The following is a 54,749-nucleotide window of genomic DNA, read 5'->3' on the forward strand; positions in this document are numbered from 1 at the left end:
AATATCAGCTCATCGAGAAACAAAACACCGTGGTGGGCGAGGGTAATTTCACCGGGCTGCGGTTTCGAGCCGCCACCGACCAGCGCCGGGCCTGAAGCCGAGTGGTGCGGTTGTCGGAAGGGGCGCTGCGGCCAATGACTCAACGGGACGCAACTGGTGACTGACTGAATCGCCGCCACTTCCAGTGCTTCGCACTCGGCCAGGGGCGGCAACAGCCCTGGCAGGCGACTCGCCAGAAGCGTCTTGCCCGTTCCCGGAGGTCCGCTGAACAGCAGGTTATGTATTAATACAAAACATCCTGAGGCTGCTCGAAAACCGCCCTAAAACCCATGCAAAACATATGGGATTATGTCTGCCGTCTGGCGCTTCATTGGCATGGGAGGCCATGTTTCTGGGGCTATTGTTTAGCAAAGGCTTGATTGCGATCCAGTTTGAGGTTTACCGCACTACTAATGCATAATCGTGTCCAAAATTGGCCCCCGATCCGCCATCCTTCGCTTCAACGCACGCCAGTGTTGACGCTGGCTCCAGCATTTGTTGGTCAGTCACGTAGAAGAACGATTGAATTCGCAAGTATAGGAGGGGGACTCCGAGTCAGTGTGTTCATCTGTAGAGAGGTCAGTGTGTGAGTGAGACAAGTGAAGAGAAGACAAAGAGAAAGTATCTGACAGTCCTTCGTGGCTACCAGTGGTCATACCAACATTCGGTCTTCTACGATGATCCTGAACAAAGCCACGCATTGCTTGAACACATGGTGAAATTCAAACAGGCACTTCGTAGACGTTGCCCAGACCAGCCATTCCTTGTTCGTATCCAGACACTCAAGAAAGGCTCGGCACCACACCAAGCCTACCTGACGATCTTCACGACCAAGAAAGTCGAAGACCTGAGGGAGGTGGCGAACAAAGTCTTTCCTACGATCATGAATGTCATGGGCAAGAAGTTGTCCGTCGAGAAGCTGGATCAGATCGTAAGGGCAATCGAGAAACAGAAACCACACGACCTTTCCAAGCTGTTCGACAAGGTTGGGATCAATCGGTGGTCTGTGTTGAACAAGCATGTGCTGGTGGCGAATGAGGTTATGGCCCCAGCAGATGATTCAGAGTGATCTGTGTTCAAGTGGGTACACCCTGATGACCACTTGTCGGATGAATACACTTCCGTGGCTTCCAGCGTTGTTTTCAGCAGGTCTGAAGGGCACAATGACAGCCTCTAGACCCAGATGAACACAGGAGTTGGAAATGGACATTGGTTACGTACGGATCAGCTCGGTAGACCAGAACACTGCCCGTCAGCTTGATGGCGTTCAACTTGGAAAGGTTTACACCGACAAGTGCTCTGGTAAGGACACCAACCGTCCACAACTTTTGGTGATGCTGGATGCGGTTCGTGAAGGCGATACGGTTCATGTTCACTCGATTGACCGCCTCGCTCGTAGCCTGTCCGACCTGTTGAATCTGGTTCAGTCCTTGAACGAGAAGGGCGTGTCTATCCGCTTCCACAAAGAAAGCCTTCTGTTTACTGGGGCCGACGACAAGTACCAGAACCTGATGCTCCAGATGATGGGGGCTGTTGCCGAGTTCGAACGTTCGATGATTCGTGAGCGCCAGCGAGAGGGCATCAAGAAGGCGAAAGACGCAGGTGTGTACAAGGGTGGCGTGAAGAAAACCAATGCTGATGCCATCCGTACCCACGTCGCTAACGGATCATCTTATCGGGATACGGCAACGGCTCTTGGTGTGAGCTTGAGCACGGTACAACGAGCCATGAAGAACCAGTCTGATTGATGGCCTACTACAGCGCCTACAGGCTCACTTTGATGGGCTTCGTCACATCATCGACCTAGGAGCTGCTTGATCATGTTTATGCAGCGTTGTAGAGCGTCTGCTGGGGCCGCGAAGGGTTATTTATGGTGCCCTTTGGACCTTTTCTAGTGACCCCGGTCTTCGCCTGCTTAGCACCTGAGGTGTCGAGCAATGATTTCATGGGGGGCGTTCAGATTACTTGTTTGGCTGGCGTTTGAATCGACCCCCACCCCGAAGCAAGTCCCCGGGAAACGGGGGCATGCTCAGTGGAGTGGTTAGCAAGGCACCTATTGAGCGGGTTTAGCCGACGGCCACATCATATGTTGGTGCTGCATCATCTGGTCCATCATCATTTGCTGCATTCCCATGTACCGATCCATCATGTACTGGTGCTGTTTCATCTGTTCGGGAGTCATGTTCGAGTAGTTACTGCCCATGTCTTGCCAGCCCATCATATGGCCGTTACCCATCATTCCACCGTTCATCATGTTGTGGCCCATCATCCCGCCACCTGCACAACAGCCCATCATTCCATTGCCCCACATGCCGTTCATCATCCCCATCCCGCTTTGCATCATGGTCTGATGCTCTTGCAAGAGTTTCTGGCGTTCTTTGGGGTCTTTGGTCTGCTGGATTTTGCTCATTTGTTCCTGCATTTTCTGCAAGTTCTCTTGAGCTTGGGACATCTGTTTATCAAACTGTTCAACGTTGACCGTTGGTTGATCTGTTTTGTCTGCTGCTGCGACCCAAGTGGGGGCGAGAGCGACAGCAAATAGCAGGGCAGCAAGCTTTGGGGCTTTCATCGTTAGCTTCCTTTCCGTGTGGAGTTAAGAAGGCGCTGATTTGGGATGTGCATAGCATCAGGGTTGATGACGCAGATTGAGTGTAGCCCTGTGTAGTTGAGGTGATCTGATCTGCGTCAACGGATTACTGCTCCCGTTCCTCGCAGCAATGCTCGTGATATCGTCAGTGAGGGTATGGCGGCACAGTTAGTTAGAAATGCACTCAGGCCATATTGGCAAATGGCTTCTAAAGCCTCTGTAAGGCCGTATGGGAAGAGTTATCGTGATGTTGCTGGTAATGGGTGCATTGACTATGTCGGCTCTCCAGCGGCCTTGCATGGCGTCACATGGCATCCTGCTCGACGGCTATCAATTTTCTGTACGAGTTAGAGACTTTGGCAAAGTGCCTTTGAACCTGATTTTGACCTTGCTGAGGTCCATCTCTTTGAGCCGATTTACAACGTCTTTGGAGCCAATAAGGGATGGATCATTCAGGCGTTCTATCAGTTGTATAGCGGCTTGCCCTTGCTCCGCTGAAATTTCTCCCTGTAGTACCCTCAGGTCGACGATATTCTTCTGGGCGGCGAACATCATCATCGAGTTTTCGAAATGAATGATCTGGAATTGGGTGATGCCTTCTGCTGACACGGTGTGCATCTGCATCGGCATCTTGTAGCCACTGGTGACAGACGTAAATATCAATATGCCGAGGCGCTTCAAGAGTCTGTTAGCAGCATGTCTGCCTTCGAATGACACTATGTCCAGTTGGGCGAAGAAGTCCTTCTTAGAAACCACCTGATTGACCGCTAGCAATTCCCTCAACCGTTGTTGATCTTGACTCAACGTCGCCTGCTCGCTTTCGAGGTTTTGTACCAGTACCGCCAACGAAGACGATGGGGCCTCGTTCATAAGCTCCACAAACTTGGCTAGTCGTTCGTTTACGGTCTGCATCTTGCCGTCTACGGTAGCCAGTTCTTTCATCGTTTGGCCTTCACTGGCTTGCACGAGGCTCAGGCTATCCACCTTCGCCAGCACCTCACGCAATACACGCTCTGCACGTTCCACTCGGAGATAACCGTTCTTGCATACGCCTTTGCGGGCTGAGTGACATTGCAGGTAGGTTGCCCCTTTCGGTGGGCGTCCCTTGTTAACGAGATGCATCGCATCGCCGCAGGTCCGGCACTTCATGATCCCTTGGAACACATTGAATCGTTCGGATTGCTTGCCAGTCTTGTGAACTCGACGTTCAGCACGAACAGCCTGTGCCTGATAAAACACATTTTCATCGATCACGAGCGGGAAGAACCCAGCTACAGGTTCACCATCATTGACCCGTTTTCCGCCGACTACATGAGTGGGCTGGTACTCGCCAAGCAGAGCACGGTTTCCCAGAAGTTTGGATACGCTGCTTGTGCCCCATGCACCAGAGTGGTTCCGATTGCGACTGCCAAAGACTGGGATGCCACGTTCGTTTAGCAATCGGGGAATCACACCCTGGCCATAGCCCTGTATCGCCAAGTCGAAGATGAGCTTCACGGTTTCCACACGTTCTGGAATCGGCATGTACTTGTCATTGATAAGCGTCAGCCAGTAGGGGCATGCCTTTCCCAGTGGCTTCTTCTCTGAACGAGCAAGTGCTTTCTTGTTGGTCCATGCTGCCGATACACGATCGCCTTTAATGGCGCTTTCGTTGTGGGCACGGGACATGTGAACGATGGAGATGATCAGATCAAGTTCGTTGAACTCGTCAGTGTATAGGCGTTCATCTGCCAGCGTGACTACTCGGATTCCTCGGTTGAGGAGGTCCATGAATCGGGGTAAGGCAGTGTTCACCTTTTCCCGCGATAGCCTGTCGAGGCTTTCCACCAAAAGGTAAGAGCCACGCTCGATGGTGCCGTTCTCGACCAGATCAAGGAAGCGTCTGAGCTGACCCTCATCATCGAGGTGGCGCCCGCTGTAGGCACTCTTGCCTTTGTCGAGGAATGTGTACTCTTTTGCCGTAGCAAGCTCAAGTCCGTGATCAACGCAGTATTGAACTGCTGCATCACGTTGCCGTCGGTAGCTGTCACCCTTTGCCTGTTCGGGGCTGCTGAATCGGACGTAGCTGTACGCTTTGTTGGTCATGGCAATGGATGCTTGGGTTCAAATGTTTTGTAACCTAACACAATGTTAGCAAGTTATGCGCGCCGGCTGCAGCAATCAGCAACGCCCGTTTGGCGGCTTGCTGACCCTGCACTTCGTTCAGGTCGGGGTAGGGTTTGCTGGCGTGGATCAATCCATCGGAGACATAGGGTTCTACCGGCGTGTGTCCATTGAAATGCGCCACGGCCTGCAGCAGATGATCCACCGCAATCACTTTCAACCCCGACGCCAGGCACGCCTCCTCGGCATTCGCGCTCGGCACCATCAACGAACGCCCGGCCTTGCGCGCGGCCAGTGCCGCCGGCAACACGCCTCGCACCGCACGCACTGCGCCTGACAGGGCCAGCTCACCCAGACATTCCACGTCATCGAGCGTCAACGTCGGCACCTGCACGCTGGCCGAAAGAATCCCCAGGGCAATCGCCAGATCGAACCGTCCGCCATCCTTGGGCAAATCCGCCGGTGCCAGATTCAAGGTGATGCGCCGCGCCGGAAACTGCAGCCCCGAATTGATGATCGCACTGCGCACCCGATCCTTGCTCTCTTTCACCGCTGCCTCAGGCAGGCCGACCATGGTCAGCGACGGCAAGCCATTGGCCAGATGAACTTCGACGGTGACGGCGGGGGCATCCACGCCAATCTGGGCGCGGCTGTGGACGATGGAGAGGGACATGGTCGTTCCTTGAGTTGTACGGGGGCCGCTTCCTGCGGGTTTTTGAAGGGTAGACGGCAGCGCTGTTTCCGCAGTGCATGGAAGAGAAGGAATTTTCGCAAGATGTTGCGCCGTTCCACGGGCAGCGTATTGATTCTGTGGCGAGGGGAGCGCTCCCTCGCCATAAGCATTCCATCGTTTAATTTCTTTGAAGAGACATTGATGTGCGATGCGCTAGTGTTGGTCGAAAGTGGTCAGTTATTGCATTAGAAAGGGTGGATTAGCGGCGCAATCAGACGGCGGATGAGAGGTTCGTAGGATGTTGCCGGGACTCTTGCGGGCTTGAAGACCGCAGTCTCGGCAATTCCTACAGATAAATCTGACGGTCGTTACGACCTTGTGGCGAGCAGGCTCGCCTACACGGTGGAATGGGGTTAACCATTGGGGAGCGGGGCGTTATTCGGAGGGTGGATTCAGTTTCGCTTCCAGTTCCGCGACCTTCGTCTCAAGTGCCTCCAACCGTGCCCGCGTCCGCGCCAGCACGACCATCTGGCTATCAAACTCTTCCCGGCTCACCAGATCCAGTTTGCTGAAGCCGCTTTGCAGCAGGGCCTTGAACTGGCTTTCGATTTCGCTTTTCGGCAATGGGGTGTCGCCGCTGAAGAGACGGGAGGCGGTGCCCGTCAGGGCGTCGAGGAAGTCTTTGGGCGCGAGCATGGGAAAGGTCCTGATAACAATGGCCGGCAGTGTATCACGCAGTGTCTATAGTCATTTCGCGGGCAAAGGATGCACGCTTTTCGCGCATGGGGACGGACGGCATCGCACCGTTGTTGTGCGTAACGCGTGCGGTGTTGTTGCGAAGTCGCTGCCATCTGCTGGTAAAGGCTTGAAAACAGTACGTTTTGTGGAGATGGCAAGCTTTCTGCTTAGACCGTAGTGACCCATGCACTGATGCAGTCGCTGTGACGAATGCAGTGCGCCAAGCGGAGCACGGGAAGTGTTTCGTGAGGAGCGGGTAGCTGGCGTCGGACGGGCAAGTAAGGTCGACGATGCGTTACAAAGCCAGGCACTGCGCTTAGACTTGAGACGGGTTTGTTTTCCTGGGGCAAGTCCACCAATTCGGGAGAGAGTTTTCATGAAGCTAGTCACTGCCATCATCAAGCCGTTCAAGTTGGACGATGTGCGCGAGTCGTTGTCCGAGATCGGCGTGCAGGGCATTACCGTCACTGAAGTCAAAGGCTTCGGTCGGCAGAAGGGTCACACCGAGCTGTATCGTGGCGCGGAGTATGTGGTCGATTTCCTGCCAAAGGTGAAGATTGATGTCGCCATTGACGACAAGGATCTCGACCGGGTTATCGAGGCGATAACCAAGGCCGCCAACACCGGCAAGATCGGTGACGGCAAGATCTTCGTGGTCAATCTGGAACAGGCGATTCGCATCCGTACCGGCGAAACCGATACCGACGCAATCTAAGCCGCCACAAACCCAACGCCCCAGGAGAAAACAATATGACTCTGCGTAAATTCGCAGGGCTAGGAGCCCTGTTGTCCATCGTAATGCCCGGCCTGGCCATGGCGGCAGATCCGGTGGCGACTCCAGTCCTCAACTCCGGCGATACCGCCTGGATGTTGACCTCGACAGCCCTCGTGCTGTTCATGACCATTCCCGGCCTCGCGCTGTTCTACGGCGGCATGGTTCGGTCGAAAAACATTCTTTCCGTGATGATGCAGTGCTTCGCCATTACCGGTCTGATCAGCGTCCTGTGGGTCATTTATGGCTACAGCATCGCGTTCGACACCACCGGCATGGAACAAGGCGTCATCAACTTCAACTCGTTCTTTGGCGGCATGGGCAAGGCGTTTCTCGCCGGCATCACCCCTGCCAGCCTGACCGGCCCTGCGGCCCTGTTCCCTGAGGCAGTGTTCGTCACCTTCCAGATGACCTTCGCCATCATCACCCCGGCGCTGATCGTCGGTGCCTTCGCCGAGCGGATGAAGTTCTCCGCGATGCTGGTTTTCATGGGCGTCTGGTTCACGCTGGTCTACGCGCCGATCGCGCACATGGTCTGGTCCGGCAACGGCGGCCTGCTGTGGGACTGGGGCGTGCTGGATTTCGCCGGTGGCACCGTGGTGCACATCAACGCCGGTGTGGCCGGCCTGATTGCCTGCCTGGTGCTGGGCAAGCGTAAAGGCTTCCCGACCACCCCAATGGCGCCGCACAACCTCGGCTACACCCTGATGGGTGCGGCGATGCTGTGGGTCGGCTGGTTCGGTTTCAACGCCGGTTCCGCCGCGGCGGCCAACGGCACGGCCGGCATGGCGATGCTGGTGACCCAGATCGCAACCGCCGCTGCTGCATTGGGCTGGATGTTCGCCGAGTGGATGACCCACGGTAAACCAAGCGCACTGGGCATCGCTTCGGGTGTGGTTGCAGGCCTGGTGGCCATTACTCCGGCGGCCGGCACCGTAGGTCCTATGGGCGCTCTGGTGATCGGCCTGGCAGCAGGCGTGGTGTGCTTCTTCTGCGCCACTACCCTGAAACGCAAACTCGGCTATGACGATTCCCTGGACGCCTTCGGCGTGCACGGTATCGGCGGTATCCTCGGTGCAATCCTGACCGGTGTTTTCGCTGCACCGTCCCTGGGTGGCTTCGGTACCGTCACCGACATCGCCGCACAAGTCTGGATTCAATGCAAAGGCGTGGGCTTCACGGTGATCTACACCGCGATCGTCACCTTCATCATTCTCAAGGTACTGGATGCCGTCATGGGTCTGCGTGTCACCGAGGAAGAAGAAGCCGTCGGTATCGATCTGGCGCTTCACAACGAACGCGGCTACAACTTGTAAGCACGCGCATGAGAAAACTTGCCCGGCTTGCCGGGCATTTTTTTGTCCGGATTTTGTCGTTAAGGGAAGCGCTGAAAGGTTTTTTCTGACAGCTTTTGCACTGTTTGCGACGCGGGTTTTTGTGCCGCCGATGGCTTACAGGATTGAAGGAATATTAGGGCCTTTGTTTTTTCCCAGAGCGCGCTAGAATGCGCCCCGAACGTGCGGAGAACTGTATGTGGCAACAGACTCTGATTACTCTGCGGGCGAGGCCCCGGGGCTTTCATCTGGTAACGGACGAGTTACTCGCCGGCTTGCCTGAACTCAGGGCGTGCCGGGTTGGTCTGCTGCACTTGTGGCTACAGCATACCTCGGCGTCGTTGACCATCAACGAGAACGCCGATCCGGCGGTACGTCGCGACTTCGAACGGTTTTTCAATCGTCTGATCCCACAAGGAGCAGACGGCTATGAGCATAACGACGAAGGCCTGGACGACCTCCCGGCGCATTTCAAGGCCAGTGTGCTTGGCTGTCAGCTCAGTCTGCCGATATCGGCAGGCCGATTGGCGTTAGGGACCTGGCAAGGCGTTTATCTGGGCGAGCACCGTGATCATGGCGGTGCTCGTAAAGTCCTCGCCACCGTGCACGGTGAAGGGGCATAACCGCTGGTCAGCAGCGGCTGTTGATTTTTTTCCGGCAGCCTTCGACAGAGGGCAAAGCTGGGCTATAACTAATCTGCTTTTCGCAAGTCATGAGGTAGAACATGAGCGACGATGATCTGGAAAACGACGACCTCGAAGTAGGCGACGACGACGAAACCGAAGAAGGTCTGGAAGCGGCGGCGGAAGATGTCGCTGAAGATGACGGCGGTGATGCGCCGGTTCCGACCGCCAAAGGCAAAGCCAAGGCAGCGGTATCGGTCGATGAGTTGCCAAGTGTCGAAGCCAAGAACAAGGAACGCGACGCCCTGGCCAAGGCCATGGAAGAGTTCCTGGCTCGTGGCGGCAAGGTGCAGGAAGTGGAGGCCAATGTGGTCGCCGATCCTCCCAAGAAGCCTGATAACAAGTACGGCAGCCGGCCTATCTAAGCCTGATTCCTTGCTTGCTGAAAAAGCCCGCCGTCGCTGCGGGCTTTTTCATGCCTGAAACAAAAAAGATGAAAACGGTGGTGATCCCTGTGGGCACGAGCTTGCTCGCGATGGCGGAGTGTCAGGCAACCTTTATTTTGAATGTTGCGCTCTCATCGCAAGCTCGCACAGGTTTTCTTGTCAGTTCGAGGTCTTGTTCCAACTCGCCAGCAACGCCGGCAACTCGGTCAGGCTGCGAATCTCGGCATCCGGCAACCGGTCGGCTTCCCAGTCCTTGCCGGCCGGGTTGAACCAGATCGCCCGCAGCCCCGCTTGCTGGGCACCGGCAATGTCATCGCCTGGGTGGTCACCGATATGCACCGCGGTCTCGGCAGTGGCGCCACCGCGCTGCAGTGCCTCATGGAACAATCGAGAGTCAGGTTTGGCGATGCCGATGTCTTCGGCGCATAACGCGAACTTGAAATAATCCGCCAGCCCCAGGCGCCGCACATCGGCATTGCCGTTGGTCACCACGCCGAGGGTGTAATGGTTGGCCAGCACTTCCAGGGTCGGTTGCACTTCGGGGAAGATTTCCAGCTGATGCCTGGCGTGCAGAAACACCTCGAAACTCTGATCGGCCAGGTCGGACGCTTCCGTATGGGCGTAACCGGCTTCTTCCAGCGCCTGGAACAGCACCCGGCGGCGCAGGGCGCTGATGCGGTGCTTGAGGTTAGGTTCGATGCTCAGGATGCGTTCGCGAATGGCCCACAAGTGTTCCACCGGTACCGCGCCCAGATTCGGTGCGTGTTCAGCCAGCCATTCACGCAGTATGGCTTCGGCGCTGACGATCACCGGAGCGGTGTCCCAGAGGGTGTCGTCGAGGTCGAAGGTGATCAGTTGGAGAGTCATGAATCATCGCCTTTAATGCGTTTGGCCCGTGGATGAGCACTGTCGTAGACCGTGGCCAGGTGCTGGAAGTCCAGGTGGGTATAAATCTGCGTGGTCTTGATGTCCGAATGGCCGAGCAGTTCCTGCACCGCCCGCAGGTCCTGGGAGGACTCCAGCAAGTGGCTGGCGAAGGAGTGGCGCAACATGTGCGGGTGCAGGTTTTGCCCGAGCTCCCGTTCGCCAGCGGCTTTTACCCGTAGCTGAATCGCCCGTGGGCCCAGTCGACGGCCTTGCTGGCTGACAAACACCGCGTCGTCCGCCGGATTGGCCAATGCCCGTAACGGCAACCAGAGTTCCAATGCCTCGCGCGCCATTTTGCCCACCGGCAGCAGACGGGTTTTGCTGCCCTTGCCGAGCACCTGGATCATGCCATCCGCCAAATCAAGCTGATCGAGATTCAGTCCGGTCAGCTCCGACAGGCGCAGCCCGGAAGAGTAGAACAGCTCAAGTATCGCCTGATCGCGGCGTGCCAGAAAATCATCCTCCACACCGCCCTCAAGCAGTTGCAGCGCGCGGTCAGTGTCGAGGGTTTTCGGCAGGCGGCGTTCGCCCTTGGGCGGCGCCAGGCCGTTGGCCGGGTCGTGGTCGCACAGGCCTTCGCGGTTCAGGTAGTGATAGAGCCCGCGCACCGCCGACAAGAGTCGCGCCAGGCTGCGGGAGGACTGGCCCTGGGCATGCAGGCGAGCAATCAGGCTACGCAGACGCTGGATGTCCAGCGCCGCCCAGCTGCCGATGTTCTGTTTGACGCACCAGCCCAGCACCTTGTCGAGGTCGCGACGATAGGCCGAAAGCGTGTGCGGCGACACCTGTCGCTCACTGCGCAGGTGTTCGCAGTAAGCGTCCAGTTGCCGTTCCATGTTCAGCGTACCGAGCGCAGGGAGTTGTTGACCCGTGGCAGCACGCGGCCCATGACTTCGGCGATGTAGCTCAGGAACAGGGTGCCCACCGAGCTTTTGTAATGCTGCGGATCACGGCTGGCGATGGCCAGGATGCCGTGGATACCCTGATGGCTGATGGCGACGACGGCGGTGGAACCGATCTGCTTGCGCTGCTCTTCGCCGAACAGGAAGTCCAGCTCGTGCTCGCGCAGGCTGCCGCTGACGCTTTTGTCTTCCTGCAACAAGCCGCCAATGGCCACTTGTGCCTCAGCGTGGGTCACCCAGCGGCCGACCGGCATGGCGTTGTCGCCGAGCAGGATGAGGCTGACAAAAGGTACCTGGAAGTCCTGGCGCAGGCTGTCTTCGACAGACATCACCACGTCTTCCAGGCTGGCGGCATCCATCAGCGCGAGGATCAGGCGGCGGGTCTTGTCGAACAACCGGTCGTTGTCGCGGGCCACGTCCATCAAGTGCGAGAGACGGTGCCGCAACTCGATGTTGCGGTCACGCAGGAGGGTCATCTGGCGCTCGACCAGCGACACGGTATCGCCGCGCCGGTGGGGAATGCGCAAGGCCGGCAGCAGTTCTTCATGCTGGACGAAGAAGTCCGGATGAGCCTCCAGGTACGCGGCAATTGCCGCCGCCTCCAGGCTCTCGGACGGGGATTCGTCGGACTGTCGGGCGGGTACCTGAGGCTTATCGGTCATGGCTTTGGCTCACTCAAAGACGCACTTGTCCTTCATATACACGGACTGCCGGGCCGGTCATCAAGACCGGGTGGCCAGGGCCTGCCCATTCAATGGACAGGCGCCCGCCAGGCAGGTCGATCAATAGCGGCGAATCCATCCACCCCTGGCTGATCGCGGCCACTGCGGCGGCGCAGGCGCCGGTACCGCAGGCCTGGGTTTCCCCGGCGCCACGCTCCCAGACACGCAGCTGCGCGCGGCCCCGGTCGATGACCTGGAGAAAACCGACATTGACCCGTGCCGGGAAGCGCGGGTGATGTTCGATTTTCGGCCCCAGTTCATGCACCGGCGCATTGTTGATGTCGCTGACCCGCAGAACCGCATGGGGGTTGCCCATGGACACGGCGGCCAGTTCTACCGGGGTGCCATCGACGTCGACCTGATAGCTCAGGGCCTGCTCGGGTGCCTGGAACGGGATGTCGGCGGGCACCAGGCGCGGGGCGCCCATGTTCACGCCAATCTGCCCGTCGCTGCGCACGTCCAGCTCGATGATGCCACTTTTGGTTTCGACACGGATCTGCCGTTTTGCGGTCAGGCGCTTGTCGAGCACGAAGCGGGCGAAACAGCGCGCACCATTGCCGCACTGTTCCACTTCAGAGCCGTCGGAGTTGAAGATCCGATAACGGAAGTCCACGTCCGGGTTGCTGGGCGCTTCGACGATCAGCAGTTGGTCGAAACCGATGCCAGTGTGTCGGTCACCCCAAAGCTTGGCGTGCTTGGGCAGAATATGCGCGTGCTGGCTGACCAGGTCGAGGACCATGAAGTCGTTGCCCAGGCCGTGCATTTTGGTAAAACGCAGCAGCATGGTTTTACTCCGGCAGCAGGCTTTCGCCAGCAAACAACTCGGCTACCGTTTCACGGCGACGCACTTCAAACGCCTGATCACCGTCCACCAACACTTCAGCGGCACGGCCACGGGTGTTGTAGTTGGAGCTCATGACAAACCCGTAGGCGCCAGCCGAATGCACAGCCAGCAGATCGCCTTCTTCCAGGGCCAATTGACGATCCTTGGCCAGGAAGTCGCCGGTCTCGCAGATCGGGCCGACGATGTCGTAGGCGCGACCGGCCGTGTTGCGCGGGCGCACGGCCGTCACGTCCATCCAGGCCTGATACAGCGCCGGGCGGATCAGGTCGTTCATGGCCGCATCGACGATGGCGAAATCCTTGTGTTCGGTGTGCTTGAGGTACTCGACCTGCGTCAGCAGCACGCCGGCATTGGCCACGATGAAACGGCCCGGTTCGAACACCAGCGCCAGGTCGCGACCGTCGAGGCGTTCACGCACGGCCTTGATGTAGTCGGCAGCCAATGGCGGCTCTTCATCGCGATAACGCACGCCCAGGCCGCCACCGAGATCGATGTGGCGCAGGTAAATGCCGCAATCGCCGAGGCGGTCGACCAGGCCCAGCAGGCGGTCGAGGGCGTCGATGAAGGGCGGCAGAGTGGTCAGTTGCGAGCCGATATGGCAGTCGACGCCGACCACTTCCAGGTTTGGCAGCTGCGCGGCGCGCACATACACGTCTTCGGCGTCGGCAATGGCGATGCCGAACTTGTTCTCTTTGAGGCCGGTGGAAATGTACGGGTGAGTACCGGCATCGACATCCGGATTCACGCGCAGCGAGATCGGCGCACGAACACCCAGTTCGGCGGCCACCACTTGCAGGCGTTCCAGCTCGTCGGTGGACTCGACGTTGAAGCAGTGCACGCCGACTTCCAGGGCGCGACGCATGTCGTCACGGGTCTTGCCGACACCGGAAAACACGATCTTGTCGGCGCTGCCGCCAGCGGCCAGTACGCGTTCCAGCTCGCCACGGGAAACGATGTCGAAACCGGCGCCCAGACGCGCCAGGACATTCAGTACACCCAGGTTGGAGTTGGCCTTGACCGCGAAGCAGACCAGGTGTGGCATGCCCGCCAGTGCATCGGCGAAGGCCAGGTATTGGGCTTCGATGTGGGCACGGGAGTAAACGTAAGTCGGTGTACCAAAGCGTTCGGCGATAGCAGACAGGGCAACACCTTCCGCGAACAGTTCACCGTCACGGTAGTTAAAAGCGTCCATGAGGTTCCCTTATTGGTAGACGTCGTGCTTGTGCGCCTTGGAGGCAGGCTTTTGCGAGGACTGGGCCTGTGCTGCAGGGTCCTGGTCTTCGTCGGGCAGGTACAGCGGGCCTTTTTGACCGCAGGCCGACACAAGGCAGGCAACCGCGAGGAGCGCAGCAAGGGAAGAGATCAGGCGCTTCATGGCGAAATCCTTGAAAATGCATTAATTGCGCCGGAGTATACCGGCCGCCCGGCGGCTTGCCTATGCGACGGGGCTCCCGTCCGGCGGGCCTCGGCTCGCTCCCATAGATTGGGGTTGCCGGGTGTTATTCTTTGCAATCGGGAGGCCTCGGTCGTATCTTGCGGCGCTTGAGCCTGATCAGACACTTTTTGAGGTTGCCGTAATGAGTTTGTCCGAAGCGCGTTTCCATGACCTGGTCGATGCCACCCAACAGACGTTGGAGGACATCTTTGACGACAGCGACCTGGATATCGATCTGGAAAGCTCGGCCGGTGTGCTCACCGTCAAGTTCGAGAACGGAACTCAGTTGATCTTCAGTCGACAAGAGCCGTTGCGGCAGTTGTGGCTCGCAGCGGTGTCCGGTGGCTTCCACTTCGATTACGACGAAGAGAGCGATCGCTGGATGTGCGACAAGAGCGAAGAGCAACTGGGCGAGATGCTCGAGCGCATCGTCAAGGCCCAGGCTGACGTCGAACTCGATTTCGAAGGTCTGTAATACCGTGACACAGTCTGCGCCGGTACGTCCGCCCAAGCCGCTCTACAGCAATATCAGCCCGGCGGTGCCATCGCCGTGCAGTGGCGTGTGCCGGCTGGATGAGCAAAAAGTCTGCCTCGGCTGTTTCCGCCACGTCGAAGACATCCGCGAATGGCGCTCGGCGGATGACGAGCGGCGCCGGGTGATTTGCGAACAGGCTCTGAAACGCCGGTCTCTGTAGGCGCTGGCCTGACAGCGATGGCGGTCGTGCCCCTTCAGATCTATCGCCGGCAAGCCGGCGCTTGCAGGGTTGCGCGCTGTCCGGTTCTGGCTTGTATATTTTTTGAGCTGTGTTAGTGTCCGGGTACGCCTCAACTCATCGAGGCTTGTGAAAACCCCGCCTTTTTGTGGCGGGGTTTTGCTTTTTTCGTGCAGAAGAAAGGAGTCTGCCCTGATCATGACCGCACCTTCCATCACCCTTACCCGTCTGGACGTACAGCGTCTGGAGCGTCTGATCGACAGCCTGGATGACACGCTGCCGGGCGTTATCGCGCTGCAAACCGAGCTGGATCGCGCCGATACATTGGTCAGCCACGAAGAAGTGCCGGCCGATGTCGTGACCATGAATTCCCGCGTGCACTGCCGTGAAGAGAGCAGTGGCAAGGATTATCACCTGACCCTGGTTTATCCGAAGGATGCCAACGCCGACGAAGGCCGGATTTCCATCCTGGCGCCCGTGGGCAGTGCGCTGCTCGGCCTCAAGGTTGGCCAGCACATCGATTGGCCAGCGCCGGGTGGCAAGACCCTGAAACTGACCCTGCTGGAAGTCGAATCGCAGCCAGCCAATGGCGGCGCCTTCCCTGAGTGACAACCTGTCAGGCCTGTTCGAGCGCCTCGTTCAGTGCGTGCTCCAGGTCGGCCTTGTAACGTAGATACATATTGCTTGAACTCTGCCCATCACCGAGCAGGCCTGTCAGGTCAAGGTCGGTGATGTAGCAGCGATAGCGCTCGGTTTCGCTGCGCTGTTCGATGATTTCCCGGGCGACCACGCTGAACAGCTGGTCGCCATGCTCCAGCTCTGAAAACTCCCGCTGATTGCAATACAACGTGACCTGTACCTTGCCCGGTACCGCTTTGCCGACGATCGCCTGTACGTCATAGAACGGTTTGTTGGCGGCGGTTTGCGGTGCCGGTCGGGGTTCGACCCTGCGCGCCCGCCCCGCACCGGAAGGCAGCAGCCGGTAATACAGGGTGTCCAGGCTCGGGAGGTGGGCCGCGTCCATCGGCAGCAAGGTGTCGCGCCGGTACAGGATCGACTGGAGGAACCGTTGCAGCGGCATCAGGAGGCTTTGCTCGTCGTGCCACGGCAAGCGCTGGTGCCACAAGGCATTGAATTCATCGAGTACGTACAGATCGGCCTGGTCTTCGTTGACCCGGTAGAACACCTGGATGCAGTCGGGCTGCCCCATGGGCAAGAGCAGCGCCAGGTTGTGGTCTTCCAGGGCCTTGTGATCGAGGTGCAGCGGGCTGTAGCTGGCCAGGTCTTCGCTCAGGTAATCGAACAGCGCAGGCAATGAGGCCAGGGCGACGTGATTGACTTGGCCGGGTATCAGTTCAAGTACGTGGTAATGCTGCTGGACCTGAATCATGTAGCGGTAATTGAGGTTGCTCAGCAGCAGGTTCTGCGCCGTGTCGAGGATTTCTTCGACGCGCTGGGCGATGAATTGCGCGCGGTTGTGGCAGAAGCACTGTACTCGCAACCGGGGCTGCTGCGGTCCGTTGGGCAGATTGTTGAGGTAGTCGCGCAGGCAGTCGAGCAGGGCGTGAGGTCCGTCGAAGCGATTGACCAGGACTTCGTTCCAGCTATTGAGCAAGACTTGATCCAGGGTCAGCACCAGGTTTTCCCTGACGCCGGCATAGCTCAGGGAGTCGGTGCGCTCGGTGGTCATCAGGATGTTTAGGTCGCGATGGTGCTTGAGCGGGTCGACGCCGACGTTCACCAGGATCAGCACCTCGCTGGGCACGCTGGCGCGCAGCAACGGTTCTTCGGCGACGGTCTGTAGCGGCAGGCGAATGCTCTGTTGCAGACTGCCCAGCAGGTTGAACAGTTCGAACTCGCTCAGGTCGCTGCTTCCGGGATGCAGGGCCAGACGGGTGCTGCTGTCGATCACGCCGTTGCGGTGGCACCAGGTCAGCAGTTCAAGCAATTGACGGCTGCGCTTGATCGGGGCGAAGTGTTCCCACTCAAGGACGGCCAGGCTGCCGTTATACAAACCCCACTGGCTTGTCTCCGACCCCTTTTGGCTCGATGCGTATACCAGCGTCAGGGTGTCTTCAGCCAGGTCAGGCGCGATGCCCGGGTTGATGAATTCGACCTTGTCTGCCTTGCGCTCGAAGGCGGCATACAGACGTCGGCCCAGCACGCTGAGATCGCGCTTGTTGATCAGGCTGGCGGTTTGGTCGTTACGGGCAAATTGGGTCAGGAAGCGGTAGCTGTAGTTCAGCTCGTTGACCAGTGCCCGGCGCTCCGAGTTGACCTGGCGGACTTTCCACTGACTGCGGCTGTCGAGCAGCGCCAATTGCCGTGGGTCCCATTGCCATTCGTGGGCCAGCCGTTCCAACAGCGAACGTTGCCAGCCCTGGGTTCGACCGCTGCTGCCGGTGAGTTTGCGATTGACCTTCAGGTACAGCGCGCGACGCACCACTTCCAGGCGCTCGGGCTCGTTGCGGGCGATAAGGTATTCCTCGATGCGCCGATAAACCACGACGTACGGGTCCAGTTCATCGAGGTCGAGCCGATTGGCGAACACGGCCTGCTTGAAGCGCAGGCTCAGGCACTGGACCCTGGGGTGTTCGCTGGCGTAAACCTCGGTCAGCAGCAGCTTGAGCACCGACTTGTAGGGCGACTCGATGCCCTTGAACAGTTGCCAGAGTCCGGCACCGATAAATTCGCCGGGCGGAATATAGGCCAGGTGCCCCAGGTCGAGGGTTTCGTCTGCGCGGATGAAGCGTTTGGAAATCAGCGTGTGGGTATAGCGGTCGTAACCCGCCTCTTCATAGACCGGCACCAGCCACCAGATCGGTGTGCGTCCGGCCAGCCAGATCGCGGTGCGGTAGAACTCGTCCAGCAGCAAGTAGTGTTGGGTGGTGCCACAGTCTTCCGAACTCAATTGGGTATCGCGCTCGCCGCGTACGAAGCGAACCGGGTCGATCAGGAAAAAGTGTGCTTCGGCCCCCTGACTGTCGGCCCAGGCTTCCAGCAATTGGCATTTCTTGCGCAGCTCGGCGAGTTCCTGCTCGTTCAAATCCGGACTGTGACAGACCCACACGTCCATATCGCTCTGATCGGCCTGAGCCAGCGTGCCGAGGCTGCCCATCAGGAACAGGCCGTGAATCGGGCGCGGCGGATTGCTACCGTGGCGCGGCTTATAGGAAAACGAGCGGGTCAGGCGTTGAGCTTCGGCCAGGGCATTGGCATCCGGCTCGAAATTCGACAGCCCGGCCGGTGTGCTGCCGGAAACGTAACCCGGCAACAACGGATGATTGACGTGAAAAAACAGCGGAAGAAGGTTGAGCACCCCTTGCTGGCGGGTCGACAACCCCTCCATGGCGCGAGCCATGCGGCCCTGATTGAGCTTCAGAAACCGCGCGCGCAGTTGGCTGAGAACCTTGCGGTCGATTCCCTCGTCCAGATCGGGGCGGATTTCATGGGTACGGGTCATGTCAGCTCAAACCGGCTCACAGGGCTCGGATGTGGGGCTCTCGGGATGAGGGGCAGTTTAGCGCCTCGGCCCCAGGGCGTTTAAGCTGATTTTGTATTTCTGGCGCCAGATTTTTATCGCGTGGCGGCGGCCGGGAAGAATTTGCCCGCGGAAATCCCGTGGTGGAGGTTTCCGTGGGCGATACGGTGCAATTCAGGCTGTTTCCCGGACGCGCAGGATGGTCAGAACGGTTTGTATGTTTTGCGCGGCATCACGACCCAGGCTGGTCAGGTAACCGCCATCGGGTTGGTCGATCAGTTCTTTTTCAAACAGGCGTTGGGCAGCGGCAATGGCTTTGGGGGCAGCGGTTTGATGAATTTTCAAACCTTCCTGGGAACTGTCCAGGTTGAAGAGTGCGAGGATTTCCAGTTCGGCAACCAGCTCAGGGGTAAGCGACATAAGGACTCCAGACTTTCTAGGAATTAGACGACAGCGCCCCTAAGGTGATCCCACTCGTGCGGCATGTCCAGCCCTCGCGACAGGGTTTTTTCATCATGGTGAGCATTCCCCGTTTTCAGGGGCTTGCAGGAGCGGGCTCGCTCCTGCAGGGGGAAGGGGTTATTTCTTTTCCGGGGGCAACTCGGGCAGCGCGCGCAGTGCCGCTTCGTACCATTCGGTGTTGAACGCGCGGTCTTCTTCGAGGATTGCGTCGATTTCCACGGCCAAAACATGAGCCATCAGATTGAGAATTTCTTCCTTCTCGTAACCCACCAGCGTCAGCTTGTTGAAGGTCGCCTTGGCGGCCGGCGGATTGTCGCTTTCGATCTGGTTTTCGATGGCTTCAATCAGGGTGTTTTCGGTGAATTCTTCTTCGTCGCTATCGATGTCTGTTGGCTCGCTCATAGCAGGCTCCTCAAGTTAAGGCGGCCAGTTTACCCGCATTCAGCAGCGTGATGCTGCTGGCGAGAAAGCCACGAGCGATCTATAAACACGCACTGCCCACCCCGCACGGCCTGGAGGCTCTGTGATGATCAAGCTTTATGGATTTTCCGTCAGCAACTACTACAACATGGTCAAACTGGCGTTGCTGGAAAAAGGCCTGGCGTTTGAAGAAGTGCCGTTTTACGGCGGCACCAGCCCTGAGGCGCTGGCCATCAGTCCACGGGGCAAGGTGCCAGTGCTGCAGGTCGAGCAGGGCTTCATTAACGAAACCGCCGTGATTCTCGAATACATCGAGCAGAGCCAGCAAGGCAGGCCCCTGCTGCCGAGCGGTCCATTCGAGCGCGCACAAGTGTTGGCGCTGGCCAAGGAAATCGAGTTGTACATCGAACTGCCGGCGCGTGCCTGTTTCGCCGAAGCGTTTTTCGGCATGACCGTGCCCGACGCGATCAAGGAAAAGACCAAAGCCGAGTTGCTGCTGGGAATGGCGGCCCTGGGCCGGCACGGCAAATTCGCCCCTTATGTAGCGGGCGACAGCTTGAGCGTGGCGGATTTGTATTTCCTGTACAGCGTGCCGCTGGCGTGTGGTGTGGCGCACAAACTGTTCGGGATTGATCTGTTGGCTGAAGTGCCGCAGGCCAAGGTGCTGCTGGAGCGTCTGGAGCAGAATCCGAATGTGCAACGGATCGCGGCGGACAAGGACGCGGCGATGCCAGCGTTTATGGCGATGGTCGCGTCCAGGAAGTAGTTTGTAGCGCTCTTACGATCGCATCGCGAGCAGGCTCGCTCCCACAGGAGGTATGCGGCAGGCACAAATTTTGTGTCTGCCGCCGATCAATGTGGGAGCGAGCCTGCTCGCGAAGCTTTTTAGCGGCTGGCGAGCAACGCCTGGCCGCGAACCACGGCTGCCTTCACCTGCGCCGGTGCTGTGCCGCCGATGTGATTACGGGCGTTGACCGAGCCTTCCAGGGTCAGTACGGCGAATACGTCCTGATCGATCTGGTCGCTGAACTTGCGCAGTTCTTCCAGGCTCATTTCCGCCAGGTCCTTGCCACTTTCCACGCCGTATTTCACCGCATGGCCAACGATTTCATGGCAGTCACGGAACGGCAGGCCACGGCGTACCAGGTAGTCGGCCAGGTCGGTGGCGGTGGAGAAACCGCGCAATGCCGCTTCGCGCATCATCGCGTGCTTGGGTTTGATCGCCGGAATCATGTCGGCGAAAGCCCGCAGCGAGTCGCGCAGGGTGTCGGCGGCGTCGAACAGCGGTTCCTTGTCTTCCTGGTTGTCCTTGTTGTAGGCCAGGGGCTGGCCCTTCATCAAGGTCAGCAGGCCCATCAATGCACCGAAGACGCGGCCGCTCTTGCCACGCACCAGTTCCGGCACGTCCGGGTTTTTCTTTTGCGGCATGATCGAACTGCCGGTGCAGAAACGGTCTGGCAGATCAATGAACTGGAATTGCGCACTGGTCCACAGCACCAGTTCTTCGGAGAAGCGCGACAGGTGCATCATCGCGATGCTGGCGGCCGAGCAGAATTCGATAGCGAAGTCACGATCGGACACGTTGTCCAGCGAGTTGCCGCCCACCGCGTCGAAACCCAGCAATTGGGCAGTGTATTCACGGTCGATCGGGTACGTCGTGCCGGCCAGCGCGGCGCTGCCCAACGGCATACGGTTGGTACGCTTGCGGCAGTCGACAAGACGCTCGTAATCGCGGCTGAGCATTTCGAACCAGGCCAGCATGTGGTGCCCGAAGGTGACGGGCTGTGCGGTCTGCAGGTGGGTGAAGCCTGGCATGATGCTGCCCGCTTCGCGCTCGGCCTGTTCCAGCAAGCCTTTTTGCAGGCGGGTGATTTCGCCCAGAATCAGGTCGATTTCGTCACGCAGCCACAGGCGGATGTCGGTGGCAACCTGATCGTTACGGCTGCGTCCGGTGTGCAGCTTTTTGCCGGTCACGCCGATGCGGTCGGTCAGGCGCGCCTCGATGTTCATGTGCACGTCTTCGAGGTCGATGCGCCAGTCGAACTGGCCGGCCTCGATTTCACCCTGGATGGTCTTCAATCCATCGATGATGCTGTCGCGCTCGGCATCGGTGAGCACGCCGACCTTGGCCAGCATGGTGGCGTGGGCGATCGAGCCCATGATGTCGTGGCGATACAGGCGCTGGTCGAAGGTGACGGAGGCGGTGAAGCGGGCGACGAAGGCGTCGACGGGTTCACTGAAGCGGCCGCCCCAGGACTGATTGGTCTTGTCAGTGCTCATGAATTCGCTCGTATCGGCTGAAGAAAGATGGCGTTGAAAGCTGGCGCGGATAATAACAGGGTTGCCATTGCTGTCGCTGACGCTGGTCGCCTGGTTTTTTCATGGCCCGCCCGTGTCCGGGGCAATTCTTGTGCGATTCACTCAACGATATTTTTCATTTGAGCTCTATCGTCTCGGCAACCGTCTACAGTTGGACAGTAGGGTTGGTGCACTTCTCGGTGCGCAAGTGGACTATATGACGAGGGGGTGTTCAGATTGCGTATCAGCAAACCCTGTGGCGCTGTGTCGCCAATGCGAGCCTGGGCCGCCAATTGCCCGGCGGATGAAAATTTAGCCGTCGGTCTCGCGGCACTTTTTGACGCTCGCGCTAGTCTTAGCGTGGATCGCGGTGACGGACGTCACTTACCCTGTCTACGCTATCCTTGTGCGAGACTCACGCAGGAATCCAGCGCAATATGAATGTCCTGATCGTTGATGACGACCCCCTAGCCCGCGAGCGCCTGAGCCGAATGGTTGGCGAACTCGAGGGATACAGTGTCCTGGAGCCCAGCGCCACGAACGGCGAAGAGGCGTTGGCACTGATCGACAGCCACAAGCCGGATATCGTGCTGCTCGATATCCGCATGCCAGGCCTTGATGGCCTGCAAGTGGCCGCGCGATTGTGCGAACGCGAAACCCCGCCCGCCGTGGTGTTTTGCACAGGGCCCGATGAATTTGCCGTGGAAGCCTTACAGGCCAGCGCCGTAGGCTATCTGGTGAAACCTGTGCGAACCGAACATTTACATGACGCTTTAAAGAAAGCCGAGCGACCCAATCGTGTTCAACTCGCGGCCCTGACCCGCCCGGCCGCCGAAAGTGGCAATGGTCCGCGCAGCCACATCAGCGCCCGAACCCGAAAGGGGATCGAGCTGATCCCGCTGAATCAGGTGGTCTACTTCATTGCCGATCACAAATACGTGACCTTGCGCCACGAGAGCGGCGAAGTGCTGCTGGATGAACCGCTCAAGGCCCTCGAGGACGAGTTCGGTGACCGCTTTGTGCGGATCCACCGTAACGCACTGGTCGCTCGCGATCGCATCGAACGGCTGCAACGAACGCCACTCGGGCATTTTCAGCTGTTCCTCAAAGGCCTGAACGGTGACGCCTTGATCGTCAGTCGGCGCCACGTGGCGGGCGTGCGGAAGATGATGCAACAGCTTTAATTCGCTGGTCGCAGGTGAATTTCCACACCCGATTGCCGGACATCCGGGGCCAGGGAGGCCGAGTAGTTTCTGATACAAGTCAAAGTGGATTTGGCTGAGCTGTTATTATCCGCCGTATCTTTTCAGTACGGATTGATCCATGTCCTCTCGCCAGATCCGCATCGCCACCCGCAAAAGTGCTCTCGCCCTGTGGCAGGCCGAATATGTCAAAGCCCGTCTGGAAGAGGCCCATCCCGGTCTGCTCGTGACGTTGGTCCCCATGGTCAGTCGTGGTGACAAGCTGCTTGATTCACCACTGTCGAAAATCGGCGGCAAGGGCCTGTTCGTCAAGGAACTGGAAACCGCGTTGCTGGAAAACGAAGCCGACATCGCCGTGCACTCCATGAAAGACGTGCCGATGGACTTCCCCGAAGGTCTCGGCCTGTTCTGTATCTGCGAGCGTGAAGACCCGCGCGATGCATTCGTCTCCAATACCTATGCCAGCCTGGACGAGTTGCCTGAAGGCAGCATCGTCGGTACATCGAGCCTGCGTCGCCAGGCCCAATTGCTGACCCGTCGACCTGATCTGGAAATCCGCTTCCTGCGTGGCAACGTCAACACTCGTCTGGCCAAGCTCGATGCCGGTGAGTACGACGCCATCATTCTTGCATCCGCCGGTTTGATTCGCTTGGGCTTTGAAGATCGCATTACGTCGGCCATCAGCGTCGACGACAGCCTGCCCGCCGGTGGCCAGGGTGCCGTGGGCATCGAATGCCGCAGCGCCGACAGTGAAATTCACGCACTGCTGGCGCCGCTGCATCATCAGGACACCGCCACCCGCGTCACCGCCGAACGTTCCCTCAACAAACACCTCAATGGTGGCTGCCAGGTGCCGATTGCCTGCTACGCCGTGCTTGAAGGCGAGCAGATCTGGTTGCGTGGCCTGGTGGGCGATCCGAATGGCGGTCTGCTGCTCAGTGCTGAAGCCCGCGCGCCACGAGGCAAGGCCGAGGCCCTGGGTGTGCAAGTGGCCGAAGACCTGTTGAGTCAGGGCGCCAACGACATTCTCAAAGCGGTCTATGGCGAGGCAGGTCACGAGTGACGGGCTGGCGCCTGCTGTTGACGCGTCCGGCGGATGAGTCGGCGGCGCTGAGCAGTCTCCTGGCCGATCAGGGGATTTTCAGCAGCAGCTTGCCGCTTTTGGACATAGCGCCGATCCCGGCCTCTGACACAATGCGCCAGGTGATCCAGGAACTGGATCGCTACAGCGCTGTGATCGTGGTCAGCAAGCCCGCTGCTCGAATCGGCATCGAGTTGATCGACCGGTTTCGCTCGCCCTTGCCGCGCGTGAAATGGTTCAGCGTCGGCGCGGCGACGGCACAGATTCTTGTCGATCGTGGCCTGGATGTGAGCTGCCCGGTGCAGGGCGATGACAGTGAAGCCTTGCTTGAACTTGAGGCATTGCGCGAGGCCATCGCCGGGCCTGAACCGCGCGTGCTGATCATGCGCGGGGAGGGTGGTCGCGAGTTACTGGCAGAGCGCCTGCGCGAGCGAGGTGCTAGTGTCGAGTATCTGGAACTGTACCGTCGCGAACTGCCGTACTACCTGCCGGCCACGTTGCCAAGGCAGATCGAAGCGGAACGCCTGAACGGGCTGGTGGTCAGCAGTGGACAGGGTTTTGAGCACCTGCATCAATTGGCTGGCGATGCCTGGCCACGGTTGGCGCGGTTGCCGTTGTTTGTACCAAGCCCCAGGGTTGCCGAGCTGGCACATGCCGCCGGGGCCCTGGCAGTTGTGGATTGTCGCGGCGCCAGTGCCGCGGCTTTGCTGACGGCGTTACGGGAGCACCCCGTGCCCGTTCTCTAATGCAAAGGATGGATACGTGAGCGAAACAGCCTTGCCTAAAGATGACGTCCGGCCAGTGCTCGATGCACCGGTTGAAACACCACCACCTGCGGCAGAGCAGCGCCGAGGCAATGGGCTGGCGATTGTCGCGCTGTTGTTGGGCGCTGCCGGTATCGCAGTGGGTGGTTGGGGAGTCTGGCAGGTGCGTCACCTGCAATCGACTAACCAACAACAGCTGAGTCAGGTGCAGGCGTTGAGTGATGAGGCACAAAGCCTGAAGCTCAATGAACAGCGCCTGAGCGCGCGCCTGGAGCAAATGCCTGGCGCCGATGTGCTGGAGGAGCGCAGTCGCCTGGTGATTCAGCTGCAGGGTGATCAGCAGCGCCTGAACCAGCGTCTGGAAACCGTTCTCGGTGCCAGCCGCAAGGATTGGCGCCTGGCCGAGGCCGAACACTTGCTGCGTCTGGCCAGTTTGCGATTGTCTGCCTTGCAGGACATCAGCAGCGCCCAGGCCCTGGTGCAGGGCGCCGATGAAATTCTGCGCGAACAAAATGATCCCGGAGCCTTCGCCGCCCGCGAGCAAGTGGCCAAAACCCTGGTGGCTTTGCGCAGCACCGAGCAACCGGATCGCACGGGGTTGTTCTTGCGGCTGGGGGCTTTGCGTGAGCAGGTGATCGGCCTGACCGAACTGGCGCCCGAGTACAAGGATCGTGGCGGATCGTTGCTGGGCCTGACCGCCGATGGCGACGGCGCCAACCGTTGGGCCCAGTGGTGGGATCAGATTTCTCGCTACATCCGCATCGATTTCAACGCCGATAAAAACGTCCGCCCGTTACTGGCCGGGCAGAGCCTGAGCCAGGTGCGACTGGCCCTGAGCCTGACGCTCGAGCAAGCGCAATGGGCCGCACTCAATGGTCAGGCTGCGGTTTACAGCCAGGCACTGGACGAAGCGCGCGATGTGCTCAAGGGCAACTTCAACCCGGACAATCCGCAGAGCAAAGTGATGCTTGAACAGGTGGCCGAGTTGAGCAAGCAGCCCGTCACCGTGGTCACCCCGGACCTGACCGGCACACTGAATGCGGTTCAGGCTTATCTGGAACGGCGTAACGTGAACGCCGAAGACTCGGTCAAGCCAATGGCCAAACCTGCCGCGAACACCGCGCAGGAGGCCACACCATGAAGCGCCTGTATGTGATCGTGTTTCTGGTCATCGCTGCTACGGCGGCGCTAGGCTTGGCGATTGCCGAGCACTCGGGCTACGTGCTGATCGCTTACAAGACGTTCAGATACGAATCGAGCCTCTGGGCAACGCTGGCTTTGGTGGCTGTCCTTTGGCTGCTGTTCTGGGGCATCAAGGCGTTGATCGAGTTGGTAACGACGTCCAGTGGCGTGGTCAACCCGTGGTCACGGCGCAATCGCAGTCGTCGGGTGCAGGTCGCCATCGAGCATGGTCAACTGGATCTGGCGGAAGGTCGCTGGGCCAGCGCGCAGCGTCATCTGGCCCGGGCGGCGGAAGCCGAGCGCCAGCCGCTGCTGTACTACCTCGGCGCTGCCCGAGCCGCGAACGAACAAGGTCATTACGAGGAAAGCGACAACCTGCTGGAGCGTGCGTTGGAGCGTCAGCCACAGGCCGAGCTGGCAATCGCCTTGAGCCACGCACAATTACAGACTGATCGCGGCGACACCGAAGGCGCCCTCGCGACCCTGCAAGCGATGCACGAGCGCCACCCTCATAACGTGCAGACCCTGCGCCAGTTGCAGCGCTTGTATCAGCAGCGAGGCGATTGGTCGGCCCTGATTCGTCTGCTGCCGGAGTTGCGCAAGGACAAGGTCCTGCCAGCCGCTGAATTGGCCGAACTTGAGCGTCGCGCCTGGGGCAAGAACCTGTCTCTGGCGGCGCATCAGGAAGCAGACGGAACCGTCGGCTTGCAAACGCTCAACCGCGCCTGGCAGCAGTTGAGTTCGGCCCAGCGTCAAGAGCCGCAACTGGTGCTGGCCTATGCCGAGCAATTGCGCCAGCTGGGTGCTCAGGTCGAAGCTGAAGAGGTGCTGCGCACGGCGCTCAAGCGCAGCTTTGACAGTCACCTGGCTCGGCTCTACGGATTGGTTCGCGGTGGTGATCCGGCGCGTCAACTGCAATTCGCCGAGGGCTTGCTCAAGGATCAACCGGCCGACCCGAGCCTATTGCTGACCCTGGGTCGCCTGTGCCTGCAACGCAGCCTGTGGGGCAAGGCGCGGGATTATCTGGAAAGCAGTCTGCGCGTGCAGCGCAACCCGGAAGCCTGCGCCGAACTGGCTCGGCTGCTGGCGCAGATGGGTGATACCGAGCGCAGTAATCAGCTGTTCCAGGAAGGTCTGGGCTTGTTGGATGAGCGCTTGCTGGCAGCACCGCTGCCGTTGCCGGCTCACGCTTGACCGTGAGTGAAGGGTCGCCCGAAGGGGCGATCCGATGGCGGAAACTTTGTCGGAATTTTACTTTCGTGATGCGTCTTCAGCAGAATCCTACAAGGGGCTACACCTGATCCTCTGGCCTCTGTCGGGAATTCCCTACACTTGCGCTGAAGTGTCCCTGCCGACCTGTCTTGAAAGGCCGTTGCGCTTTCCTCTACCGTAGCTGTCGGTCCTTACTGTTACGGAAAAGCCATGCCTCTGGCCTGCTCACGCTCCCTGTTTTTCCTGGTTTTCATTGCGGGCGCCCTGGTCCTGGGCGTGTCGTACTATCTGGAGTATGCAGTCGGCCTCCAACCTTGTGGTTTGTGCCTGTTGCAACGAGGTTGCCTGGCACTGCTGACGGGTGTCTGTCTGATGGCTTCGGTGCAGGGACCCGGTCGCTTCGGAACTGTCCTGTATTGGCTGTTCGGTGTGCTTTTCAGCCTGGCCGGAACGGTCATCGCGTGGCGGCAGGTGTTGCTGCAAAGCGATCCGGCAAATCAATTGTCGACTTGCGCGCCCAATCTGAGTGATCTGTTCGCCGGTTCGCCCTGGATGTGTGTCGTGCGGCAGATGTTCAAAGGCACCATCGACTGCGCTCAGATCTCCTGGACCCTGTTTGACTTGAGCATCCCGGAGTGGAGCCTGCTGTTCTTTATCTCGATGATGACCCTGGGGATTTATCAGCTGTTGCGTCAAGCCTGGGTCGCCTTGCAGCGACCACTCAGCGGCGAGTCGTCGCACCGGGCGCTTGTAGGTGATTAAACACTTGTATGAACTTTATCGGCTGCGTACCTTGAAGCCACAGACGTGCGGGCATAATCTGGCCGGCACGTGTCATTGGAATTATGTTGCTCGATGACGCTCTGCCTGGCCGATTCTTGACCTTCAAGAGTGTGACGGGTGTAGGGCAGCATGACCCACAAGGGAAGAGAGATCGCCATGCTCGAAAGTTGTCAGAATGCTCAGGAACGTTGGGGTGGAGTACATCTGCTGATCGATCGTTGGTTGCAGGAACGTCACGAACTGGTTCATGCCTATGACACTCTCGGTGCCAAGCCAGAGGCTCTGGGTGAAAACCGCAAACCTTTGCAGGAATTCTGTGGTGTCCTGGTTGATTACGTGTCCGCCGGGCATTTCGAAATCTACGAACAGCTGACCGGTGAAGCCAAGGCTTTCAATGACAAGCGTGGTCTGGAGTTGGCAGAAACCCTCTACCCGCGCATCGACGTCATCACCGAAAAACTGCTCGCGTTCAATGACCTGTGCGATGCAGGCAAGTGTGTGGCAGAGAAATTCAAGGAACTGGGTGGTCTGTTGCACGAGCGCTTCGAGCTGGAGGATTGCCTGATCGAGGTTCTGCACACCGCTCACAAGGCAGAAGATTCGGTTCAGGCCTGAATTCACTCTTCGCAATACTGAAAACGGTGCGCCTTGCGCACCGTTTTTCGTTTCCGCCATTCAGCCAGTGGCGCCGCGCAATTCGACTTCGAACACCAGCGGTGTAAACGGCGCGATCAAGTCGCCGGCACCATCGGCGCCATAGGCTTGCGCCGATGGAATCACCAGGCGCCATTTCGCGCCGACCGGCATTTGCTGCAGTGCGCTGCGCCATCCGCTGATCACGCTATCGAGACTGAACCATTGCGGCTGACTGTTCTGGTCGAACACCGTGCCGTCGGGAAGGCGACCGACATACAGCACCTGGACCTTGCCGTTTGGCCCGGCCTTGGCACCCGTGCCAGGCGCCAGTTCCGTCAGCAGTATTCCATCCGCCAGTTCACGAACACCGGGCCTGGCTTTTTCATCGGCGAGAAAACGCTGTTCTTTTTGCAGCGCCAATTCGCTTTGCGGCTCAGGTGTTTGCATGGCGACCCGGGCTTCGTGCTCGTTGAGGATCTGTTCGATCTGCTCGTCTTTCAACGCCAGTGGCTTGCCTTGATAGGCTTGCTGCAAACCGTCGACGAGCGCCTGAAGTTGAAGATCGGGAACCTCCTGGCGCAGGCGTTCACCGAGGCTCGCACCCAGGCTGTAAGCGAGGTCGTGAGCGTCATTTTCCGGCGTTTTTTCTGCAGCGTGGGCCGCGGAAAAAATCACGCACAGCGATAAAAAAAAGTAGCGCGACATGGGCACTCTCCAGCCTGAGATGCGGGCGATTATGCCAGTGAGAATGCGTTCAACGGTGAACTGCTTTTACACAAGCGCAGAACATTTTCGATTCGTTGCAACGCAACGCTTTGGATACTGTCAAGATGCCCTAGCGGCGGTAGCAGCAGAGGTCTAGTATGAGCCGCACCCACGTCAGCCAGGAGGTAAACCATGTCGGCCACCAAGAAGCCTGTAAATACCCCGTTGCACTTACTTCAACAACTCTCGGGCAGCTTGCTCGAGCACTTAGAAACCGCTTGTTCCGAAGCGCTGGCTGATGCTGAAAAACTGCTCGCCAAGCTGGAAAAGCAGCGCGGAAAAGCGCAGGAAAAATTGCACAAATCCCGCACCAAGTTGCAGGACGCTGCATCGGCCGGCAAGGCCAAGGCGCAGGCCAAAGCCAAGGACGCAGTGAAGGAACTCGAGGAGCTGCTGGATGCCCTCAAGGATCGTCAGTCGGACACTCGCGGCTATATCCTGCAGCTCAAGCGCGACGCTCAAGAAAGCCTGAAACTGGCCCAGGGCGTTGGTCGCGTTCAAGAGGCTGTCGGCAAGGCATTGTCCCTGCGTGCGGCCAAGCCTGCTGCGGCCCCTGCGAAGAAAACCGCTGCCAAACCGGTTGCTGCAAAAGCACCGGCCAAGCCTGCCGCCAAACCGGTTGCCAAGGCACCGGTGAAAGCCGCAGCCAAGCCCGCTGCAAAACCTGCGGCGAAAAAACCTGTCGCGGCCAGCGCTGCGAAACCGGCGGCTAAAACGACGGCTGCGAAACCGGCCGCTGCCAAACCGGTTGCTGCAAAAACAGCCGCTGCCAAACCGGCCGTAGCGAAAACCGCTGCTGCGAAACCAGCGGCCAAACCGGCAGCAAAAACGACCGCTAAACCAGCGGCCAAACCAGCCGCCAAAACTGCAGCGGCCAAGCCTGCTGCCAAGCCGGCCGCCAAACCTGTCGCCGCTAAAACCGCGGCCAAGCCAGCGGCTAAACCTGCTGCAAAAACGACGGCTAAACCAGCCGCCAAACCTGCTGCGGCGAAACCTGCCGCTGCTGCCAAGCCAGTCGCAGCCAAGCCTGCTGCAAAACCTGCGGCCAAACCAGCGGCTAAACCCGCCGTGAAAAAACCGGTTGCCGCCAAGCCGGCCACCGCGCCAGTTGCCAAGCCAGCCGTCCCGGCTGCGGCGGCAGCACCTGCTCCGGTCGCCACCCCCTCGACAGCCGTGTCTGCTCCAACGCCGGCCGCTGTTCCGAGCGCAGCTACCACCCACCCAACCAGCGCTTCCTAAGTGCCGGATACCGCGACGCGCAGCTGACGCAGCGCGTCGCGGTCCAGGTGAGTGGCGCCTGCCGCTACACCTTCCATCCAGGCCGAGAGATCGGTCCCTTTCTCTTGCGGCCAACCTTGGGCCGATCGCTCCAGTCGTAGCAACAGATGTCGCTCGGCTTCCAGCTCCAGGGTCTTCACCTGTTCGCGCAGTCCATGCAGGTCGGCGTCCAGCATGGCGATGGTTTTCCATTGCGTGCGCAATGCCCGTAGCGGTTGCACCACATCGTTGTCCCACGGCTCAGCCACACTGCGAAGTTGCTGCAGGCGCTGCTCATTGCAGGCCACTCCCCGCTGTCCCAGCCATGCCGCACACAGCAGCAGGCACACGTTGACGCCCGCCGACTGCAATTGCAGGCACGCCTGTTCAACGCCCGGACGGGCATAAGTGCTCAGGGAAAAGCTCCACAGGTCAGAGGACATAGTGCTACTCGCGCCAGTTGCGAGCGAAGCTGGTAGACTCCGCCGCCATTATGATTCGACTTCAGAACCTGACTTTACAGCGTGGCCCGCAACGTCTGCTAGAAGACGCCGAGTTGACGCTGCACGCCGGCCAGAAAGCCGGCCTTATCGGTGCCAACGGCGCCGGCAAATCGAGCCTGTTCGCCTTGCTTCGGGGTGAACTGCACCCGGATTCGGGTGACTGCTTCCTGCCGGCCGACTGGCGTATCGCCCACATGCGCCAGGAGGTCGACACCCTCGAACGCCTGGCGGTCGACTACGTGCTCGATGGCGACCTGCGCCTGCGCCAGGTGCAACGCGACCTCGCCGCAGCCGAAGCGGCCCATGACGGTGCCGCTCAGGCCCGTCTGCACTCGGAACTCGACAGCGCTGACGGTTACACCGCCGATGCCCGTGCCCGCAAGCTGCTGGCGGGCCTTGGGTTCACCAATGACCAGATGGATCGTCAGGTCGGAGATTTCTCCGGTGGCTGGCGGATGCGTCTGAACCTGGCGCAGGCCTTGATGTGCCCATCGGACCTGTTGCTGCTTGATGAACCAACCAACCACTTGGACCTCGACGCCATCATTTGGCTGGAAGAGTGGCTCAAAAGTTATCCCGGCACTTTGATGCTGATCTCTCACGACCGGGATTTCCTCGATGCCGTGGTCGATCACGTGGCTCACGTCGATCAGCGCAAGATCACGCTCTATCGCGGTGGCTACAGCGCCTTCGAACGCGCCCGCGCCGAACGCCTGGCCCAGCAACAACAGGCGTACGAGAAGCAGCAGGCGCAACGTGCGCACATGGAAAGCTACATCGCCCGCTTCAAGGCCCAGGCCACCAAGGCCCGCCAGGCCCAGAGCCGGATCAAGGCATTGGAGCGGATGGAAGAGTTGACCGCGGCCCACGTCGACTCACCGTTCGACTTCGTGTTCCGCGAATCGCAGAAAATCTCCAGCCCGCTGATTGACCTGTCCGATGCCCGTCTGGGTTACGGCGAGAAAACCGTGCTGGAGAAGGTCAAGCTGCAATTGACCCCCGGCGCGCGGATCGGCCTGCTCGGTCCTAACGGCGCGGGCAAGTCGACCCTGATCAAGAACCTTGCGGGTGAACTCACGCCGCTGGCCGGTCGCTTGACCCGTGGCGAGAACACGGTTGTCGGCTACTTCGCCCAGCATCAACTTGATTCCCTGGACTCCAAGGCCAGCCCGCTGCTGCACTTGCAGCGTCTGGCGCCGACCGAGCGTGAGCAGACACTGCGAGACTTCCTCGGTGGCTTCGACTTCCGGGGCGCGCGGATCGATGAGCCGGTGCTGAATTTCTCCGGTGGCGAGAAGGCGCGCCTGGCGTTGGCGCTGATCGCCTGGGACCGGCCGAACCTGTTGCTGCTCGACGAACCGACCAACCACCTGGACCTGGAAATGCGCCTGGCGCTGACCATGGCCCTGCAGGAATTCAGTGGCGCGGTGCTGGTGGTCTCCCACGATCGTCATTTGCTCAAAAGCACCACCGACAATTTCTATCTGGTAGCCGATGGCAAGGTCGAAGAATTCGACGGCGACCTGGAGGACTACACCCGTTGGCTGGTGGAGTATCGCCAGCGTAATGCCCCGGTCAGCAACACGCCGGTCAACCCGGACAAGACCGACAAGAAAGCCCAGCGCCAGGCCGCAGCGGCGTTGCGTCAGCAACTGGCGCCGCACAAGCGTGAGGCTGACAAGCTCGAAGCCGAGTTGGGCAAGCTTCACGAGAAACTGGCGAAGATCGATGCCAGCCTCGGCGACAGCGACATCTACGAACCGGCGCGCAAGAACGAATTGCGTGATCTGCTGGCCGAACAGGCCAAGCTGAAGGTCCGTGAGGCGGAGCTGGAAGAGGCCTGGATGGAAGCGTTGGAGCTGTTGGAAAGCATGCAGGCGGAGCTGGAGGCGCTGTCCTGATGGACGCCTTCAAGTTGCCGTTGCCAGCGGTGTGGGTCGAGCCGATCTGGCTCGGCGTGCAACTCCTGCTGATCCTGCTGGCCGGCTACCTCGCCCAGCGCTTCGTTGCCAAGGGCCTGACCCGTCTCGGTGAGCGCTACCCGTTTCCGCCACAATTGCTGATGCCCCTGCGCGGAGGTCTGCGTTGGCTGATCATGGGCAGCGCCCTGATTTTCGTGCTGGAGCGCCTCGGGGTTTCGGCCACGGTGCTCTGGACGGCGCTGTCGGGTTTTGTCGCGGTCGCTGCAGTCGCGTTTTTCGCCATGTGGAGCGTGCTGTCCAACTTGCTCTGCGCGATTCTGATCTTCACCGTCGGCCCGTTTCGGCTGGGCGATGTGGTCGAGTTGGTGGATACCACCGACAAGCCCGGCGTCAAAGGTCGGGTAGTAGCGATCAATTTGCTTTACACCACGTTGGTCGAAGCCGAAGAGCTCGGAACCGGTAGCGCCATGGTGCAAGTGCCGAACAGTTTGTTCTTTCAGCGCTCGGTTCGACGCTGGCGCGGCAGTGATGTCTTTCCTTCAAGCGGTTTCGAAAAGTAGCCGACACGCCGGCCACGCGGGTCGGCGATCGTCATGTCCTACAAAAAATCGGTAGTCATCGGCCCAAAGCCGCATTAGCTTAGACCTCTGTCACGAGTCTGAGTCGAGGTGTGCGATGGAGCTTCAAACATGGCTGGCTTTTTTTGCCGCCTGCTGGGTGATCAGTCTTTCTCCGGGGGCTGGCGCTATTGCGTCGATGTCCAGCGGCCTGCAATACGGTTTCTGGCGTGGGTACTGGAATGCGCTAGGCCTGCAATTGGGGCTGGCGCTGCAGATTGCGATTGTCGGCGCCGGTGTGGGCGCGATTCTTACGGCATCGGCGACTGCGTTCTACGCCATCAAATGGTTCGGTGTGGCCTATCTGGTTTATCTCGCCATCAAGCAATGGCGCGCGTTGCCCAGCGACATGAGCGATAACGCCGCCGTGCGCCCGATCGGCAAACCGCTGGTACTGATATTCCGTGGCTTCCTGGTCAACATCAGCAACCCCAAGGCGCTAGTGTTCATGCTGGCGGTGTTGCCACAATTCATCGATCCCCACGCGCCGCTGCTGGCTCAGTACCTGATCATTGGTGTGACCATGATCTGCGTCGACCTGATCGTCATGGCCGGTTACACCGGGTTGGCGTCCAGGGTGCTGCGCCTGTTGCGCACGCCCAAGCAGCAAAAACGCATGAACCGCACCTTTGCCGGGCTGTTCATTGGTGCCGCTGCCTTCATGGCGACTCTGCGCAAAGCCGCCGTTTAAACCCACGCTGACAAAAAAGGCGACCTTTTCAGGTCGCCTTTTTTATTGTCGCAAGGGCGGGATCAGCGCATCCGATGGGCTTGGCGCCCCTTACCGAGAGGGTGGCAGGCGGTCGATGCGGGCGCTGGCCCCTTGTTTCGCTCTGACGCCAGCAGAGCAGACAAAGCTTGAGCGAAAGTCATTGAGAGTGAACAATATATTACTTCGTGTTTCCAATTGAGATTCATTCATGATTGCCCCGTCCCGTTTCCTGGCCTGGCTCTTCGTACCGTTGCTGGCCTTATGCAGCTCCAACTTGCTGGCCGACACGGTGGAAAGTGCGCCGCAAGCGCTGCACCTGCTCGACTACATCGGCGCGGATTACCCGGCAACGGTGCGGGCAGGCAAGGTCATTGACGAGTCTGAATACCGCGAACAGCTCGAATTCACCGGGGTGTTGCAAGGGTTGGTCGCCGCCATGCCGGGCAAGCCGGAAAAAGCCGGGCTGGAGCAGGGCATCAGTGCGCTGCATGCGGCGATCACGGCGCGTCAGGACGGCGCGGAGGTCGCCCGTCAGGCCCGGCAACTGGGCGCGAAACTGGCTGTGGCCTACGAGGTCAGCCAGGCCCCGGTCATTACCCCCGACCCGACTCGCGGCGCGCCCCTGTACGCCCAGCATTGTTCGGTGTGCCACGGTGATGCAGGCGCTGGCGATGGCCCTGCGGGTGTCGGCCTGACCCCGCCACCGGCCAATCTGCGCGATGCTGCGCGCCTGGATCAACTGAGCCTCTACGGGATCTACAGCACCCTGGGGCTCGGCGTCGAAGGCACCGACATGCCGGCCTTTGCCGATCAACTGGACGATCGCCAGCGTTGGGATCTGGCCACTTATATCGCTGGCTTCAGCGCCGATCCGGCGAGCGCCAGCGGCGACAAGACTTACAACATTGCCGATCTGGCCCGTCAGACGCCGGCCGAAGTACAGGCTGCCGACGGCCCGCAAGCGGCCGCTACCTTCCGGGCCCAGCGGGCGCAACCGCCGCAGGTCAAGCGCGGCCCGGCGCAGTTGCTTGATTACACCGCCGCCACGCTGGACAAGAGCATCGCGGCCTATCGCGCCGGCGAACACGATCAGGCCTATGACTTGTCGGTGGCGGCGTATCTGGAAGGTTTCGAGCTGGTCGAAAGCTCGCTGGATAACGTCGACGCCAACGTGCGCAAAGACACTGAGAAATCGCTGATGGCTTACCGTCAGTCGTTGCAGGATGGCTTGCCGGTCGAACAGGTCGAACAGCGCCTGGAAGCCGCCAAGGCCAAGTTGAAAGTGTCCGCCGGCTTGTTGGGCAGTGACGGTTTGAGCTGGTCCCTGAGCTTCATCTCGGGTCTGTTGATTCTGCTGCGCGAAGGTCTGGAGGCCATCCTGGTACTGGCGGCGATCCTCGCCTTCCTGCGTAACACCGGCCAGCAGTCGGCGGTGCGCAGCGTCAACGTCGGTTGGGGGCTGGCGCTGCTGGCCGGTCTGGGGACATGGGCGCTGGCTGCGTATGTGATCGATGTCAGTGGCTCCCAGCGCGAACTGCTGGAAGGCGCGACGGCGCTGTTTGCCAGTGTCATGGTGCTGTGGCTCGGCGTGTGGATGCACGACCGTCGTCATGCCGCGGCCTGGCAGGATTACATCAAGAGCAGCCTGGTGGGCGGTGGCGGGCGATTCGGCTTTGCGATCCTGGCGTTTTTCTCGGTTTATCGCGAATTGTTCGAAGTGATCCTGTTCTACGAAACCCTGTGGCTGCAGGCTGGCCCGGCCGGTCACGACGCCGTGCTGGCCGGTGGGGCGACGGCGCTGGTGCTGTTGGTCGGCCTGGCATGGGTCATCCTGCGGGGTTCAGCGAAACTGCCGCTGGCGCTGTTCTTCAGCATCAACGCCGCTCTGCTGTGCGCGCTGTCAGTGGTGTTCGCCGGGCATGGCGTTAAGGCGCTGCAGGAAGCCGGGATTTTCGGTACACGGCCGGTCCCGTTCTTTGAATTCGACTGGCTGGGGATTCATGCCGATGCGTATTCGCTGAGTGCTCAGGCGGTGGCGATTGTTGCGATCACCGTGTTGTATGGTCGAAGCTGGCTGGCTGAGAAGCGCCGGGTAACTGTTTCTTAAAGCATTCGCTTCGCTCACATTCGCGAGCAGGCTCGCTCCCACAGCATTAGCGCTAACCTTGTGGGAGCGAGCCTGCTCGCGATGCTTTTCGGAAGAGGAAAAACTGATGTGTGTCTGGATCGATGCCGACGCTTGTCCTCGGGCGGCCAAGGACCTGGTGGTGAAGTTCGCCCTGAAGCGCCGGTTCGAAGTGGTGCTGGTGGCCGGGCAGCCGCAGATCAAGCCGGGCCTGACGCTGGTAAAGCTGATCGTGGTGCCGAGCGGTCCGGATGCGGCCGATGATTACCTGGTAGAACACGCCGTGCCTGGGGAGCTGGTGATCTGCAGCGATGTGCCGCTGGCCAACCGCCTGGTGAAGAAAGGCGTTTCGGCGCTGGACCCGCGAGGCAAGGAGTTCGATGCGCAGAACATGGGTGACCGGCTGGCGGTGCGTAACCTGTTCACCGATCTGCGAGAGCAGGGGCAGATGAGCGGCGGTCCGGCGCCGTTTGGCGAGCGGGAAAAGCAGGCGTTTGCCAATGCGCTGGATCGGATATTGACCCGGTTATCACGCAACGCCTGAGTCGGACGAAAAACCCTGTGGGAGCAAGCTCGCTCCCACATTGAAAGGGTGTCAGGCGTCGTTTTCGTGGGTCAGCTCAAGTACGCGGTCGACCAGTTTGTTGATGCCGGAGGCCGCTTCGCTGATCGACTGCGCCAGCATGTACGCCGGTGTAGTCACCAGTTTGCGTGCCTTGTCTTCGACGATTTCGCTGACCGCGCAGTCTTTGTGGGTCGCGCCCATCTTGTTCAAGGCGGCAGCGGTGTCGGCGTCGTTGCCGATGGTGCAGGTCACGCCCGGCCCGTAGATTTTCGCCGCCAGGGCTGGCGAGATGCAGATCAGACCGACCGGTTTGCCGGCCTCGGCAAAGGCTTCGGTCAGGGCCAGTACGTCCGGTTGCACGGTGCAGCCGGTGCCTTCGACGGCAAAGTTGGAGAGATTCTTGGCTGAACCGAAACCGCCGGGAACGATCAAGGCATCGAAGTCTTCGGCGTTGGCTTCGCGGATGTCCTTGACCTCGCCACGGGCGATGCGCGCCGACTCCACCAGCACGTTGCGCGACTCGGGCATTTCTTCGCCGGTCAGGTGGTTGATCACGTGCAGCTGCGCGATGTCCGGGGCAAAACACTGCACTTGCGCGCCACGCTGGTCCAGGCGCAGCAAGGTAATCACGCTTTCGTAGATCTCTGCACCGTCGTACACGCCACAACCGGAAAGGATCACTGCAACTTTTTTGCTCATAAGCTTTTCTCCAGATTCATGGCGTTAAATGTCCACTAATTTGTCACTCGTTGCCATAGGGTTAAATCGCGGCTACACATAGGATCTGTCCCCAGGATTCCGATCAGGGCGCGTCATGGACTTCATTCTGTATGCGGTGCCGTTTTTCTTTGTGCTGATTGCCGTCGAGCTGCTGGCCGACCGTTGGCGCGGGGTGAGCAACTATCGGGTGGCGGACGCGATCAACAGCATCAGCACCGGCGTGCTGTCGACCACCACCGGCCTGCTGACCAAGGGCGTGGGACTGGTCACCTATGCGTTTGCCCTCAAGCATCTGGCGCTGTTCGAGCTTTCGGCCGACAGCGTTTGGGTCTGGGTTTTCGCCTTCGTCCTTTACGACTTCTGCTATTACTGGCTGCATCGAATGGGCCACGAACGCAACATCCTCTGGGCCGCGCATTCGGTGCATCACCAGAGCGAGGACTACAACCTCTCCACCGCCCTGCGTCAGACCAGCACCGGGTTCCTGCTGAGTTGGATCTTCTACCTGCCCATGGCGGTGGTTGGCGTGCCGCTGTTGGTATTCGTCAGCGTTGCCGCGCTGAACCTGCTGTACCAGTTCTGGGTGCATACCCGGCACATTCCCAAGCTCGGCTGGTTCGAGTGGTTCTTCGTCACGCCGTCCAATCATCGGGCTCACCATGCACAGAACGCTCTCTACATGGATCGCAACTATGGCGGGGTGTTCATTATTTGGGACCGTCTATTCGGCTCGTTCCAGGAGGAGGACGACAACGAACCGGTGATTTTCGGCGTGACCACGCCGCTGGCGAGCTGGAATCCGATCTGGGCGAACGTGCAGTTCTATGCGCAGTTGTGGGCGGATGCGCGGCACGCCGAAAGCACCTGGGACAAATTGCGGATCTGGTTCATGCGCACCGGTTGGCGGCCGGCGGACGTGGCAGCCAAATACCCGATGAACAAACCGGACCTGAGCCAGTTCCGCAAATTCGAGGTGCCGCTGGACGGACGTCAGCAACTCTACGTCTTGCTGCAGTTCTGCGTGTACATCGCGTTGGGCAGCTACTTGATGAATCTGGAGCCGAGGCTGCCGACCGCTGCCCTGATCCTGGGCTGGAGTGCAGTGGCGTTGGGGCTGTTTGTGCTGGGGGTGGCCCTGGAGAATCGCCCGTGGGCGTTGAAGCTGGAGTTGTTGCGACTGGCGTCGAATGTGCCGCTGGTATGGCTGGCGCCACTGGTGGGGCTGTGGCCGGCCAGCGCGGCGGGCTGGGTCGGCCTGCTCAGTTACAGCCTGCTCAGCGGTATCGGTCTCTACTGCTGCAGAAACCGCTTCACTCGGTTGGCGTCTTAGCGTTTTCGATTTTGGCCTGCTCAGCCTTCAAGGCTTGCTCGTCGGCATAAATCTGCTTGGCCAGGCGGGCATTCTTGAAGCGTCGGCGCAGCCACAGGACCAGGCCCAGCACCAGCAGGGCGCCGAGGACCCATAGCTCGTACTTCTTGATGCTGCCGAGCATGCCTTCGAGCACCGCGCCGAAGTGATACGCGGCAGCGGCCAGTGCGGCCGCCCAGACCGCCGCGCCTATGCCGTTGAGCAGCAGGTATCGCCCCGGTGGATAGCCCGAAAGACCGATGGCCACGGGCATTACCGTGCGCAACCCATAGACGAAGCGGAAGCTCAGCACCCAAATGTCCGGGTGTTTGCGGATGTGTTCCAGCGCCCGGTCACCCATCAGTTGCCAGCGAGGTTTGCGCGCAAGCAACTTGCGGCCATGCTTTCGCCCCATGAAGTACCACAGCTGATCGCCGGCATAACTGCCGAAGAACGCCACGACCACCACCAGGTTGATATCCATGTATCCACGGAACGCGAGGAAGCCTGCGAGCACCAGAATGGTTTCGCCTTCGAAGAACGTGCCGAGAAACAAGGCAAAATAGCCAAAGTCATGCAGAAATTGTTGGAGCATTGTCTGGGTGCTGGCGAAATGAACGCGCAGCCTAACCCTTCGTACACATTCAGGAAAGTGTCGAAATGTGTCTCGACGTGAACATTTCCTACAAGGACAATGGAATGCGGCTACATGTCGCAGCGTGCACATAACTGTCACGCGATCGTCATAATGGCCGCTTATAACTGTCACGCTCGCACGCCAGCGGGCTCAGGAGTCTGCCGTGAGCTTTACCCCCGCCAACCGTTTGTTCCCTGCAACCCGCCTGCGCCGCAACCGCCGTGATGAATTTTCGCGTCGTCTGGTTCGTGAAAACGTGTTGACCGTCGATGATCTGATTCTGCCGGTATTTGTGCTGGACGGTGAAAACCGTCGCGAAGCGGTCGCCTCGATGCCGGGCGTCGAACGCCTGACCATCGATCTGTTGCTGGAAGAGGCGGCCAAATGGGTCGAGCTGGGGATTCCGGCGCTGGCGCTGTTCCCGGTGACGCCGCCGGAACTCAAGTCGCTGGACGCCGCCGAAGCCTGGAACCCCAACGGTATCGCCCAGCGTGCCACCCGCGCCTTGCGTGCGCAGTTTCCTGAGCTGGGCGTGATCACCGACGTCGCGCTGGACCCGTTCACCACCCATGGTCAGGACGGCATTCTCGACGAAGAAGGTTATGTACAGAACGACATCACCGTCGACGCGCTGGTCAAGCAGGCCCTGTCCCATGCCGAAGCCGGCGCTCAGGTGGTGGCCCCGTCGGACATGATGGACGGTCGCATCCAGGCCATTCGCGAGGCTCTGGAACTGGCCGATCACGTCAATGTGCGGATCATGGCCTACTCGGCGAAGTACGCCAGTGCCTATTACGGGCCGTTCCGCGATGCCGTCGGGTCGGCGCTGAACCTGGGCAAGGCCAACAAAGCCTCCTATCAGATGGACCCGGCCAACAGCAACGAAGCCCTGCACGAAGTGGCGGCTGACTTGTCAGAAGGCGCAGACATGGTCATGGTCAAGCCTGGCATGCCCTATCTGGACATCCTCTGGCGGGTCAAGGAAGAATTCAAAGTGCCGACTTTTGTTTATCAAGTCAGCGGCGAGTACGCCATGCACATGGCAGCGATCCAGAATGGCTGGTTGAGCGAAGGGGTGATCCTCGAATCCCTGACCGCCTTTAAACGTGCCGGCGCAGATGGCATCCTGACGTACTTTGCCGTTCGCGCAGCTCAATTGTTACGAGAGCAAAAATAGCCCTCCCAGGAACATGTGATGAATACCGAAGGACTGACTGAAGTTGCCGTAAAAGACGCTCAACCCGTGGTGGAGCAAATCGCCGAAACCCCACCGGAATTGGAGCCTGCTCCGCCTGTGGTGGTCGCCGAAACCGTTGTGGCAGCGCCAGCGATTGTCATTCCAGGCCTGGATGACAGCAGCCTGTACATCCACCGCGAGCTGTCGCAACTGCAATTCAACATCCGCGTGCTGGAACAGGCGCTGGATGAGTCCTACCCGTTGCTGGAGCGGTTGAAGTTCCTGCTGATCTTCTCCAGCAACCTGGACGAGTTCTTTGAAATTCGCGTGGCCGGCCTGAAGAAACAGATCACCTTTGCCCGTGAACAGGCCGGTGCCGATGGTCTGCAACCCCATCAGGCCCTGGCCCGTATCAGCGAGCTGGTGCACGGGCACGTTGACCGTCAGTACGCGATCCTCAACGACATTCTGTTGCCGGAACTGGAAAAGCATCAGGTCCGCTTCATCCGTCGGCGTTACTGGACGACCAAGCTCAAGACCTGGGTTCGCCGCTATTTCCGCGACGAGATCGCCCCGATCATCACCCCGATCGGCCTCGACCCGACGCACCCGTTCCCGTTACTGGTGAACAAGAGCCTGAACTTTATCGTCGAGCTCGAAGGCATCGACGCCTTCGGTCGCGATTCCGGTCTGGCGATCATTCCGGCACCGCGTCTGTTGCCACGTGTCATCAAGGTGCCGGAAGAAGTCGGTGGCCCTGGCGACAACTATGTGTTCCTGTCGTCGATGATCCATGCTCACGCCGATGACCTGTTCCAGGGCATGAAGGTCAAGGGCTGCTATCAGTTCCGCCTGACCCGTAACGCCGACCTGGCACTGGACTCCGAGGATGTCGAGGACCTGGCCCGCGCCCTGCGTGGCGAACTGTTCTCCCGTCGCTACGGTGACGCGGTACGCCTGGAAGTGGCCGATACCTGCCCGAAACACCTGTCCGACTACCTGCTCAAGCAGTTCAACCTGAGCGAGACCGAGCTGTATCAGGTCAACGGCCCGGTGAACCTGACGCGACTGTTCAGCATCACCGGCCTGGACAGCCAGCGCGAGCTGCAATACCTGCCGTTCACGCCGCAGATCCCGAAACTGCTGCAGAACAGCGAAAACATCTTCAGCGTGATCAGCAAGCAGGACATTCTGTTGCTGCACCCATTCGAGTCGTTCACCCCGGTGGTCGACCTGCTGCGTCAGGCGGCAAAAGACCCGCACGTTCTGGCCGTACGCCAGACCCTGTACCGCTCTGGCGCCAACTCGGAAATCGTCGACGCGCTGGTGGATGCCGCGCGTAACGGCAAGGAAGTCACCGCCGTCATCGAATTGCGCGCGCGGTTCGACGAAGAGTCCAACCTGCAGCTGGCCAGCCGTCTGCAAGCGGCGGGCGCGGTGGTGATCTATGGCGTGGTCGGCTTCAAGACCCACGCCAAGATGATGCTGATCCTGCGTCGCGAGGCCGGTGAAATTGTGCGTTACGCGCACTTGGGCACGGGTAACTACCATGCCGGTAACGCCCGCCTGTACACCGACTACAGCCTGCTGACCTCCGACGATGCCTTGTGTGAAGACGTCGGCAAGCTGTTCAGCCAGTTGATCGGTATGGGTAAGACGTTGCGCATGAAGAAGCTGCTGCATGCGCCGTTCACCCTGAAGAAGGGCATGCTCGACATGATTGCCCGCGAAACCCAGTTCGCCCTCGACGGCAAACCGGCGCACATCATCGCCAAGTTCAACTCGCTGACCGATCCGAAGATCATCCGCGCGCTGTACAAGGCCAGTCAGTCAGGCGTGCGCATCGATCTGGTGGTGCGTGGCATGTGCTGCCTGCGGCCGGGCATCGCCGGGGTTTCGCACAACATTCACGTGCGTTCGATCATCGGCCGTTTCCTGGAACACACGCGGGTCTTCTATTTCCTCAACGGCGGTGAAGAGCAAATGTTCCTCTCCAGTGCCGACTGGATGGAGCGCAACCTCGACAAGCGCGTCGAGACTTGCTTCCCGGTAGAAGGCAAGAAGCTGATCATGCGGGTCAAGAAAGAGCTGGAGCTTTATCTCACCGATAACACCCACAGCTGGAGCCTGCAGTCGGACGGTCGTTACATCCGTAACACGCCAACCGGCAACCAGAACCCGCGCAGCGCCCAGGCGACGTTGCTGGAGCGTTTGGGCAGCCCGATCCTGGCCGTCCGTTAACGCGGATCAGGCGGACAAAAAAGGGCGATCCAACTGGATCGCCCTTTTTCATGTGCACTGTGAACGATTATGCGTGCTGCCTGGATAAACGTGTTGCCCCAGGTTTTTCGCGAGCAAGCTCGCGCCTAAAGGGCTCTAGCGGACGCTGAGGACGATATCGACCCGGGTCAGCCATTCCGCTTCGATGGCGAAATCGGCCTGGGTCAGTTGGTTTTCGTCCAGCCAGTTTTCCGGGAACACCACTTCCAGGCTGTTGCCATTGGCATTCAGTTCCACCTGAGGCATTTGCTGGGTGCCGCGGATGTGATGGAACAGGATCGCGAAGCGCAGCAGCACGCACAGGCGAATCAGCTTGATGCCGTCGTCGCCGAAATCGGCAAACTTGTCCTTGGGAATGTTGCGTCGGTGGCCGCGCACCAGCAGCGCGAGCATCAATTGGTCTTCGCGGGAGAAGCCGGCCAGGTCCGAGTGCTCGATCAGGTAGGCGCCATGCTTGTGGTACTGGTAGTGGGCGATGTCCAGGCCCACTTCATGGACCTTGGCGGCCCAGCCGAGCAGTTCGCGCCAGACACCGTCTTCCAGATCCCAATCCTTGGCCACCTGATCGAACGCATGCAGGGCCTTGCGCTCCACCCGCACCGCCTGTTCCAGATCGACGTGGTAGCGCTCCATCAGCGAGGTGAGGGTGCGCTCACGCACGTCTTCGTGATGATGGCGACCCAGCAGGTCGTAGAGCACGCCTTCACGCAGCGCGCCTTCACAATGGTCCATGCGTTGCAGTTCGAGGGCGTCGAAAATGGCTTCGAGAATCGCCAGGCCGGCCGGGAAAATGGCGCGACGGTCCGGTTTGATGCCTTCGAAGTCGATTTTCTCGACGTCGCCGAGCTTGATCAGTTTGCGCTTGAGCCAGGCCAGGCCCTCGGCGTTCACTTCCCCCGTGCCGTGACCGCCCGCCTTCAGCGCCAGGCCGATGGCGCGGATGGTGCCCGAGGAGCCGATGGCTTCATCCCAGGTCAGGCGATGCAGGGCGTGTTCGATGCTCATGATCTCCAGGCGTGCCGCCGTGTACGCCTGAGCGTAGCGGGCCGGGGTGATCTTGCCGTCCTTGAAGTAGCGCTGGGTGAAGCTGACGCAGCCCATCTGCAGGCTTTCGCGCAGCAGGGGTTCGAAACGCTGGCCGATGATGAACTCGGTACTGCCGCCGCCGATGTCGGCCACGAGGCGTTTGCCCGGGGTGTCGGCGAGGGTGTGGGAGACGCCCAGATAGATCAGGCGCGCTTCTTCACGGCCGGAAATGACTTCTACCGGATGGCCGAGTATCTCTTCGGCGCGGTGGATGAATTCAGCCCGGTTGCGGGCCTCGCGCAGGGCGTTGGTGCCAACGATGCGCACGGCGCCCAGTGGCATACCGTTTATCAGTTGGGCGAAGCGTTTCAGGCAATCGAGTCCGCGCTGCATCGATTCTTCGCTGAGCTTGCGCTCCTCGTCGATGCCGGCCGCCAGCTGAACCTTCTCCCCGAGACGTTCGAGAATGCGGATCTCGCCGTTCTGGGCCTTGGCCACGACCATGTGAAAGCTGTTGGAGCCCAGGTCGATTGCGGCGATCAAGGACAGATTCTTGGCTTGGGATTGCGGCATGGTCAGGCTCTCGGTCGATAACCCTGCCATCGTGCCACGATCAAAGGCTGCCGCCAACGCGCAGTGATCAAAGCGTTGATCCTGCGCATACCTGTGGCGAAGGGGTAGGCCCCCTCGCCACAGAGAGTTCAACCAGCCGCTTCCACCGTCCCGATGAAATTCGCCAGCTCCACCGTCTGCGGATTGGCGAACAGCACTTTCGGATCCCCCACTTCATGCACCTTGCCCTGATGCATGAACACCAACTTATCCCCAACCTCCCGGGCAAAGCGCATTTCGTGGGTGACCATGATCAGCGTCATGCCCTCCCTGGCCAGTTGCCGGACCACGCTGAGCACTTCGTTGACCAGCTCCGGGTCCAGCGCCGAGGTGATTTCATCGCACAGCAGTACTTTCGGTGACATCGCCAGCGCGCGGGCAATCGCCACGCGTTGTTGCTGCCCACCGGACAGTCGATCAGGGAAGGCATCGAATTTCTCTCCCAGCCCGACGCGTTCCAGCATCTGCCGCGCCAGCTCGGCGGCCCTGGCTTTCGGCACTTTCTGCACCACTTGCGGCGCGAGCATCACGTTCTCGCCCACCGTCAGGTGCGGGAACAGGTTGAACTGCTGGAACACCATGCCGACTTTTTGCCGCAGGCTGCGCAGGTCCGCGCGGGCGGCGTCGAGGTATTCGCCGTCGACTTCGATGACGCCGTCGTTGATCGATTCCAGACCGTTCAGGGTGCGCAGCAGGGTCGATTTACCCGAGCCGCTGCGCCCGATGATTGCCACCACCTGGCCTTCCTCGACACTCAGGTCGATGCCTTTGAGCACATGGTGATCGCCGTAGTATTTATGCAGGGCGGAAATTCTAAGCAGAGGCATGCAGTCTCCTTTCCAGGTAGCGCGCACTGAGGGACAAGGGGTAGCAGAGCAAGAAGTAGCCGAGGGCGACGAGGCCATAGACCATGAACGGTTCGAAGGTGGCGTTGGCGAGCATGCCGCCGGTTTTGGTCAGCTCGGTGAAGCCGATGATCGAGGTCACGGCGGTGCCTTTGACCACCTGCACCGAGAAGCCCACGGTCGGCGCCACGGCGATGCGCAGTGCCTGCGGCAGGATGACGTAGCGCAACTGTTCAAGCCGGCTCAGCGCCAGGCTGGACGAGGCTTCCCACTGGCCGTTGGGGATCGAATCGACGCAACCCCGCCAGATCTCCGCCAGGTAAGCGCTGGTGAACAGGGTCAGCGCGAGCGCTGCCGCCGCCCAGGGCGAAATTTCCACCCCGGCCAACGCCACGCCGAAGAACACCAGAAACAGCTGCATCAACAGCGGCGTGCCCTGGAACAGTTCGATGTAAGTGCGGGCGAAATTGCGTGACAGGGGATTGTCCGAGATGCGCATCACCATGATCAGCAGCCCGATCAAGCCGCCCCCGATGAACGCCACCAGCGACAGCGCCAGGGTCCATTGCAGCCCCGTGAGCAGGTTGCGCACGATGTCCAGGAAAGTGAAATCGCTCATCGGCTGCTCCTTGCGCTGTTTCTTGCGACAAACCGATGACCGATCCAGTTGAGCAACTGGCGGATCAGCAGGGCCATGCACAGATAGATCAGCGTGGTCAGGGCGTAGGTTTCAAAGGCGCGGAAGTTGCGCGACTGAATGAAGTTGGCGGCGAAGCTCAGCTCTTCGGTAGCGATCTGCGAACACACCGCCGAACCGAGCATGACGATGATGATCTGGCTGCTCAGGGCTGGCCAGACTTTGCCCAGCGCGGGCAGTAGCACCACGTGACGGAACGCTTCGAAGCGCGTCATCGCTAATGCCGCCGCGGCTTCCAGTTGACCCCGTGGAATCGCCTGGATGCCGGCGCGGATGATCTCGGTGGAGTAAGCGCCCAGGTTGATCACCATCGCCAGCACCGCGGCCTGCCATTCGGAAATCTGCAGGCCCAGCGACGGCAGGCCGAAGAAGATGAAAAACAACTGCACCAGAAATGGCGTGTTGCGAATCAACTCGACATAGACGCCGAAAATCCCGGCGAACGGGCGGATGTTCCACGCCCGCACCAACGCGCCCACGATGCCGAGGCTCACCCCGAGCACCGCGCCGATGGCCGTCAGCTCAAGGGTGAACAGCGCACCGCGCAGCAGCAGATCGGTGTTTTGCACCACCGGCAGGAAATCGAACTGATAAGCCATAAAGGGGCTCCTGCACGCAGAGTCAGAGGTCGGCCGGCAGCGGTTCTTTCAGCCAGGTCAGGGCGTTTTTCTCCAGGGCGCCATCGCCCTTGGCGGTGACGAGGATCTGGTTGACCTTGTCCAGCAGTGCCGGCTCGTTCTTGTTCACGCCGACATAGACCGGCGAATCCTTGAGCTTCACTTTCAGCGCTGGCACGCGTTTCGGGCTTTTTTCGCTAATCGCCACCATCACCACGTTGCCGCTGGCGATCAGGTCGACCTGACCGGCCAGGTAAGCGGCGATGGTCGAGTTGTTGTCCTCGAAACGCTTGATGGTCACGCCTTCGGGGGCGACCTTGGTCAGTTCGATGTCTTCGATGGCGCCACGGGTGACGCTGATGGTTTTGCCCTTGAGATCGTCCAGGCTCTTGACGTTGGCGTCTGGCGGGCCGAACACGGCCAGGTAGAACGGCGCGTAGGCCCGGGAGAAGTCGATGACTTTTTCACGTTCGGGGTTCTTGCCGAGGCTGGAGATCACCAGGTCAACCTTGCCGGTGGTCAGGAACGGGATCCGGTTGGTGCTGTTGACCGGCGTCAGCTCGAGTTTGACCTTGAGCTGGTCGGCCAGCAGCTTCGCGGTGTCGATGTCGAGGCCGCGTGGCTTCATGTCCGGGCCGACTGAGCCGAAGGGCGGAAAGTCCTGAGGCACGGCGACTTTGAGGACGCCACGCTTGAGCACATCTTCCAGGCCGTCGGCGTGGGCGGGTGCCTGGCTCAGCATCAGGCTGGCAAACAGGGCAGCGAGTAGGGCGCTGTAACGCTGGATCATGGCAAATCTCCGAATCGGCGAGGAGTAATTTCTGCGATTCGACAGAGCACGGGGCATGCCAAGATAGGGTTTTCCGGCTGCCAGGCCGCGGTTTTACTGGTGTGGCAAGGTCTTACTGGTCTGAACAGTCAGGTGTTGTTTCGCACCTCGATGGCGCATCTGTGAAAATCGCCGAACCCCCATGGGGCACGACTTGCCGGACGCCGTGAATAGCTTTACAACTACCCGCACATTGGCCTGGTTCGTCTGGAAAACCATGAATTCGATCTCCCGCGCCGTACCTGAAGTGGCGCTGCAAGCCATCCGCAAACTGATCACCGAACAGGGTTTCGGCCCGGGCGATGCCTTGCCCTCGCAACGGGACCTGGCGGTGCAATTGGGGGTCAGTCGGGCGTCGTTGCGTGAAGCGTTATCGTCGCTCAGTGCGTTGGGTGTCATCAGTATCCAGCCGGGCAAAGGCGTGTTCGTGCAGTCGCCCGTGGAACTGCCGCGAGGCGAGGGCGCGCCGAGCTGGCCGTTCGCGGCCCAGGCTTCGCCGCTGGATATCTTTCAATTGCGCTATGCGTTGGAGGGGTTCGCTGCGGGGCTGGCTGCCGTGACCTTGAGCACCGATGAGCTTGATGTGCTGGAAGATAATGTCGCCGCCATGCGCAACGAACTGAAGGCCGGGGACTTTGAGGCCGCGGCGCGTCTGGACTTCGAATTCCATCGGCGCATTCTGCTCGCCAGCGGCAACCAGGCGATGCTGAGCATCCTGACCGCCAGTGCCGACATCTTCCTGGAAAGCCAGAAACTACCGTTCATCCGGGCCGAGCGGGCCATGGAGACCTGGCAGGAGCACCGTAAAATCCTTCGTGCGCTGGCCCGGCGGGCCTCGGGCGCCGCCCAGAAAGCCATGCATGAGCATGTGCGCAATGCCGCCCTGCGCACTGGAATCGCTTTCGTCGCTCCCGCCATGGCGTGACTTGGGCTATACCCAAACTCATGTAACACCATAGCGAGACTCAATCATCTGCGGCTTCCTGAACACGGGAAGGGCGGCTATGATGGGCCACGTTTTTGCTTACAACCCCGGAGAATTCCATGAGCAGCGATCTTATCAAACACGTTAGCGACGCTAGCTTCGAGGCCGACGTACTCAAGGCTGAAGGCGCTGTACTGGTCGATTACTGGGCTGAATGGTGTGGCCCTTGCAAAATGATCGCTCCTGTTCTGGACGAAATTGCCGAGACTTATAAAGGCAAGCTGACCGTTGCCAAACTGAACATCGACGAAAACCAGGAAACCCCGGCCAAGCATGGCGTGCGTGGCATTCCGACCCTGATGCTGTTCAAGAACGGCAACGTTGAAGCGACCAAGGTCGGCGCGCTGTCGAAGTCGCAGTTGGCGGCCTTCCTCGACGCCAACATCTAAGCATCGATGTCGTGTTATTGAAAAAGGCCCCGCAAATTGCGGGGCCTTTTTCGTTGCTGAGGGCTAGACGCTCCGAAACTCAGGTGTTACATTCGGCCCCGCACTGGTTTCTCCAGTGCCCCCTGCTAGCCGTCGCCGACGCTCTCCTTTTCGAATAAGTACGCGATCCTGTCGCCTTCTCTGCGGCGCGGCCTCATTAAGCCAAAAGCTTAATTTCCCCCCTCCATAAATGATTACGTCATTCCTATATGAATCTGACTGAACTCAAGCAAAAGCCGATTACCGAACTGCTCGAATTGGCCGAACAGATGGGCATAGAAAATATGGCCCGTTCGCGCAAGCAGGACGTGATTTTCTCCCTGCTGAAAAAGCACGCGAAAAGCGGCGAGGAAATCTCCGGTGATGGCGTGCTGGAGATTCTCCAGGACGGCTTCGGCTTTCTCCGCTCTGCAGACGCCTCTTATCTCGCCGGCCCAGACGATATCTACGTCTCGCCGAGCCAGATCCGTCGCTTCAACTTGCGCACCGGTGACACCATCGTTGGCAAGATCCGTCCTCCGAAGGAAGGCGAGCGTTATTTCGCGCTGCTCAAGGTCGATACGATCAACTTCGACCGTCCGGAAAACGCGAAAAACAAGATTCTCTTCGAGAACCTGACCCCGCTGTTCCCGACCGTGCGCATGAAGATGGAAGCCGGTAACGGTTCCACCGAAGACTTGACCGGTCGTGTCATCGACCTGTGCGCCCCGATCGGCAAAGGCCAGCGCGGTCTGATCGTTGCACCGCCGAAAGCCGGTAAAACGATCATGCTGCAGAACATCGCGGCCAACATCGCGCGCAACAATCCTGAAGTTCATCTGATCGTGCTACTGATCGATGAGCGTCCGGAAGAAGTAACCGAAATGCAGCGCACCGTGCGCGGCGAAGTGGTTGCCTCGACGTTCGACGAGCCGCCAACCCGCCACGTGCAGGTTGCCGAAATGGTAATCGAGAAGGCCAAGCGCCTGGTCGAGCACAAGAAAGACGTGGTGATCCTGCTCGACTCCATCACCCGTCTGGCCCGTGCCTACAACACCGTGATCCCGAGCTCCGGCAAGGTGCTGACCGGTGGTGTCGATGCCCACGCCCTGGAGAAACCGAAACGTTTCTTCGGTGCCGCACGGAACATCGAAGAAGGCGGCTCGCTGACCATCATCGCCACCGCACTGGTTGAAACCGGTTCGAAGATGGACGAAGTGATCTACGAGGAATTCAAAGGCACCGGCAACATGGAACTGCCTCTGGATCGCCGTATCGCCGAAAAACGCGTCTTCCCGGCGATCAACATCAACCGTTCCGGCACCCGCCGCGAAGAGTTGCTGACCGCAGACGACGAGTTGCAGCGCATGTGGATCCTGCGCAAGCTGCTGCACCCGATGGACGAAGTGGCTGCCATCGAGTTCCTGATCGACAAGCTGAAAACGACCAAGACCAACGATGAGTTCTTCTTGTCGATGAAGCGCAAGTAAGTCGGTCAGGTCTGCAGAAGCCGGGGAAACCCGGCTTTTTGCTATCTGATTTTTGATCAAACGCCAGTTCGTGGTTCTGAACCGAAGGGTTCGGCGCTAAACTGCCAGCCCCCGAACGCCACGGCCAAAACGAGGCTCACGCATGCAGTATCGCGACTTGCGCGACTTTATCAGCGGCCTGGAACAGCGCGGAGAACTCAAGCGCATCCAGGTTCCGGTGTCCCCTGTGCTGGAAATGACCGAGGTCTGTGACCGTACGCTACGCGCCAAGGGCCCGGCACTGTTATTCGAAAAACCAACCGGTTACGACATTCCAGTGCTCGGCAACCTGTTCGGGACGCCTGAGCGCGTCGCACTGGGTATGGGCGCGGAAGCGGTCAGCGAGCTGCGCGAAATCGGCAAGCTTCTGGCGTTCCTCAAGGAGCCCGAGCCGCCGAAGGGGCTCAAAGATGCCTGGTCCAAGCTGCCGATCTTCCGCAAGATCATCTCGATGGCGCCCAAGGTCGTCAAAGATGCCATTTGCCAGGAAGTGGTCATTGAAGGCGACGATGTCGATCTTGCCATGTTGCCGGTACAGACCTGCTGGCCTGGCGACGTTGCCCCGCTGATCACCTGGGGCCTGACCGTCACCAAGGGCCCGAACAAGGATCGCCAGAACCTCGGTATCTATCGCCAGCAAGTGATTGGCCGCAACAAGGTCATCATGCGTTGGTTGAGCCATCGTGGTGGCGCGCTGGATTACCGTGAATGGTGCGAGAAGCATCCGGGCCGGCCGTTCCCTGTAGCTGTGGCCCTGGGCGCCGACCCCGCGACCATTCTCGGCGCCGTGACCCCGGTGCCCGATAGCCTCTCAGAGTACGCCTTTGCCGGCCTGCTGCGCGGCAACCGAACCGAACTGGTGAAGTGCCGTGGCAACGACCTGCAAGTGCCGGCCACGGCTGAAATCATCCTTGAAGGCGTGATTCATCCAGGCGAAATGGCGGACGAAGGTCCGTATGGCGACCACACCGGCTATTACAACGAAGTCGACAGCTTCCCGGTGTTCACGGTCGAGCGCATTACCCACCGCATCAAGCCGATTTACCACAGCACCTACACCGGGCGTCCACCGGATGAACCGGCGATTCTCGGGGTGGCGCTGAACGAAGTGTTCGTGCCGATCCTGCAGAAGCAGTTCCCGGAGATCACCGATTTCTACCTGCCGCCTGAAGGTTGCTCGTATCGCATGGCCGTCGTGACCATGAAGAAGTCGTATCCGGGCCACGCCAAGCGGGTAATGCTCGGCGTCTGGTCGTTTTTGCGACAGTTCATGTACACCAAGTTCGTTATCGTCACTGACGACGATATCAACGCACGGGACTGGAACGACGTGATCTGGGCCATCACCACGCGCATGGACCCCAAGCGCGACACGGTGATGATCGAAAACACGCCGATCGACTACCTCGACTTCGCCTCTCCGGTGTCCGGCCTGGGCTCGAAGATGGGGCTCGATGCCACGCACAAGTGGCCGGGCGAAACGACGCGGGAATGGGGTCGGGTCATCGTCAAGGACGAAGCCGTGACCAAACGGATCGATGCCATCTGGAATCAGTTAGGAATAGATTGATGCGTGTAACTTTGCAGCCCTCCGGAGCAGTGCTGGATATTCTGCCCGGCGAGCGGATTCTCGATGGCGCACGCCGTCTGGGTTATGAATGCCCGCAAAGCTGTCGTAACGGTAATTGCCACGTGTGTGCCGCGCTGCTGGTGGAAGGGCGTGTCGAACAGGACGGCGGTGTGCGCGACCATGGCGAGTTCTACACTTGCATAGCAGAGCCGCTGGAAGACTGCATCGTGCTGTGGGATGGCGTGCTCGCGCTGGGAGAATTGCCGGTGCGCAGTCTTTCGTGTCAGGTCACCAGTTGTACCGACGTCGGCGGTGATACCTGGCGGGTCCGACTGCGGGCCCCGGCCGGCAAGCCGCCGCGCTATCATGCCGGCCAGTACCTGATGATTCATCGGGACAACGGCGAAAAGTCGTCCTTTTCCCTGGCCTCGGCCCCTTCCTCCGGGCGTGATCTGGAAATCCACGTGCTGGCGCGTGAAGCCAGTGCGCTAAACCTGATCAAGCAACTGCAGCGCGACGCGATGGTGCGGATCGACATGCCGTTCGGCGACACGCACCTGGCCGAGTTGCCGGACGGCCCATTGGTTTTGATTGCCGCAGGCACCGGCATGGGCCAGGTCCACGGCTTGATCGAACATTGTCGCGCCACCGGCTTCAAGCATCCTGTGCATCTGTATTGGGGGGTGCGTCGTCCCGAAGACTTTTATCAAATCGAGCATTGGGACGAATGGCTGAAGTTGCCCAATCTGTTCCTGCATAAAGTCGTTAGCGATCAATGCGGATGGCAGGGGCGCTGCGGCATGTTGCATGAAGCCGTTTGCGAAGACTTTCCCGATCTCAAGGCGCTGCACGTGTACGCCAGTGGCTCGCCGGCGATGGTCTACGGCACGCTGGATGCGCTGGTCGAGGCCGGGATGGACGCCCATCAGATGCGCGCCGACGTATTTGCGTACGCGCCGCGCTCTTGAGCCGCGATCTTGAGCCACGATCTTGATCCGCGATCTTGATCCACGATTTTGATCCGCGATCTTGATCCACGATTTTGATCGCCGCCCGGCAAGCCTTTTCTAGAAGCGTATGCCCGTGGTCACCATGGCCGCGTTGGCGCCGAGGAATACCAACTCGGCGGCCAGCGGGCCGTAGTGTGCGCCAACGGATGGAATGATCACCGGCGCAATGCCGAAGTGGTTGAGCGGGATCTTGTCCTTGTACTGGCCGCTGTAGCCTTGGAGCAGTCCGCCGGTCACTTTCAGATACACCGGATACTCGGCACTCTCATAGCGTTTACCGACATAGGCATAGTTGGAGCGCTGGCGGAACGAGTTGCGAAACGTCGCCCCGCCAAATACCCAGCCAGAGGCTTGATTGCGTTCAATGCCAATCAGGTCCTGATTGTTATTGTGGTCGGGATCAGGCGAGTAATGTTTGGTGTAGACGCTGGTCTGTGCATACCAGAAGCCTTTGTCTTGTTGTGCATCATCCGTCGCCATTACATGGCTGGCCTGGATCATTAACAACATGGCGACAAGCCCCGCTTTTTTCATCATTCAGCCTCTGTTAAACACTACGGCTTGCGCCTGGGGAGGTCGTTATACGTGGGCGCCCGGCAACGGGGGAAGGCAGAAAATCCGAGAGTTCAGTAGGAAATTTCCTGCGTATTATGAACCTGCCCTGAACAGGCCGAATGCTTATGCATATGTCATTCAGGTATTTAAGTCATTCTGAAAATAGTATTAGGCTATATAAAACGGGATGGCTGCGGTGATTGCCGGTATTTAGTGGTATCACGAGTGTCATACATCTCTTAGCACTTTTCGTTTTACGGTTACTGCTATATGTTCTATGTAACGAAATTTGCTACATCTTGTAATACTTGTGGGGCCGAACACTTCCGCCATGACAGCCATTGAATCGACTTTTCTGAATCTGGCTTACCCTCCGCGGCTCGATCTGGGGCCGCAGCTCACTCACGAACAATTGCTCAGCTCGATGCAGTCGACCATGGCACGCCACAAGGGCGGCCCGGTCTGGTTGTTCGCGTATGGGTCTCTGATCTGGCGTCCCGAATGCACGGCGGTTGAGCGGGTTCGCGGCCGGGTGCACGGCTACCATCGCGGCTTGTACCTGTGGTCCCACGAACATCGCGGCACACCGGAGATGCCCGGCCTGGTGTTTGGCCTTGATCGTGGCGGCTCTTGCAGTGGATTTGCCTACCGACTGCCGGAAGAGCAATTGGAGGCCTCGCTGTATGCGCTCTGGAAAAGGGAGATGCCTTTTCCGTCCTATCGTCCGCACTGGCTCAACTGCCGCCTTGAAGACGGCAGCCAGGTTCAGGCGTTGGGTTTTGTCCTGGAGCGGCACCTGCCCAGCTATGCCGGTAACTTGCCGGATCACGTGCTCAGCCATGTGTTCGAAAACGCGTGCGGGCGCTACGGCACCACTCGCGATTATGTCGAGCAAACCGCCCACGCCCTGCGTAGCCATGCCATGCCCGATCGGAATCTGGAAGCGCGACTCAAGCGCTGCAAGTCAAAGTCCGATCAGGCGGATGCACCGCCGATGTGAGCGGGCGTAGCAAACACTACCTGCACACCCGCTTCGTTGCTTTAGAGCTACGAGTGAATA

55 protein-coding genes and 2 pseudogenes are annotated in these 54,749 nt (G+C 59.7%); 32 read left to right on the plus strand and 25 right to left on the minus strand.

The annotated features are described in order from the left end of the window. Positions 1-281: pseudogene (locus tag ACX3YD_RS00005) on the minus strand (ATP-binding protein); the annotation flags it as partial. Between the two features lie 344 nt (positions 282-625). Here ACX3YD_RS00005 and ACX3YD_RS00010 point away from each other — a divergent pair. Further along, positions 626-1,108, plus strand: a complete 483-nt coding sequence (locus tag ACX3YD_RS00010) for a hypothetical protein (protein ID WP_458959013.1) — start codon at positions 626-628, stop codon at positions 1,106-1,108. Positions 1,109-1,241: 133 nt separating this feature from the next. Next, positions 1,242-1,787 (plus strand): recombinase family protein, encoded by a 546-nt coding sequence (locus tag ACX3YD_RS00015; RefSeq protein WP_458959014.1) that lies wholly within the window; start codon positions 1,242-1,244, stop codon positions 1,785-1,787. A 305-nt stretch (positions 1,788-2,092) separates the two neighbouring features. On the opposite strand, the gene ACX3YD_RS00020 is transcribed toward ACX3YD_RS00015, so the two are convergent. From ACX3YD_RS00020 to ACX3YD_RS00035, 4 genes and pseudogenes are all read right to left on the minus strand, one after another. Next, entirely contained in the window at positions 2,093-2,608 is a 516-nt protein-coding gene (locus tag ACX3YD_RS00020) for a hypothetical protein (protein WP_458959015.1), read from the minus strand. 348 nt (positions 2,609-2,956) lie between these two features. After that, positions 2,957-4,711, minus strand: a complete 1,755-nt coding sequence (locus tag ACX3YD_RS00025; RefSeq protein WP_458959016.1) for a recombinase family protein — start codon at positions 4,709-4,711, stop codon at positions 2,957-2,959. Positions 4,712-4,757: 46 nt separating this feature from the next. Continuing rightward, a pseudogene (locus tag ACX3YD_RS00030) lies at positions 4,758-5,402 on the minus strand (magnesium chelatase domain-containing protein); the annotation flags it as partial. A gap of 435 nt (positions 5,403-5,837) precedes the next feature. Beyond that, the gene (locus ACX3YD_RS00035; protein ID WP_090466396.1) at positions 5,838-6,098 is read right to left on the minus strand and encodes an accessory factor UbiK family protein; all 261 of its coding nucleotides are present in this window, start codon (positions 6,096-6,098) and stop codon (positions 5,838-5,840) included. 418 nt (positions 6,099-6,516) lie between these two features. Between ACX3YD_RS00035 and glnK the strand changes: the two genes are divergently transcribed. The 4 genes from glnK to sutA all read left to right on the plus strand — a co-directional run bounded on the left by glnK (position 6,517) and on the right by sutA (position 9,294). Continuing rightward, a complete protein-coding gene (gene glnK / locus ACX3YD_RS00040) occupies positions 6,517-6,855 on the plus strand; it encodes a P-II family nitrogen regulator (protein WP_002555808.1) in 339 nt (112 codons plus the stop codon). A 35-nt stretch (positions 6,856-6,890) separates the two neighbouring features. Next, on the plus strand, positions 6,891-8,228 hold the full coding sequence (locus ACX3YD_RS00045) for an ammonium transporter (RefSeq protein ID WP_103402921.1): 1,338 nt from the start codon (positions 6,891-6,893) through the stop codon (positions 8,226-8,228). Positions 8,229-8,443: 215 nt separating this feature from the next. Then, positions 8,444-8,869 carry a secondary thiamine-phosphate synthase enzyme YjbQ gene (locus ACX3YD_RS00050; protein WP_047534955.1) on the plus strand — a complete coding sequence of 142 codons (426 nt, stop codon included), beginning with the start codon at positions 8,444-8,446 and terminating at the stop codon, positions 8,867-8,869. 101 nt (positions 8,870-8,970) lie between these two features. Further along, positions 8,971-9,294: a transcriptional regulator SutA gene (gene sutA / locus ACX3YD_RS00055; RefSeq protein ID WP_007980816.1), complete on the plus strand. Its 324-nt coding sequence runs from the start codon at positions 8,971-8,973 to the stop codon at positions 9,292-9,294. Positions 9,295-9,474: 180 nt separating this feature from the next. Here sutA and ACX3YD_RS00060 read toward each other — a convergent pair whose 3' ends face one another. Genes ACX3YD_RS00060 through lptM form a run of 6 tightly spaced genes read right to left on the minus strand, consistent with a single transcriptional unit; the run spans position 9,475 to position 14,085 of the window. After that, entirely contained in the window at positions 9,475-10,182 is a 708-nt protein-coding gene (locus ACX3YD_RS00060) for an HAD family hydrolase (protein WP_047534954.1), read from the minus strand. Further along, positions 10,179-11,078: a tyrosine recombinase XerC gene (gene xerC, locus ACX3YD_RS00065; RefSeq protein ID WP_103402919.1), complete on the minus strand. Its 900-nt coding sequence runs from the start codon at positions 11,076-11,078 to the stop codon at positions 10,179-10,181. Before xerC ends, ACX3YD_RS00060 begins: the two co-directional genes overlap by 4 nt. Before the next feature lie 2 nt (positions 11,079-11,080). Beyond that, positions 11,081-11,806 carry a DUF484 family protein gene (locus ACX3YD_RS00070; protein WP_090466401.1) on the minus strand — a complete coding sequence of 242 codons (726 nt, stop codon included), beginning with the start codon at positions 11,804-11,806 and terminating at the stop codon, positions 11,081-11,083. Between the two features lie 13 nt (positions 11,807-11,819). Next, positions 11,820-12,650: a diaminopimelate epimerase gene (gene dapF / locus ACX3YD_RS00075; RefSeq protein ID WP_047534948.1), complete on the minus strand. Its 831-nt coding sequence runs from the start codon at positions 12,648-12,650 to the stop codon at positions 11,820-11,822. A 4-nt stretch (positions 12,651-12,654) separates the two neighbouring features. Next, complete coding sequence (gene lysA, locus ACX3YD_RS00080) at positions 12,655-13,902, minus strand: diaminopimelate decarboxylase (protein WP_458959017.1); 1,248 nt, start codon at positions 13,900-13,902, stop codon at positions 12,655-12,657. A 9-nt stretch (positions 13,903-13,911) separates the two neighbouring features. Continuing rightward, positions 13,912-14,085, minus strand: coding sequence for an LPS translocon maturation chaperone LptM (gene lptM / locus ACX3YD_RS00085; protein ID WP_047534942.1), 174 nt, complete (start codon positions 14,083-14,085; stop codon positions 13,912-13,914). Between the two features lie 202 nt (positions 14,086-14,287). Here lptM and cyaY point away from each other — a divergent pair, with 202 nt between their 5' ends. From cyaY to rnk, 3 genes are all read left to right on the plus strand, one after another. Next, positions 14,288-14,620: an iron donor protein CyaY gene (gene cyaY / locus ACX3YD_RS00090; protein ID WP_090466405.1), complete on the plus strand. Its 333-nt coding sequence runs from the start codon at positions 14,288-14,290 to the stop codon at positions 14,618-14,620. Between the two features lie 4 nt (positions 14,621-14,624). Further along, the gene (locus tag ACX3YD_RS00095; RefSeq protein WP_081997964.1) at positions 14,625-14,840 is read left to right on the plus strand and encodes a DUF1289 domain-containing protein; all 216 of its coding nucleotides are present in this window, start codon (positions 14,625-14,627) and stop codon (positions 14,838-14,840) included. 216 nt (positions 14,841-15,056) lie between these two features. After that, positions 15,057-15,467: a nucleoside diphosphate kinase regulator gene (rnk, locus tag ACX3YD_RS00100; protein ID WP_047534936.1), complete on the plus strand. Its 411-nt coding sequence runs from the start codon at positions 15,057-15,059 to the stop codon at positions 15,465-15,467. 7 nt (positions 15,468-15,474) lie between these two features. On the opposite strand, the gene ACX3YD_RS00105 is transcribed toward rnk, so the two are convergent. The 3 genes from ACX3YD_RS00105 to ACX3YD_RS00115 form a co-directional block, all read right to left on the minus strand. After that, positions 15,475-18,321, minus strand: a complete 2,847-nt coding sequence (locus ACX3YD_RS00105; RefSeq protein ID WP_458959018.1) for a class I adenylate cyclase — start codon at positions 18,319-18,321, stop codon at positions 15,475-15,477. Between the two features lie 192 nt (positions 18,322-18,513). Further along, positions 18,514-18,759 carry a TIGR02647 family protein gene (locus tag ACX3YD_RS00110; protein ID WP_103402917.1) on the minus strand — a complete coding sequence of 82 codons (246 nt, stop codon included), beginning with the start codon at positions 18,757-18,759 and terminating at the stop codon, positions 18,514-18,516. A 159-nt stretch (positions 18,760-18,918) separates the two neighbouring features. Continuing rightward, positions 18,919-19,203, minus strand: a complete 285-nt coding sequence (locus ACX3YD_RS00115; protein WP_047534926.1) for a hypothetical protein — start codon at positions 19,201-19,203, stop codon at positions 18,919-18,921. A gap of 124 nt (positions 19,204-19,327) precedes the next feature. On the opposite strand from ACX3YD_RS00115, the gene ACX3YD_RS00120 reads away from it, so the two are divergent. Then, positions 19,328-19,987 carry a glutathione S-transferase family protein gene (locus ACX3YD_RS00120; protein ID WP_103402916.1) on the plus strand — a complete coding sequence of 220 codons (660 nt, stop codon included), beginning with the start codon at positions 19,328-19,330 and terminating at the stop codon, positions 19,985-19,987. A 119-nt stretch (positions 19,988-20,106) separates the two neighbouring features. On the opposite strand, the gene argH is transcribed toward ACX3YD_RS00120, so the two are convergent. Next, positions 20,107-21,501 carry an argininosuccinate lyase gene (gene argH / locus ACX3YD_RS00125; RefSeq protein WP_047534921.1) on the minus strand — a complete coding sequence of 465 codons (1,395 nt, stop codon included), beginning with the start codon at positions 21,499-21,501 and terminating at the stop codon, positions 20,107-20,109. 455 nt (positions 21,502-21,956) lie between these two features. On the opposite strand from argH, the gene ACX3YD_RS00130 reads away from it, so the two are divergent. The 7 genes from ACX3YD_RS00130 (at position 21,957) to ACX3YD_RS00160 (ending at position 28,358) form a co-directional block, all read left to right on the plus strand. After that, a complete protein-coding gene (locus tag ACX3YD_RS00130; protein WP_047534918.1) occupies positions 21,957-22,703 on the plus strand; it encodes a LytR/AlgR family response regulator transcription factor in 747 nt (248 codons plus the stop codon). A 139-nt stretch (positions 22,704-22,842) separates the two neighbouring features. After that, positions 22,843-23,784, plus strand: coding sequence for a hydroxymethylbilane synthase (gene hemC / locus ACX3YD_RS00135; RefSeq protein WP_458959019.1), 942 nt, complete (start codon positions 22,843-22,845; stop codon positions 23,782-23,784). Continuing rightward, positions 23,781-24,548: a uroporphyrinogen-III synthase gene (locus tag ACX3YD_RS00140; protein ID WP_458959020.1), complete on the plus strand. Its 768-nt coding sequence runs from the start codon at positions 23,781-23,783 to the stop codon at positions 24,546-24,548. The genes hemC and ACX3YD_RS00140 overlap by 4 nt, the downstream gene beginning before the upstream one ends. A 16-nt stretch (positions 24,549-24,564) precedes the next feature. Next, a complete protein-coding gene (locus ACX3YD_RS00145; RefSeq protein WP_458959021.1) occupies positions 24,565-25,707 on the plus strand; it encodes a uroporphyrinogen-III C-methyltransferase in 1,143 nt (380 codons plus the stop codon). After that, a complete protein-coding gene (locus ACX3YD_RS00150) occupies positions 25,704-26,942 on the plus strand; it encodes a heme biosynthesis HemY N-terminal domain-containing protein (protein ID WP_458959022.1) in 1,239 nt (412 codons plus the stop codon). The genes ACX3YD_RS00145 and ACX3YD_RS00150 overlap by 4 nt, the downstream gene beginning before the upstream one ends. Positions 26,943-27,170: 228 nt before the next feature. Next, positions 27,171-27,722 carry a disulfide bond formation protein B gene (locus tag ACX3YD_RS00155; protein ID WP_458959023.1) on the plus strand — a complete coding sequence of 184 codons (552 nt, stop codon included), beginning with the start codon at positions 27,171-27,173 and terminating at the stop codon, positions 27,720-27,722. Positions 27,723-27,899: 177 nt separating this feature from the next. Continuing rightward, complete coding sequence (locus tag ACX3YD_RS00160) at positions 27,900-28,358, plus strand: Rsd/AlgQ family anti-sigma factor (protein WP_047534903.1); 459 nt, start codon at positions 27,900-27,902, stop codon at positions 28,356-28,358. A gap of 60 nt (positions 28,359-28,418) precedes the next feature. Here ACX3YD_RS00160 and ACX3YD_RS00165 read toward each other — a convergent pair whose 3' ends face one another. Beyond that, positions 28,419-29,084 (minus strand): FKBP-type peptidyl-prolyl cis-trans isomerase, encoded by a 666-nt coding sequence (locus tag ACX3YD_RS00165; RefSeq protein ID WP_458959024.1) that lies wholly within the window; start codon positions 29,082-29,084, stop codon positions 28,419-28,421. 192 nt (positions 29,085-29,276) lie between these two features. Between ACX3YD_RS00165 and ACX3YD_RS00170 the strand changes: the two genes are divergently transcribed. Continuing rightward, positions 29,277-30,383 carry an AlgP family protein gene (locus ACX3YD_RS00170; protein ID WP_103402909.1) on the plus strand — a complete coding sequence of 369 codons (1,107 nt, stop codon included), beginning with the start codon at positions 29,277-29,279 and terminating at the stop codon, positions 30,381-30,383. Here the strand turns inward: ACX3YD_RS00170 and ACX3YD_RS00175 are convergent. After that, a complete protein-coding gene (locus ACX3YD_RS00175; protein ID WP_458959025.1) occupies positions 30,380-30,844 on the minus strand; it encodes a TIGR02444 family protein in 465 nt (154 codons plus the stop codon). The two genes, ACX3YD_RS00170 and ACX3YD_RS00175, sit on opposite strands and share 4 nt — an antisense overlap. Before the next feature lie 50 nt (positions 30,845-30,894). Between ACX3YD_RS00175 and ACX3YD_RS00180 the strand changes: the two genes are divergently transcribed. The 5 genes from ACX3YD_RS00180 (at position 30,895) to ACX3YD_RS00200 (ending at position 36,824) form a co-directional block, all read left to right on the plus strand. Continuing rightward, the gene (locus tag ACX3YD_RS00180) at positions 30,895-32,805 is read left to right on the plus strand and encodes an ATP-binding cassette domain-containing protein (RefSeq protein ID WP_103402907.1); all 1,911 of its coding nucleotides are present in this window, start codon (positions 30,895-30,897) and stop codon (positions 32,803-32,805) included. Next, on the plus strand, positions 32,805-33,386 hold the full coding sequence (locus ACX3YD_RS00185) for a mechanosensitive ion channel domain-containing protein (protein WP_458959026.1): 582 nt from the start codon (positions 32,805-32,807) through the stop codon (positions 33,384-33,386). The genes ACX3YD_RS00180 and ACX3YD_RS00185 overlap by 1 nt, the downstream gene beginning before the upstream one ends. 115 nt (positions 33,387-33,501) lie before the next feature. Continuing rightward, a complete protein-coding gene (gene rhtB / locus ACX3YD_RS00190; RefSeq protein ID WP_047534889.1) occupies positions 33,502-34,134 on the plus strand; it encodes a homoserine/homoserine lactone efflux protein in 633 nt (210 codons plus the stop codon). Between the two features lie 229 nt (positions 34,135-34,363). Beyond that, positions 34,364-36,262, plus strand: a complete 1,899-nt coding sequence (locus ACX3YD_RS00195) for an FTR1 family protein (protein ID WP_458959027.1) — start codon at positions 34,364-34,366, stop codon at positions 36,260-36,262. A gap of 106 nt (positions 36,263-36,368) precedes the next feature. Further along, positions 36,369-36,824 carry a YaiI/YqxD family protein gene (locus tag ACX3YD_RS00200; protein WP_458959028.1) on the plus strand — a complete coding sequence of 152 codons (456 nt, stop codon included), beginning with the start codon at positions 36,369-36,371 and terminating at the stop codon, positions 36,822-36,824. Between the two features lie 51 nt (positions 36,825-36,875). Here ACX3YD_RS00200 and elbB read toward each other — a convergent pair whose 3' ends face one another. Next, complete coding sequence (elbB, locus tag ACX3YD_RS00205; protein ID WP_458959029.1) at positions 36,876-37,544, minus strand: isoprenoid biosynthesis glyoxalase ElbB; 669 nt, start codon at positions 37,542-37,544, stop codon at positions 36,876-36,878. Between the two features lie 115 nt (positions 37,545-37,659). Between elbB and ACX3YD_RS00210 the strand changes: the two genes are divergently transcribed. Continuing rightward, on the plus strand, positions 37,660-38,895 hold the full coding sequence (locus ACX3YD_RS00210) for a sterol desaturase family protein (RefSeq protein ID WP_458959030.1): 1,236 nt from the start codon (positions 37,660-37,662) through the stop codon (positions 38,893-38,895). Here ACX3YD_RS00210 and ACX3YD_RS00215 read toward each other — a convergent pair. Then, on the minus strand, positions 38,876-39,508 hold the full coding sequence (locus ACX3YD_RS00215) for a DedA family protein (protein ID WP_103402902.1): 633 nt from the start codon (positions 39,506-39,508) through the stop codon (positions 38,876-38,878). The two genes, ACX3YD_RS00210 and ACX3YD_RS00215, sit on opposite strands and share 20 nt — an antisense overlap. 205 nt (positions 39,509-39,713) lie before the next feature. Here ACX3YD_RS00215 and hemB point away from each other — a divergent pair, with 205 nt between their 5' ends. Together hemB and ppk1 are read left to right on the plus strand one after the other, a co-directional pair. Next, on the plus strand, positions 39,714-40,727 hold the full coding sequence (gene hemB / locus ACX3YD_RS00220) for a porphobilinogen synthase (RefSeq protein ID WP_103402901.1): 1,014 nt from the start codon (positions 39,714-39,716) through the stop codon (positions 40,725-40,727). 18 nt (positions 40,728-40,745) lie between these two features. Beyond that, on the plus strand, positions 40,746-42,968 hold the full coding sequence (gene ppk1 / locus ACX3YD_RS00225; protein WP_103402900.1) for a polyphosphate kinase 1: 2,223 nt from the start codon (positions 40,746-40,748) through the stop codon (positions 42,966-42,968). A 135-nt stretch (positions 42,969-43,103) separates the two neighbouring features. Here the strand turns inward: ppk1 and ppx are convergent, their stop codons facing one another. The 5 genes from ppx to ACX3YD_RS00250 form a co-directional block, all read right to left on the minus strand. Then, the gene (gene ppx, locus ACX3YD_RS00230; RefSeq protein ID WP_103403006.1) at positions 43,104-44,606 is read right to left on the minus strand and encodes an exopolyphosphatase; all 1,503 of its coding nucleotides are present in this window, start codon (positions 44,604-44,606) and stop codon (positions 43,104-43,106) included. A gap of 128 nt (positions 44,607-44,734) precedes the next feature. Continuing rightward, a complete protein-coding gene (locus ACX3YD_RS00235) occupies positions 44,735-45,472 on the minus strand; it encodes an amino acid ABC transporter ATP-binding protein (protein WP_458959031.1) in 738 nt (245 codons plus the stop codon). After that, complete coding sequence (locus ACX3YD_RS00240) at positions 45,459-46,109, minus strand: amino acid ABC transporter permease (protein ID WP_103402898.1); 651 nt, start codon at positions 46,107-46,109, stop codon at positions 45,459-45,461. The genes ACX3YD_RS00235 and ACX3YD_RS00240 overlap by 14 nt, the downstream gene beginning before the upstream one ends. After that, a complete protein-coding gene (locus ACX3YD_RS00245; protein ID WP_103402897.1) occupies positions 46,106-46,786 on the minus strand; it encodes an amino acid ABC transporter permease in 681 nt (226 codons plus the stop codon). The genes ACX3YD_RS00240 and ACX3YD_RS00245 overlap by 4 nt, the downstream gene beginning before the upstream one ends. 22 nt (positions 46,787-46,808) lie before the next feature. After that, positions 46,809-47,594 carry a transporter substrate-binding domain-containing protein gene (locus tag ACX3YD_RS00250; RefSeq protein WP_047534861.1) on the minus strand — a complete coding sequence of 262 codons (786 nt, stop codon included), beginning with the start codon at positions 47,592-47,594 and terminating at the stop codon, positions 46,809-46,811. A gap of 256 nt (positions 47,595-47,850) precedes the next feature. On the opposite strand from ACX3YD_RS00250, the gene ACX3YD_RS00255 reads away from it, so the two are divergent. The 5 genes from ACX3YD_RS00255 (at position 47,851) to ACX3YD_RS00275 (ending at position 53,092) form a co-directional block, all read left to right on the plus strand. Then, a complete protein-coding gene (locus ACX3YD_RS00255) occupies positions 47,851-48,558 on the plus strand; it encodes a FadR/GntR family transcriptional regulator (protein WP_103402896.1) in 708 nt (235 codons plus the stop codon). Positions 48,559-48,677: 119 nt separating this feature from the next. Then, positions 48,678-49,007 (plus strand): thioredoxin TrxA, encoded by a 330-nt coding sequence (gene trxA / locus ACX3YD_RS00260; protein WP_003206727.1) that lies wholly within the window; start codon positions 48,678-48,680, stop codon positions 49,005-49,007. 248 nt (positions 49,008-49,255) lie between these two features. Next, positions 49,256-50,515, plus strand: a complete 1,260-nt coding sequence (gene rho, locus ACX3YD_RS00265) for a transcription termination factor Rho (RefSeq protein ID WP_017845130.1) — start codon at positions 49,256-49,258, stop codon at positions 50,513-50,515. A gap of 142 nt (positions 50,516-50,657) precedes the next feature. Continuing rightward, positions 50,658-52,124 carry a 4-hydroxy-3-polyprenylbenzoate decarboxylase gene (gene ubiD, locus ACX3YD_RS00270; RefSeq protein ID WP_103402895.1) on the plus strand — a complete coding sequence of 489 codons (1,467 nt, stop codon included), beginning with the start codon at positions 50,658-50,660 and terminating at the stop codon, positions 52,122-52,124. Continuing rightward, positions 52,124-53,092 (plus strand): CDP-6-deoxy-delta-3,4-glucoseen reductase, encoded by a 969-nt coding sequence (locus tag ACX3YD_RS00275; protein ID WP_103402894.1) that lies wholly within the window; start codon positions 52,124-52,126, stop codon positions 53,090-53,092. The genes ubiD and ACX3YD_RS00275 overlap by 1 nt, the downstream gene beginning before the upstream one ends. A 99-nt stretch (positions 53,093-53,191) precedes the next feature. On the opposite strand, the gene ACX3YD_RS00280 is transcribed toward ACX3YD_RS00275, so the two are convergent. Continuing rightward, the gene (locus ACX3YD_RS00280; RefSeq protein ID WP_458960379.1) at positions 53,192-53,668 is read right to left on the minus strand and encodes a sn-glycerol-3-phosphate transporter; all 477 of its coding nucleotides are present in this window, start codon (positions 53,666-53,668) and stop codon (positions 53,192-53,194) included. Between the two features lie 352 nt (positions 53,669-54,020). On the opposite strand from ACX3YD_RS00280, the gene ACX3YD_RS00285 reads away from it, so the two are divergent. Further along, positions 54,021-54,689, plus strand: coding sequence for a gamma-glutamylcyclotransferase (locus ACX3YD_RS00285; protein WP_103402892.1), 669 nt, complete (start codon positions 54,021-54,023; stop codon positions 54,687-54,689). Positions 54,690-54,749: the final 60 nt, after the last annotated feature.

It is taken from the genome of Pseudomonas fluorescens group sp. PF-1 (assembly GCF_054481335.1).

What these genes read in the sequence shown, in the direction of transcription:
- ACX3YD_RS00035 (WP_090466396.1), bottom strand. Translation starts at nt 6,098, where the DNA reads ATGCTCGCGCCCAAAGACTTCCTCGACGCCCTGACGGGCACCGCCTCC.
- xerC (WP_103402919.1), bottom strand. Translation starts at nt 11,078, where the DNA reads ATGGAACGGCAACTGGACGCTTACTGCGAACACCTGCGCAGTGAGCGA.
- ACX3YD_RS00020 (WP_458959015.1), bottom strand. Translation starts at nt 2,608, where the DNA reads ATGAAAGCCCCAAAGCTTGCTGCCCTGCTATTTGCTGTCGCTCTCGCC.
- ACX3YD_RS00285 (WP_103402892.1), top strand. Translation starts at nt 54,021, where the DNA reads ATGACAGCCATTGAATCGACTTTTCTGAATCTGGCTTACCCTCCGCGG.
- ACX3YD_RS00180 (WP_103402907.1), top strand. Translation starts at nt 30,895, where the DNA reads ATGATTCGACTTCAGAACCTGACTTTACAGCGTGGCCCGCAACGTCTG.
- rnk (WP_047534936.1), top strand. Translation starts at nt 15,057, where the DNA reads ATGACCGCACCTTCCATCACCCTTACCCGTCTGGACGTACAGCGTCTG.
- ACX3YD_RS00110 (WP_103402917.1), bottom strand. Translation starts at nt 18,759, where the DNA reads ATGTCGCTTACCCCTGAGCTGGTTGCCGAACTGGAAATCCTCGCACTC.
- ACX3YD_RS00015 (WP_458959014.1), top strand. Translation starts at nt 1,242, where the DNA reads ATGGACATTGGTTACGTACGGATCAGCTCGGTAGACCAGAACACTGCC.
- ubiD (WP_103402895.1), top strand. Translation starts at nt 50,658, where the DNA reads ATGCAGTATCGCGACTTGCGCGACTTTATCAGCGGCCTGGAACAGCGC.
- ACX3YD_RS00235 (WP_458959031.1), bottom strand. Translation starts at nt 45,472, where the DNA reads ATGCCTCTGCTTAGAATTTCCGCCCTGCATAAATACTACGGCGATCAC.
- ACX3YD_RS00245 (WP_103402897.1), bottom strand. Translation starts at nt 46,786, where the DNA reads ATGGCTTATCAGTTCGATTTCCTGCCGGTGGTGCAAAACACCGATCTG.
- ACX3YD_RS00170 (WP_103402909.1), top strand. Translation starts at nt 29,277, where the DNA reads ATGTCGGCCACCAAGAAGCCTGTAAATACCCCGTTGCACTTACTTCAA.
- ACX3YD_RS00130 (WP_047534918.1), top strand. Translation starts at nt 21,957, where the DNA reads ATGAATGTCCTGATCGTTGATGACGACCCCCTAGCCCGCGAGCGCCTG.
- ppx (WP_103403006.1), bottom strand. Translation starts at nt 44,606, where the DNA reads ATGCCGCAATCCCAAGCCAAGAATCTGTCCTTGATCGCCGCAATCGAC.
- glnK (WP_002555808.1), top strand. Translation starts at nt 6,517, where the DNA reads ATGAAGCTAGTCACTGCCATCATCAAGCCGTTCAAGTTGGACGATGTG.
- ACX3YD_RS00120 (WP_103402916.1), top strand. Translation starts at nt 19,328, where the DNA reads ATGATCAAGCTTTATGGATTTTCCGTCAGCAACTACTACAACATGGTC.
- ACX3YD_RS00255 (WP_103402896.1), top strand. Translation starts at nt 47,851, where the DNA reads ATGAATTCGATCTCCCGCGCCGTACCTGAAGTGGCGCTGCAAGCCATC.
- ACX3YD_RS00045 (WP_103402921.1), top strand. Translation starts at nt 6,891, where the DNA reads ATGACTCTGCGTAAATTCGCAGGGCTAGGAGCCCTGTTGTCCATCGTA.
- ACX3YD_RS00280 (WP_458960379.1), bottom strand. Translation starts at nt 53,668, where the DNA reads ATGAAAAAAGCGGGGCTTGTCGCCATGTTGTTAATGATCCAGGCCAGC.
- ACX3YD_RS00240 (WP_103402898.1), bottom strand. Translation starts at nt 46,109, where the DNA reads ATGAGCGATTTCACTTTCCTGGACATCGTGCGCAACCTGCTCACGGGG.
- hemC (WP_458959019.1), top strand. Translation starts at nt 22,843, where the DNA reads ATGTCCTCTCGCCAGATCCGCATCGCCACCCGCAAAAGTGCTCTCGCC.
- ACX3YD_RS00215 (WP_103402902.1), bottom strand. Translation starts at nt 39,508, where the DNA reads ATGCTCCAACAATTTCTGCATGACTTTGGCTATTTTGCCTTGTTTCTC.
- sutA (WP_007980816.1), top strand. Translation starts at nt 8,971, where the DNA reads ATGAGCGACGATGATCTGGAAAACGACGACCTCGAAGTAGGCGACGAC.
- rhtB (WP_047534889.1), top strand. Translation starts at nt 33,502, where the DNA reads ATGGAGCTTCAAACATGGCTGGCTTTTTTTGCCGCCTGCTGGGTGATC.
- trxA (WP_003206727.1), top strand. Translation starts at nt 48,678, where the DNA reads ATGAGCAGCGATCTTATCAAACACGTTAGCGACGCTAGCTTCGAGGCC.
- ACX3YD_RS00115 (WP_047534926.1), bottom strand. Translation starts at nt 19,203, where the DNA reads ATGAGCGAGCCAACAGACATCGATAGCGACGAAGAAGAATTCACCGAA.
- ACX3YD_RS00200 (WP_458959028.1), top strand. Translation starts at nt 36,369, where the DNA reads ATGTGTGTCTGGATCGATGCCGACGCTTGTCCTCGGGCGGCCAAGGAC.
- ACX3YD_RS00050 (WP_047534955.1), top strand. Translation starts at nt 8,444, where the DNA reads ATGTGGCAACAGACTCTGATTACTCTGCGGGCGAGGCCCCGGGGCTTT.
- ACX3YD_RS00155 (WP_458959023.1), top strand. Translation starts at nt 27,171, where the DNA reads ATGCCTCTGGCCTGCTCACGCTCCCTGTTTTTCCTGGTTTTCATTGCG.
- ppk1 (WP_103402900.1), top strand. Translation starts at nt 40,746, where the DNA reads ATGAATACCGAAGGACTGACTGAAGTTGCCGTAAAAGACGCTCAACCC.
- ACX3YD_RS00025 (WP_458959016.1), bottom strand. Translation starts at nt 4,711, where the DNA reads ATGACCAACAAAGCGTACAGCTACGTCCGATTCAGCAGCCCCGAACAG.
- ACX3YD_RS00195 (WP_458959027.1), top strand. Translation starts at nt 34,364, where the DNA reads ATGATTGCCCCGTCCCGTTTCCTGGCCTGGCTCTTCGTACCGTTGCTG.
- ACX3YD_RS00275 (WP_103402894.1), top strand. Translation starts at nt 52,124, where the DNA reads ATGCGTGTAACTTTGCAGCCCTCCGGAGCAGTGCTGGATATTCTGCCC.
- argH (WP_047534921.1), bottom strand. Translation starts at nt 21,501, where the DNA reads ATGAGCACTGACAAGACCAATCAGTCCTGGGGCGGCCGCTTCAGTGAA.
- dapF (WP_047534948.1), bottom strand. Translation starts at nt 12,650, where the DNA reads ATGCTGCTGCGTTTTACCAAAATGCACGGCCTGGGCAACGACTTCATG.
- ACX3YD_RS00185 (WP_458959026.1), top strand. Translation starts at nt 32,805, where the DNA reads ATGGACGCCTTCAAGTTGCCGTTGCCAGCGGTGTGGGTCGAGCCGATC.
- ACX3YD_RS00250 (WP_047534861.1), bottom strand. Translation starts at nt 47,594, where the DNA reads ATGATCCAGCGTTACAGCGCCCTACTCGCTGCCCTGTTTGCCAGCCTG.
- ACX3YD_RS00165 (WP_458959024.1), bottom strand. Translation starts at nt 29,084, where the DNA reads ATGTCGCGCTACTTTTTTTTATCGCTGTGCGTGATTTTTTCCGCGGCC.
- lysA (WP_458959017.1), bottom strand. Translation starts at nt 13,902, where the DNA reads ATGGACGCTTTTAACTACCGTGACGGTGAACTGTTCGCGGAAGGTGTT.
- ACX3YD_RS00105 (WP_458959018.1), bottom strand. Translation starts at nt 18,321, where the DNA reads ATGACCCGTACCCATGAAATCCGCCCCGATCTGGACGAGGGAATCGAC.
- ACX3YD_RS00150 (WP_458959022.1), top strand. Translation starts at nt 25,704, where the DNA reads ATGAAGCGCCTGTATGTGATCGTGTTTCTGGTCATCGCTGCTACGGCG.
- ACX3YD_RS00060 (WP_047534954.1), bottom strand. Translation starts at nt 10,182, where the DNA reads ATGACTCTCCAACTGATCACCTTCGACCTCGACGACACCCTCTGGGAC.
- cyaY (WP_090466405.1), top strand. Translation starts at nt 14,288, where the DNA reads ATGAGTTTGTCCGAAGCGCGTTTCCATGACCTGGTCGATGCCACCCAA.
- ACX3YD_RS00210 (WP_458959030.1), top strand. Translation starts at nt 37,660, where the DNA reads ATGGACTTCATTCTGTATGCGGTGCCGTTTTTCTTTGTGCTGATTGCC.
- rho (WP_017845130.1), top strand. Translation starts at nt 49,256, where the DNA reads ATGAATCTGACTGAACTCAAGCAAAAGCCGATTACCGAACTGCTCGAA.
- ACX3YD_RS00070 (WP_090466401.1), bottom strand. Translation starts at nt 11,806, where the DNA reads ATGACCGATAAGCCTCAGGTACCCGCCCGACAGTCCGACGAATCCCCG.
- ACX3YD_RS00160 (WP_047534903.1), top strand. Translation starts at nt 27,900, where the DNA reads ATGCTCGAAAGTTGTCAGAATGCTCAGGAACGTTGGGGTGGAGTACAT.
- lptM (WP_047534942.1), bottom strand. Translation starts at nt 14,085, where the DNA reads ATGAAGCGCCTGATCTCTTCCCTTGCTGCGCTCCTCGCGGTTGCCTGC.
- elbB (WP_458959029.1), bottom strand. Translation starts at nt 37,544, where the DNA reads ATGAGCAAAAAAGTTGCAGTGATCCTTTCCGGTTGTGGCGTGTACGAC.
- ACX3YD_RS00175 (WP_458959025.1), bottom strand. Translation starts at nt 30,844, where the DNA reads ATGTCCTCTGACCTGTGGAGCTTTTCCCTGAGCACTTATGCCCGTCCG.